Source organism: Streptomyces pseudoechinosporeus, assembly GCF_054783935.1.
The window spans coordinates 1-57,671 of the sequence record NZ_BAAGPS010000018.1 but is presented as its reverse complement, the minus strand read 5'-3'; the positions used below and the strand labels follow the sequence as shown (position 1 = coordinate 57,671).

45 protein-coding genes and 1 pseudogene (1 of these 46 running past the window's edge) are annotated in these 57,671 nt (G+C 70.2%); 21 read left to right on the top strand and 25 right to left on the bottom strand.

What is annotated here, in order from left to right:
• The 5 genes in view from ACYVO6_RS22715 to ACYVO6_RS22695 are tightly spaced (at most 4 nt apart) and all read right to left on the bottom strand, a layout consistent with a single transcriptional unit that may run on beyond the window.
• Positions 1-578: the 5' end (the start) of a DUF58 domain-containing protein gene (locus ACYVO6_RS22715; protein WP_461063880.1), read on the bottom strand. It extends 733 nt beyond the left edge of the window; 578 of the gene's 1,311 nt are visible here — the first part of the coding sequence; it begins with the start codon at positions 576-578; its stop codon lies beyond the left edge, outside the window.
• Entirely contained in the window at positions 578-1,567 is a 990-nt protein-coding gene (locus ACYVO6_RS22710) for an AAA family ATPase (RefSeq protein ID WP_461063891.1), read from the bottom strand. The genes ACYVO6_RS22715 and ACYVO6_RS22710 overlap by 1 nt, the downstream gene beginning before the upstream one ends.
• A complete protein-coding gene (locus ACYVO6_RS22705; protein ID WP_461063878.1) occupies positions 1,567-2,766 on the bottom strand; it encodes a DUF4350 domain-containing protein in 1,200 nt (399 codons plus the stop codon). The genes ACYVO6_RS22710 and ACYVO6_RS22705 overlap by 1 nt, the downstream gene beginning before the upstream one ends.
• Positions 2,763-3,521, bottom strand: a complete 759-nt coding sequence (locus ACYVO6_RS22700) for a DUF4129 domain-containing protein (RefSeq protein ID WP_461063876.1) — start codon at positions 3,519-3,521, stop codon at positions 2,763-2,765. Before ACYVO6_RS22700 ends, ACYVO6_RS22705 begins: the two co-directional genes overlap by 4 nt.
• Before the next feature lie 4 nt (positions 3,522-3,525).
• A complete protein-coding gene (locus ACYVO6_RS22695) occupies positions 3,526-4,929 on the bottom strand; it encodes a glycerophosphoryl diester phosphodiesterase membrane domain-containing protein (RefSeq protein ID WP_461063874.1) in 1,404 nt (467 codons plus the stop codon).
• 140 nt (positions 4,930-5,069) lie between these two features.
• On the opposite strand from ACYVO6_RS22695, the gene mtnA reads away from it, so the two are divergent.
• From mtnA to ACYVO6_RS22660, 7 genes are all read left to right on the top strand, one after another.
• A complete protein-coding gene (gene mtnA, locus ACYVO6_RS22690; protein WP_461063872.1) occupies positions 5,070-6,215 on the top strand; it encodes an S-methyl-5-thioribose-1-phosphate isomerase in 1,146 nt (381 codons plus the stop codon).
• 8 nt (positions 6,216-6,223) lie between these two features.
• On the top strand, positions 6,224-6,913 hold the full coding sequence (gene mtrA, locus ACYVO6_RS22685; protein ID WP_189327097.1) for a two-component system response regulator MtrA: 690 nt from the start codon (positions 6,224-6,226) through the stop codon (positions 6,911-6,913).
• Position 6,914: 1 nt separating this feature from the next.
• Complete coding sequence (mtrB, locus tag ACYVO6_RS22680; protein ID WP_461063870.1) at positions 6,915-9,014, top strand: MtrAB system histidine kinase MtrB; 2,100 nt, start codon at positions 6,915-6,917, stop codon at positions 9,012-9,014.
• Positions 9,004-10,842, top strand: a complete 1,839-nt coding sequence (locus ACYVO6_RS22675) for an LpqB family beta-propeller domain-containing protein (RefSeq protein ID WP_461063868.1) — start codon at positions 9,004-9,006, stop codon at positions 10,840-10,842. The genes mtrB and ACYVO6_RS22675 overlap by 11 nt, the downstream gene beginning before the upstream one ends.
• A 266-nt stretch (positions 10,843-11,108) precedes the next feature.
• Positions 11,109-11,876, top strand: a complete 768-nt coding sequence (locus ACYVO6_RS22670) for a ComF family protein (protein WP_461063866.1) — start codon at positions 11,109-11,111, stop codon at positions 11,874-11,876.
• Positions 11,877-12,190: 314 nt separating this feature from the next.
• A complete protein-coding gene (hpf, locus tag ACYVO6_RS22665; protein ID WP_461063888.1) occupies positions 12,191-12,883 on the top strand; it encodes a ribosome hibernation-promoting factor, HPF/YfiA family in 693 nt (230 codons plus the stop codon).
• 232 nt (positions 12,884-13,115) lie between these two features.
• Complete coding sequence (locus ACYVO6_RS22660; protein WP_461063864.1) at positions 13,116-13,880, top strand: response regulator; 765 nt, start codon at positions 13,116-13,118, stop codon at positions 13,878-13,880.
• Positions 13,881-13,927: 47 nt separating this feature from the next.
• On the opposite strand, the gene ACYVO6_RS22655 is transcribed toward ACYVO6_RS22660, so the two are convergent.
• Together ACYVO6_RS22655 and ACYVO6_RS22650 are read right to left on the bottom strand one after the other, a co-directional pair.
• Entirely contained in the window at positions 13,928-15,130 is a 1,203-nt protein-coding gene (locus ACYVO6_RS22655; protein ID WP_461063862.1) for a winged helix-turn-helix domain-containing protein, read from the bottom strand.
• 78 nt (positions 15,131-15,208) lie between these two features.
• On the bottom strand, positions 15,209-15,787 hold the full coding sequence (locus ACYVO6_RS22650; protein WP_461063860.1) for a GNAT family N-acetyltransferase: 579 nt from the start codon (positions 15,785-15,787) through the stop codon (positions 15,209-15,211).
• A 243-nt stretch (positions 15,788-16,030) separates the two neighbouring features.
• Between ACYVO6_RS22650 and secA the strand changes: the two genes are divergently transcribed.
• Entirely contained in the window at positions 16,031-18,886 is a 2,856-nt protein-coding gene (secA, locus tag ACYVO6_RS22645; protein WP_461063858.1) for a preprotein translocase subunit SecA, read from the top strand.
• Positions 18,887-19,103: 217 nt separating this feature from the next.
• On the opposite strand, the gene ACYVO6_RS22640 is transcribed toward secA, so the two are convergent.
• Positions 19,104-19,721, bottom strand: coding sequence for an Rv3235 family protein (locus ACYVO6_RS22640; protein WP_461063856.1), 618 nt, complete (start codon positions 19,719-19,721; stop codon positions 19,104-19,106).
• Positions 19,722-20,045: 324 nt separating this feature from the next.
• Here ACYVO6_RS22640 and ACYVO6_RS22635 point away from each other — a divergent pair, with 324 nt between their 5' ends.
• Both ACYVO6_RS22635 and ACYVO6_RS22630 read left to right on the top strand, forming a co-directional pair.
• Complete coding sequence (locus ACYVO6_RS22635) at positions 20,046-20,561, top strand: DUF6912 family protein (protein WP_461063854.1); 516 nt, start codon at positions 20,046-20,048, stop codon at positions 20,559-20,561.
• Between the two features lie 99 nt (positions 20,562-20,660).
• A complete protein-coding gene (locus ACYVO6_RS22630; protein ID WP_461063852.1) occupies positions 20,661-21,326 on the top strand; it encodes an HAD family hydrolase in 666 nt (221 codons plus the stop codon).
• 87 nt (positions 21,327-21,413) lie between these two features.
• Here the strand turns inward: ACYVO6_RS22630 and ACYVO6_RS22625 are convergent, their stop codons facing one another.
• A complete protein-coding gene (locus ACYVO6_RS22625; RefSeq protein ID WP_461063850.1) occupies positions 21,414-21,980 on the bottom strand; it encodes a DJ-1/PfpI family protein in 567 nt (188 codons plus the stop codon).
• A gap of 766 nt (positions 21,981-22,746) precedes the next feature.
• Between ACYVO6_RS22625 and ACYVO6_RS22620 the strand changes: the two genes are divergently transcribed.
• From ACYVO6_RS22620 to ACYVO6_RS22610, 3 genes are read left to right on the top strand one after another with little or no spacing between them, the layout of a single operon-like run.
• Positions 22,747-27,687: an NAD-glutamate dehydrogenase gene (locus ACYVO6_RS22620; RefSeq protein ID WP_461063848.1), complete on the top strand. Its 4,941-nt coding sequence runs from the start codon at positions 22,747-22,749 to the stop codon at positions 27,685-27,687.
• A gap of 60 nt (positions 27,688-27,747) precedes the next feature.
• Positions 27,748-30,618 carry a bifunctional glycosyltransferase/CDP-glycerol:glycerophosphate glycerophosphotransferase gene (locus ACYVO6_RS22615; RefSeq protein WP_461063846.1) on the top strand — a complete coding sequence of 957 codons (2,871 nt, stop codon included), beginning with the start codon at positions 27,748-27,750 and terminating at the stop codon, positions 30,616-30,618.
• The gene (locus ACYVO6_RS22610) at positions 30,615-31,715 is read left to right on the top strand and encodes a glycosyltransferase (RefSeq protein WP_461063844.1); all 1,101 of its coding nucleotides are present in this window, start codon (positions 30,615-30,617) and stop codon (positions 31,713-31,715) included. The genes ACYVO6_RS22615 and ACYVO6_RS22610 overlap by 4 nt, the downstream gene beginning before the upstream one ends.
• Positions 31,716-31,740: 25 nt before the next feature.
• Here the strand turns inward: ACYVO6_RS22610 and ACYVO6_RS22605 are convergent, their stop codons facing one another.
• Positions 31,741-32,538, bottom strand: a complete 798-nt coding sequence (locus ACYVO6_RS22605) for an ABC transporter ATP-binding protein (RefSeq protein WP_461063842.1) — start codon at positions 32,536-32,538, stop codon at positions 31,741-31,743.
• The gene (locus ACYVO6_RS22600) at positions 32,531-33,448 is read right to left on the bottom strand and encodes an ABC transporter permease (protein ID WP_461063840.1); all 918 of its coding nucleotides are present in this window, start codon (positions 33,446-33,448) and stop codon (positions 32,531-32,533) included. Before ACYVO6_RS22600 ends, ACYVO6_RS22605 begins: the two co-directional genes overlap by 8 nt.
• Positions 33,449-33,619: 171 nt before the next feature.
• Here ACYVO6_RS22600 and ACYVO6_RS22595 point away from each other — a divergent pair, with 171 nt between their 5' ends.
• Both ACYVO6_RS22595 and ACYVO6_RS22590 read left to right on the top strand, forming a co-directional pair.
• On the top strand, positions 33,620-34,279 hold the full coding sequence (locus tag ACYVO6_RS22595) for a TetR/AcrR family transcriptional regulator (RefSeq protein ID WP_461063886.1): 660 nt from the start codon (positions 33,620-33,622) through the stop codon (positions 34,277-34,279).
• A 140-nt stretch (positions 34,280-34,419) separates the two neighbouring features.
• Positions 34,420-34,641 carry a hypothetical protein gene (locus tag ACYVO6_RS22590; protein WP_033326538.1) on the top strand — a complete coding sequence of 74 codons (222 nt, stop codon included), beginning with the start codon at positions 34,420-34,422 and terminating at the stop codon, positions 34,639-34,641.
• A 330-nt stretch (positions 34,642-34,971) separates the two neighbouring features.
• On the opposite strand, the gene ACYVO6_RS22585 is transcribed toward ACYVO6_RS22590, so the two are convergent.
• The 4 genes and pseudogenes from ACYVO6_RS22585 to ACYVO6_RS22570 all read right to left on the bottom strand — a co-directional run.
• Positions 34,972-35,433, bottom strand: a complete 462-nt coding sequence (locus tag ACYVO6_RS22585; protein WP_461063838.1) for a GNAT family N-acetyltransferase — start codon at positions 35,431-35,433, stop codon at positions 34,972-34,974.
• A gap of 63 nt (positions 35,434-35,496) precedes the next feature.
• Positions 35,497-36,024: an aspartate carbamoyltransferase gene (locus tag ACYVO6_RS22580; protein WP_461063836.1), complete on the bottom strand. Its 528-nt coding sequence runs from the start codon at positions 36,022-36,024 to the stop codon at positions 35,497-35,499.
• A complete protein-coding gene (locus tag ACYVO6_RS22575) occupies positions 36,017-36,460 on the bottom strand; it encodes a MarR family winged helix-turn-helix transcriptional regulator (RefSeq protein ID WP_461063834.1) in 444 nt (147 codons plus the stop codon). Before ACYVO6_RS22575 ends, ACYVO6_RS22580 begins: the two co-directional genes overlap by 8 nt.
• Positions 36,461-36,756: 296 nt before the next feature.
• Positions 36,757-36,948 (bottom strand): annotated as a pseudogene (locus tag ACYVO6_RS22570) (ADP-ribosylglycohydrolase family protein); the annotation flags it as partial.
• Positions 36,949-37,111: 163 nt separating this feature from the next.
• Here ACYVO6_RS22570 and ACYVO6_RS22565 point away from each other — a divergent pair.
• The 3 genes from ACYVO6_RS22565 to ACYVO6_RS22555 all read left to right on the top strand — a co-directional run bounded on the left by ACYVO6_RS22565 (position 37,112) and on the right by ACYVO6_RS22555 (position 38,261).
• A complete protein-coding gene (locus ACYVO6_RS22565) occupies positions 37,112-37,537 on the top strand; it encodes an ATP-binding protein (protein WP_461063832.1) in 426 nt (141 codons plus the stop codon).
• Between the two features lie 89 nt (positions 37,538-37,626).
• A complete protein-coding gene (locus ACYVO6_RS22560; RefSeq protein ID WP_461063830.1) occupies positions 37,627-37,983 on the top strand; it encodes a hypothetical protein in 357 nt (118 codons plus the stop codon).
• Positions 37,980-38,261: a hypothetical protein gene (locus ACYVO6_RS22555; protein WP_461063828.1), complete on the top strand. Its 282-nt coding sequence runs from the start codon at positions 37,980-37,982 to the stop codon at positions 38,259-38,261. Before ACYVO6_RS22560 ends, ACYVO6_RS22555 begins: the two co-directional genes overlap by 4 nt.
• 14 nt (positions 38,262-38,275) lie before the next feature.
• On the opposite strand, the gene ACYVO6_RS22550 is transcribed toward ACYVO6_RS22555, so the two are convergent.
• The 4 genes from ACYVO6_RS22550 to ACYVO6_RS22535 all read right to left on the bottom strand — a co-directional run bounded on the left by ACYVO6_RS22550 (position 38,276) and on the right by ACYVO6_RS22535 (position 42,067).
• Entirely contained in the window at positions 38,276-38,599 is a 324-nt protein-coding gene (locus ACYVO6_RS22550; protein ID WP_461063826.1) for a VOC family protein, read from the bottom strand.
• Between the two features lie 143 nt (positions 38,600-38,742).
• Entirely contained in the window at positions 38,743-39,723 is a 981-nt protein-coding gene (gene galE / locus ACYVO6_RS22545; protein ID WP_461063824.1) for a UDP-glucose 4-epimerase GalE, read from the bottom strand.
• Between the two features lie 59 nt (positions 39,724-39,782).
• The gene (locus tag ACYVO6_RS22540) at positions 39,783-41,414 is read right to left on the bottom strand and encodes a glycosyltransferase family 2 protein (protein ID WP_461063822.1); all 1,632 of its coding nucleotides are present in this window, start codon (positions 41,412-41,414) and stop codon (positions 39,783-39,785) included.
• A 140-nt stretch (positions 41,415-41,554) separates the two neighbouring features.
• Positions 41,555-42,067, bottom strand: coding sequence for a MarR family winged helix-turn-helix transcriptional regulator (locus tag ACYVO6_RS22535; protein WP_461063820.1), 513 nt, complete (start codon positions 42,065-42,067; stop codon positions 41,555-41,557).
• Between the two features lie 146 nt (positions 42,068-42,213).
• Between ACYVO6_RS22535 and ACYVO6_RS22530 the strand changes: the two genes are divergently transcribed.
• Entirely contained in the window at positions 42,214-42,627 is a 414-nt protein-coding gene (locus ACYVO6_RS22530) for an organic hydroperoxide resistance protein (RefSeq protein ID WP_461063818.1), read from the top strand.
• 122 nt (positions 42,628-42,749) lie between these two features.
• Here ACYVO6_RS22530 and ACYVO6_RS22525 read toward each other — a convergent pair whose 3' ends face one another.
• From ACYVO6_RS22525 to ACYVO6_RS22500, 6 genes are all read right to left on the bottom strand, one after another.
• The gene (locus ACYVO6_RS22525) at positions 42,750-43,697 is read right to left on the bottom strand and encodes a class I SAM-dependent methyltransferase (protein WP_461063816.1); all 948 of its coding nucleotides are present in this window, start codon (positions 43,695-43,697) and stop codon (positions 42,750-42,752) included.
• A gap of 62 nt (positions 43,698-43,759) precedes the next feature.
• Positions 43,760-46,063 (bottom strand): bifunctional glycosyltransferase/CDP-glycerol:glycerophosphate glycerophosphotransferase, encoded by a 2,304-nt coding sequence (locus ACYVO6_RS22520; protein ID WP_461063814.1) that lies wholly within the window; start codon positions 46,061-46,063, stop codon positions 43,760-43,762.
• Between the two features lie 135 nt (positions 46,064-46,198).
• Complete coding sequence (locus ACYVO6_RS22515) at positions 46,199-47,002, bottom strand: carbohydrate ABC transporter permease (protein WP_461063884.1); 804 nt, start codon at positions 47,000-47,002, stop codon at positions 46,199-46,201.
• Positions 47,003-47,109: 107 nt separating this feature from the next.
• Entirely contained in the window at positions 47,110-48,462 is a 1,353-nt protein-coding gene (locus ACYVO6_RS22510) for a carbohydrate ABC transporter permease (RefSeq protein ID WP_461063812.1), read from the bottom strand.
• A 9-nt stretch (positions 48,463-48,471) separates the two neighbouring features.
• Complete coding sequence (locus tag ACYVO6_RS22505) at positions 48,472-49,857, bottom strand: ABC transporter substrate-binding protein (protein ID WP_461063810.1); 1,386 nt, start codon at positions 49,855-49,857, stop codon at positions 48,472-48,474.
• Between the two features lie 248 nt (positions 49,858-50,105).
• Complete coding sequence (locus tag ACYVO6_RS22500) at positions 50,106-54,194, bottom strand: FHA domain-containing protein (protein WP_461063882.1); 4,089 nt, start codon at positions 54,192-54,194, stop codon at positions 50,106-50,108.
• A 408-nt stretch (positions 54,195-54,602) separates the two neighbouring features.
• Here ACYVO6_RS22500 and ACYVO6_RS22495 point away from each other — a divergent pair, with 408 nt between their 5' ends.
• The gene (locus ACYVO6_RS22495; protein WP_461063808.1) at positions 54,603-56,312 is read left to right on the top strand and encodes a serine/threonine-protein kinase; all 1,710 of its coding nucleotides are present in this window, start codon (positions 54,603-54,605) and stop codon (positions 56,310-56,312) included.
• 224 nt (positions 56,313-56,536) lie between these two features.
• The coding region (locus ACYVO6_RS22490) for a serine/threonine-protein kinase (protein ID WP_461063806.1) at positions 56,537-57,671 on the top strand (1,135 nt) is incomplete at its 3' end.

Genomic DNA, 57,671 nt, shown 5'->3' with positions numbered 1-57,671 from the left:
GTGCCCTCGCCGCGGGTCAGGGTGCTGGTGCGGCCGTCGAGTTCGCGGAGGCGGGCCAGCTTTGACGGGAGGTGCTTGCGGCTGGTGAACGGGGGCAGGACGCGTACGGTCCAGGGGACGTTGTGGCTACCCTGGCGGGCGAAGAGGCCGAGAGGGCCGTATGAGCGGATGGTGACGCGGTCTGCCTGGCGGTCGCCGCGGCGGGTGGGGCGTAGGTGGGTTGTGATGCGGCGGCGTTCGCCCGGGGGGATCGTCAGTCGGTGGCGGGAGGCGGTGACTTCCGTGCCGGGCTGCCAGCTGCTGGGGGGCCAGGCGTCGCGGATGCGAGCGCGTAGGGGGCGGCCGGTCGGGTTGGTGACCGTGAGGGTGACATCGGCGGCTTCGCCCAGGCGTACCGAGGTGTCTCCGGAGCGGGTCAGGCCCAGGCGGCGTACGGGCGCGGCCAGGGCGAAGTCGCAGGCGCAGGCGAGGGCCAGGGGGATGTTCACGGCGAGGATGCCCGTCCAACCGGGTTCCCAGATGCCGACGGGGAGGGTGCCGAGGGCCGCGAGGAGGGCGGCGCGTCCGGTGAGTGCCATCAGCGGGGTACGGGGACGTGGGCGAGGATCGCGTTGATCACGGAGTCGGCGGTCACGCCTTCCATCTCGGCCTCGGGGCGGAGTTGGACCCGGTGGCGGAGCGTGGGAAGGGCGAGGGCTTTTACGTCGTCGGGGATTACGTAGTCGCGGCCGGTCAGCCATGCCCAGGCGCGGGCGGTGGCCATGAGCGCCGTCGCGCCCCGCGGGGAGACGCCGAGGGTGAGGGACGGGGATTCGCGGGTGGCGCGGCAGATGTCCACTACGTAGCCGGTGATTTCGGGGGAGACCGCTGTCTTGCCGACTGCGGCGCGGGCGGCTTCCAGAGCGGCGGGACCCGCTACGGAGCGTACGCCGGCGGCGCGCAGGTCGCGTGGGTTGAAGCCCTCAGCGTGGCGGGTGAGGACGTCGATCTCGTCCTGGCGGGAGGGCAGCGGGATCGTCAGCTTGAGGAGGAAACGGTCCAGCTGGGCTTCGGGGAGGGGGTACGTGCCCTCGTACTCGACCGGGTTCTGGGTCGCGGCGACCAGGAAGGGTTCGGGGAGGGGGCGCGCGGTGCCGTCGACCGTGACCTGGCGCTCCTCCATCGCTTCGAGGAGCGAGGACTGGGTCTTGGGCGGGGTGCGGTTGATCTCGTCGGCGAGCAGGAGGTTGGTGAAGACCGGGCCGGGCTGGAAGGAGAACTCGGCGGAGCGGGTGTCGTAGACGAGGGAGCCCGTGACGTCGCTGGGCATCAGGTCCGGGGTGAACTGGACGCGCTTGGTGTCGAGTTCGAGGGCGGCTGCGAGGGCGCGGACGAGCAACGTTTTGGCGACTCCGGGGACTCCTTCGAGCAGGACGTGTCCGCGGCAGAGGAGGGCGACGACGAGGCCGGTCACGGCGGGGTCCTGGCCGACCACGGCTTTGGCGATCTCGGCGCGCAGGGCCTCCAGGGAGGCCCGGGCGGCGCCCGGATCCCCGGTGTGCGCGGCGTTGTCAGTGGTCGGGTCCATCATGGACGGCGTACCTCTCTTTCGAGGGCGTCGAGTTGGTTGGCGAGGTGGATGAGGGCTGCGTCGTCGCGGGGCGGCGGGCCGAAGAGAAGGGAGTGCGGGGACGACTGTCCGTCGCCGGGGAGGCGGGTGGACAGGGCGGGGAGCAGGGCTTCGGGTGCGTGCGCCTGGGCGGGGGACAGGCCGACGAGGGGGGCGAGGCGAGTGCGGGTGGTGGAGCGCAGAGCTGCTGCGGCGCGGTCGCGGGCATTGGACTTGCGGTAGAGGCGGGCGCGGCCTTCGACGGTCTCAGAGGCGCGGACCGCGACGGGGAGCCGTTCGGGGACGAGCGGGCCGAGACGACGGGCACGCCAGAGGGCGGCCAGGACTGCGGCGATGAAGAGCTGCAAGGTGCCCCAGAGCCAGCCGGAGGGGATCAGGTCGAAGAAGCTGCGGTCGCCGGAATCGGTGGCCGAGTCGTCGGAGAGCGAGGGGAGGTACCAGACCAAGTGCGGGCGGGAGCCGAGCAGTTGGAGGGCGAGCGAGGCGTTGCCCTGCTCGTCGAGGCGGTCGTTGTGGAGGATGTCGGGGGCACCGAGTACGACGGTGTCGCCGTCCCCTTCGAGCGCCGGGACGCGCAGCAGGGTGGGCAGGCTGTCGCTGAGGTAGCAGGAGTCGGCATCGGGCGCGGTCGTCGTATAGCGGATGCCGCCGGTGTCTGCGGTGCCCGCTCGCTGGGCGGCGGGCAGGGCGCAGTCGGGCGGGAGCGTGGAGTCGTAGCTGGGCGTGGGGTCGGCGGTGACTCCGGGGGCGAGGGTGCCGACGGACGGAATGCCGGGCGCGACGAGGATGGTACGGCCGCCGGAGTTGGTGTACGCCGCCTGGAGTCGGCTCTGCTGGCGGTCGGTCAGCAGGTCCGGGGCGGCGACCAGGAGGGTGGTGTCGGGGCCGGCGGAGTTGCGCGCGTCCTCCAGGGTGGTGACCACGCGAGTGGACACGCCACGGTCGGCGAGGAGCTCGGTGACGGCTCGGCTGCCGTTGGGGTCGACGGAGCGAGGGTCGAGGCTGCCGTGTTGGGCGTCGGAGCGGACCGCGGCGATGGCGATCGCGGCCACAAGGAGGATCACGAGCCCGAGCAGGACACCGCGCGCGCGGGTCCACACCTGGCGAGCGGTGGGGGAGGCCGAGGTGGTGGACTCAAGGGTGGCCTCGGTGGTCATTCGGCGGCCCCCTGGCGCGTGCTGTGGGCCGTGTTCTGGCTGCTCGGGGTGCTGCTCGCGAGGACCGGCCTGGTGCGTTCCATGTCGCGGTCGAGTTCGGTGAGGCGCTGGTACGCCTGTGATGTGGCCGTTCGTCCGCCGTACGTCACGTCGTCGAAGTCCCGGGCCGCGGCGCTCAGCCGGTCCGTGTGGGAGGGGAGCGTACGGCCTGCCTCGGCGGCTGCCTCGTCAGCGGTGCGGCCGGGGCGGGGCTCGAGCAGGGCGCGCTCCTCCAGGGAGCGGACGATGGCGCGCATGCGCTCCTGGACGGCCTGGTTCCAGTGGCCCTGGGCAGCGTGGCTCTCGGCGGCTGCCCGGTGCTCGGCGGCGCTGCGCGGCCGGTCGTCGAAGAGCGGGGCGGCCGACGTGGGGCCGCGCCTCGGGGTGCCGAGCCGCCACCAGAGGGCACATATGAGCGCCGCTGCCGTCAGCGCGATGACGACGAGGCCGAGTGAGCCGCCCGGGGTCGCGGAAGAGGCTGCGCCGAACAGCTTGTCGAGCCACTCCCAGAAGGCGTTCAGGGCGCGCTGGAGCCAGCCGGGGTCGTTCTCGTGGTACATCCGCTTGGACAGCTCGCGCCGAGCCGCCTCCCGCGCGGGGTCGCGCGGGAGCGTCACCGGTGGTTCGTCGGCGGAGCGTGGCAGCACGAGTACGGCCGTGGTGCCGGAGCCCGGCAGCGCGAGCACCGCTGTGAAAACACCCCCCGACGGGCTCACCGCATCAGCTCCCCGGGGTGGTGCCGGGGGCGCCGGTGCCGTAGCCCTGGACGCCGGCGGCGCGGGCCAGGTCGAGGTCGAGGGCCTCGCGGCGGATGCGCTGGTCGATGTAGAGGAGCACGGCGACACCCGCGGTGATCGGGAAGGTGAGCATCGACCCGATCACCGAGCCGATCCCGCTGACGATGAGGAATGTCCAGCCGAGGTCTCCGGTGCCGCTGTTGAGGAGACCGCTGACACCGTCACCGCTCAGGGCGGCGGCGAGGAAGGCGAACGGGATCACGATGATCGAGGCGACGACGTTCGCGATGATCGTGGCGAGCAGCTGGATGCCGAAGACCCGCCACCAGGAGCCGCGGACCAGCTTGGCGGAGCGGCTCACGGACTTCAGGATGCTCTGCTTCTCCAGCATCAGGGCGGGCGAGGCCAGCGAGAAGCGGACCATCAGCCAGATCGCGACGACACTCGCGGCCATGCCACCGAGGACGGCGAGTGCGACACCGCCGTCACCACCGCCGGCGAGGGCGACCAGGAAGCCGGGCAGGGTGCCAACCGCGACAACCGCGACGCCGATGAGCGGGAGCAGGAAGGTGAGGCCGAAGAGTTTCGCCAGCTGGGGCCGGGCGTCGCGCCAGGCCTCGGCGGTGGTCACCGACTTGCCGAGCACGGCGCGGCTGGTCACGGTCGTGAGCAGAGCGGTCGCGACGATGGTGCCGAGCAGCGCGATCAGCAGAATGACGCCGGAGCTCAGCAGGGTGTCGCCCAGGGCGCGGGTGAGCTCGCTGACGGTGGCGCTCGGGTCGTTGAGGGCGTCCGAGCTCGCGGCGTCGTCCAGGACGAAGCCCTGGAGCAGGACCACGACGATCTCCGTGAACACCGCGACGGTCAGCGAGATGCCGAGGACTGTGCGCCAGTGCGTACGCATGGTCGACACGGCGCCGTCGAGGATCTCGCCGACGCCGAGCGGGCGGAGCGGGATCACGCCGGGCTTGGCGGCGGGCGGAGGTCCGCCCCAGCCGCTTCCCCAGCCGGGGTGGCCACCGGGACCGGGGCCGTAGCCACCGCCGTATCCGCCAGGGCCACCGGGGCCGCCGTATCCGGGGCCGCCTCCCGGGCCGCCAGGAGGCTGTCCGCCCCAGCCGGGGCCGGGCGGAGGCGGTGGCGGAGCCTGGGCCGGGCTGCCCTGGGAGCCGCTGGGGGCGGACCACTGGCCGGGCGGAGGCTGCTCCTTGGACCACTTCGTGCCTGGGCCGGTCGGGTCGGGTCCGGGCTGTCCCGGCTGATCCGTGGGCTCTGGGGCAGTGGGCCGGTCCGCGGGCTCGGCAGGGCCGGAGGCGTTCGGCTCCTGCCCGTCCTGCCCGTCGGAGGGGGCAGATCCGGGCGATGCCCAGCCCGGAGTGTCTTTCATCGTCGCTCCTTCACGGTGCCCGTCCGCGGTTGCGGCGGCAGGTTGGCAGCCATCGTGCCACGGTGCGGCCAGGAAGTGACCGGCCCCCGTATGGGCTGCACACCTTCAATTGTCCGCCCTGTACGGGGCAGACTGGGCGGATGGACGATCAGTACGTGCATATCCGCGAGGACAACGCGCCCACCGAGATTCCGGCGATCCGGTGGGATGAACCGCCGGAAGGCTCCGTACTGGTCCTTCTCGACCAGACGCGGCTGCCGGCCGAGGAGGTCGAGCTGGTGTGCACCGACCCTCCGGCGCTGGTGGAGGCGATCCGCACACTCGCCGTGCGCGGGGCGCCGCTGCTGGGGATCGCCGGGGCGTACGGGGTCGCGCTCGCCGCCGAGCGAGGGTTCGATGTGGACGACGCCGCCGATGCGCTCGCCAGCGCACGGCCCACCGCGGTGAACCTCGCGTACGGCGTGCGCAGAGCCAAGTCGGCTCACCGTGCTGCCCTGGCCGGCGGCGGTGACCAGAAGCAGGCAGCCGAGGCCGCGCTCGCCGCCGCTCGCGCCCTTCACCAAGAGGACGCCGAGGCCAGCACGCGCATGGCCGAGCACGGTCTGGCGCTGCTGGACGAGCTGCTGCCCGGGGGCAACCACCGGATTCTTACGCACTGCAACACCGGGGCGCTGGTGTCCGGCGGGGAGGGCACGGCATTCGCCGTCGCGCTCGCCGCGCACCGGGCCGGGCGGCTGCGCAGGCTGTGGGTGGACGAGACGCGGCCGTTGCTGCAGGGTGCTCGTCTGACGGCGTACGAGGCGGCGCGCAAGGGGATGGCGTACACACTGCTCACGGACAGCGCCGCGGGGTCGCTGTTCTCGGCGGGGGAGGTGGACGCGGTGCTGATCGGGGCGGACCGGATCGCGGCAGACGGTTCGGTGGCGAACAAGGTGGGGAGCTACCCGCTCGCGGTGCTGGCCCGGTACCACCACGTACCGTTCGTCGTGGTGGCGCCGGTGACGACGGTGGACCCCGACACCCCGGACGCGGCGTCCATCGAGGTCGAGCAGCGCGCCGGTCATGAGGTGACCGAGCTCATCGCACCCCAGGTGCCGGTGGCGGGAGCGGAAGCGGGAGGCGGGATTCCGGTGGCACCCCTGGGGACCCAGGCGTACAACCCGGCGTTCGACGTGACACCCCCCGAACTGGTGACGGCGATCGTCACCGAAGAGGGCGCCGTTTCGCCCGTCACGGCAGAGGCGCTTGCCGAGCTGTGTGCCAGGTCACGCCAGGTAACGATTTAGTTAATGGGATGATGGCATTCATGAAGGGACGAGTCCTTGTCGTCGATGACGACACCGCACTGGCCGAGATGCTCGGCATTGTGCTGCGTGGTGAAGGTTTTGAACCGTCTTTCGTAGCCGACGGCGACAAGGCGCTGGCCGCTTTCCGTGAGACCAAGCCCGATCTGGTGCTGCTCGATCTGATGCTGCCTGGGCGGGACGGTATCGAGGTGTGCCGCCTGATCAGGGCGGAGTCCGGGGTGCCGATCGTGATGCTCACGGCGAAGAGCGACACCGTCGATGTGGTGGTCGGGCTCGAATCGGGCGCTGATGACTACATCGTGAAGCCGTTCAAGCCGAAGGAGCTGGTGGCGCGGATCCGGGCGCGGCTGCGGAGGTCGGAGGAGCCGGCGCCCGAGCAGCTCGCCATCGGCGACCTGGTCATCGATGTGGCCGGTCACTCCGTGAAGCGGGAGGGGCAGTCGATCGCGCTGACGCCGCTGGAGTTCGACCTGCTGGTGGCGCTGGCCCGGAAGCCCTGGCAGGTGTTCACGCGTGAGGTGCTCCTCGAGCAGGTGTGGGGCTACCGGCACGCGGCGGACACCCGCCTTGTCAATGTTCATGTGCAGCGGCTGCGTTCCAAGGTCGAGAAGGATCCGGAGCGGCCGGAAATCGTGGTGACTGTCCGTGGCGTCGGTTACAAGGCCGGACCCAGCTGACATGTCCCGGGACAGTGCCGCTTCGGCGCCCGGTCAGCCGGGCAGCCGCTCGCGGCCTGTCGGCCGGAAGACGACGAGCTCCTTCTGGGCTCGGTTCAGCGAGGGCTGGCTGCTGCAGGGCGGGGTCCAGGGCAGCCCCGTCCTCCGGCTGTTCATGCGCTGGGTGCGCCGTCCGTTGCTGCCCGTCATGCGGCTGTGGCGGCGCAACATCCAGCTCAAGGTCGTCGTCACGACGCTGCTGATGTCGCTGGGCGTCGTCCTGCTGCTCGGCTTCGTCGTCATCGGGCAGGTGCGCAACGGCCTGCTGGACGCCAAGGTGAGGGCTTCGGAGAGCCAGGCCACCGGTGGGTTCGGCGTGGCCAAGCAGCGGGCGGACGCGGCCGCGAGCGCCGGGGGCGACGACGGTTCGAGCACGGACGAGCGGCCCGTCCAGAACATCAGCGCGTGGCTGAGCGACCTCGTGGAGTCCCTCTCCAGTGGCGGACAGGGCGCCTTCGACGTGGTCACGCTCAGCTCCTCCAGCGCGGTCGCCGGCGCGGACAGCGGTGGGCGCGGGCCGCGTTCGTCGGGCGGCGTCGATCCGGCGACGAGCGTGCCGGAGGATCTGCGCCGCCGCATCGACGAGAGCATGCTCCCGGCCCAGAGCTACACCCGCATCGTCTACAAGACCGGCCAGGACTCCCAGCCGGGGCTGGTCATCGGCAAGCAGGTGAACGACCCGAACGGCGACCCGTACCAGCTGTACTACCTCTTCCCGCTCACGCAGGAGGAGAAGTCGCTCAGCCTGGTCAAGGGGACGCTCGCGACGGCCGGCCTGTTCGTCGTGGTGTTGCTCGGCGCGATCGCCTGGCTCGTGGTGCGTCAGGTCGTCACGCCCGTACGGATGGCTGCGGGGATCGCCGAGCGGCTGTCCGCCGGGCGCCTTCAGGAACGTATGAAGGTCACCGGCGAGGACGACATCGCGCGGCTCGGTGAGGCCTTCAACAAGATGGCGCAGAACCTTCAGTTGAAGATCCAGCAGCTGGAGGACCTGTCGCGGATGCAGCGGCGGTTCGTGTCCGACGTGTCGCATGAGCTGCGGACGCCGCTGACGACCGTACGGATGGCCGCTGATGTCATCCATGACGCGCGCGTGGACTTCGATCCGGTGACCGCGCGGTCGGCCGAGCTGCTCGCGGACCAGCTGGACCGGTTCGAGACGCTGCTCGCGGATCTGCTGGAGATCAGCCGGTTCGACGCGGGCGCGGCGGCCCTGGAGGCCGAGCCGATAGACCTGCGCGAGGTCGTACGCCGGGTGGTGAGCGGGGCCGAGCCGCTCGCCGAGCGCAAGGGCACGCAGATCAAGGTCGTCGGCGATCACCAGCCGGTGGTCGCCGAGGCCGACGCGCGGCGGGTGGAGCGGGTGCTGCGGAATCTCGTCGTCAACGCCGTGGAGCACGGTGAGGGCAAGGACGTGGTGGTCAGGCTCGCCGCGGCGGGCGGCGCGGTCGCGGTCGCGGTGCGTGACTACGGAGTGGGGCTCAAGCCCGGCGAGGCGACCCGCGTGTTCAGCCGCTTCTGGCGGGCCGACCCGGCACGCGCCCGTACCACCGGTGGTACGGGCCTTGGCCTGTCCATCGCTCTGGAGGACGCGCGGCTGCACGGCGGCTGGCTGCAGGCTTGGGGTGAGCCGGGCGGCGGCTCGCAGTTCCGGCTGACGCTGCCGCGGACCGCGGACGAGCCGCTTCGGGGCTCGCCGATACCCCTGGAGCCCAGGGACTCGCGGCGCAACCGCGGGCTGAACGAAGCGGGGCTGCCCCTCAACGGCACACAGAAACTCGCCACGGTGCCGGCGCAGTCGCACGGCGAGCACGGTGTACCGCCGATGCCGCCGCGAGCTCCGGTGGCACCGCGGCTGGCGGGCGCGGTGGATCCGGCGGCGCTGCCCGGCAACGGCGCGCGTGTGGTGCCGCGGCCCGCGGGGGAGGCGCGTGCGGTGGCGACGGCGCCCGTGGAGTCCGGGGAGCGTGAAGAGCCCGGGGAGGCGCCGTCCGAGAGTGGCGCGGGAACCGGCGAGGGGCCGGATCAGTTGAGGCAAGGGGAGGGATCTCGTGGGCGCTGACGGCGATCGCGGCGGCCGGCGGCGTCCGATGCGGGTGATGGCGTACGTCGGCTGTGGAGCTGTACTGCTGGCCGGGTGCGCCTCGATGCCGGACAGCGGGAATCTGCGCGACGTCGAGGCCTCGCAGCGGCCGGACGCGCAGGTCCGGGTCTTCGCGATGCCGCCGCGGGAGAACGCCCAGCCCGATGAGATCGTGCAGGGCTTCCTGGAGGCGCTGACCAGCGACGAACCGGAGTTCGACACGGCGCGCAAGTACCTCACTGAGGACGCCTCGGATAACTGGCAGCCCGAGCGCTCGACCACGGTGCTCGCGGACGGGCCGACCGCACTGGCCGAGCACAGCGGCAGCAGGGAGGTCACCGGCGACTACGCGTACGCGCTGACCGGCGACAAGGTCGCCGAGGTGGACGAGCAGTTCGCGTACGAGCCCGCCGAGGGCCCGTACAAGAAGATGGTGCACCTCACGGAGCAGAAGGGGTCGGACGGCAGCAAGCAGTGGCGCATCGACGCGCTGCCGCAGGGCGTGGTGCTCGGCAACTCCGACTTCCAGCGCCGCTACGTCTCCGTCAACAAGTACTACTTCGCATCGAACTCGCCGACCGCCGACCGGCTTGGGACCGTGGCCGATCCGGTCTATGTGCGCGAGCAGGTCGACCCCGTGACACAGATGGTCAAGGCGCTGCTGAACGGGCCCACCAGCTGGCTCAAGCCGGTGGTCAGGTCGCGCTTCCCCACCGGTACGGCACTGAAGAAAGGCGTCAAGACGCTCACGCCCGACGACCAGAACAGGCTGACGGTGCCGCTGAACAAGAAGGCCGAGGGCGTCGGGCAGACCCAGTGCGCCGAGATGGCGGCCCAGCTCGTCTTCACCCTGAAGGACCTGACGCCCACGGGCATCGACGAGGTCGAACTGCAGCGCCCCGACGGCTCACAGCTGTGCGCGATCAAGGAGGGCGAGGCCGAGATCATCGCCTCGCACGGCACAGGGCAGCGTGTCCAGTACGAGTACTTCATCGACGGCGAGAAGCGGCTCGTACGGATACCCGCCGGCAGCGAACAGCAGGCCGAGCCGGTGCCCGGAGCGCTCGGCGCGGGCGACACGGCGTTGCGTACGGCCGCGGTCTCGCGGAACGAGGAGAGCGCGGCCGGGGTGTCGCTGGACGGGCGCTCGCTGTACGTGGGGTCACTCGCGTCCGGTGCTTCGCTCGGGGATCCCGTGCTGCAGAGCAAGTCCAAGTCGGAGAACGACGGGCTGACGACGCCCAGTTGGGATGCGGGCGGCGACCTGTGGGTGGCCGACCGCGACCCGAAGAACTCCCGGCTGCTCCTGCTGGAGGAGGGCGGGGGCGAGCCGCTGGAGGTCAAGGCGCCCGGGGTCGAGGGGCGGATCGAGGCGGTGCGGGTGGCCGCCGACGGCGTGCGGATCGCGTTGATAGTGGAGAAGGAGGGCAAGACCTCGCTGCTCATGGGTCGGATCGAGCGGCAGAACGGCTCGAACGGGCGGCCTGTCGTCACGATCCACGAACCGCGCTCGGTCGCACCGCAGCTGGAGGAGGTCGCGGCCATGTCCTGGGCCGGGGACAGCCGCCTGGTCGTGGTCGGCCAGGAGGAGGGCGGCGTGCAGCAGATCCGGTACGTCCAGGTCGACGGCTCCACTCCGGTCGGGGCGCCGCCTTCCGCGCTCACCGGTGTGCAGGAGATCGCCGCCTCCGAGGACGAGCGGCTGCCGCTGGTGGCGCACTCGGAGGACGGGATTGTGCGGCTTTCGTCCGGTGCGCAGTGGCAGAAGGTGGTCAAGACGGGGACGGCGCCGGTCTATCCGGGGTAGGGCCTGTCCGGCGGATCATGCCGGAGACGCGCGGGCCCTGGCACGCACTCCCCCACTGCCTTAAGGGCGTGGGGGGACCCCCATCGCGTCGACTCCCTCCTCCGCCTTGCAGCTGCACGCACCAGGGCCCGCTCATCTCTGCTTCTCAGGGCATCCCTGGCTCTCCTCCGACCTGATCCGCCGGACAGACCCTAGCCCCGGAGTTGTCCACAGGGAGATATCCACAGGGGTGGCCGGACGGCTCAGGCGTTGGCACAGTGGTGGGCATGCGGGGGTGGTGGCAGGACCTCACCGATCTGGTGCTGCCGGCCGAGTGCGGAGGCTGCGGGAGGCCTCGTACGGTGCTCTGCCCGGGGTGCCGTGCCGCCCTGATGGGGGCCGCGCCGCGCCGGGTGCGGCCGCTGCCCGAGCCGCCGAGTCTGCCTGTGGTGCACGCGGCGGCTCCGTACGAGGACGAGGTGCGGGCGGCGCTCCTCGCCCACAAGGAACGGGGTGCGCTGATGCTCGCAGGGCCGCTGGGAGTGGCGCTCGCGGGTGCGGTGCGGTCGGGGCTCGCATCCGGTGGCGGGCCCGGGGCGCCGGTGCTGCTGGTTCCCGTGCCCTCCGCGCGGCGGGCGGTGCGGGCGCGGGGGCACGACCCGGCGCGGCGGATCGCGCTCGCGGCGGCGGGTGAGCTGCGGCGCGCGGGGACGTCGGCCCGGGTGCTCGCCGTGCTGCGGCAGCGGCGTGCCGTGGCCGACCAGTCGGGGCTCAACTCCCGGCAGCGGCTGGACAATCTGGCCGGCGCCCTGGAGGTGGCAGCCGGGGGCGCCCGGCTGCTGGCCGAAGGCGGCCGGGCCGTACTCGTCGACGACCTGATGACGACGGGCGCGTCCTTGGCGGAGGCGGCGCGGGCGCTGCGCGCGGCTTTTGCGGAAGTGGGAGACCGGCCACAAGCGATCGCCGGAATGGGCGATCCGAACGGCACCGGAAGCATGATCAGTGCGGCTGTGGTCGCGGCGTCTCCGGCATCTTTCGAAACAATCCGGAACTGACTGGGAAGTTGCGTCGTTGCAGGTAGTGAGAGGTTCAATTCGCTGGAATGGAGGTACACCGCCGTAGAGGGTGACGACATCCGTCCGAGCGAGATATGTTCGGTTGTGAGGGAATGGCGGGTGCTGTCCCTCGTATATCGGATTGCCACGCTGCGGGTTTCTGCAATCACCCGCGGAGGTGGGGTGGAGATCTTGCCCCTGGGGGAGGAGGAGGTGGAGTCATCAAGTCCGAGGCTCTGGGACTTGCCGGAGCCTGGTGCAAAAAAGGGAGTTGCTCCGCACCGATGCGGAGCGATCCGGGAACGGAGTTCTGCGTGGACATCGTCGTCAAGGGCCGCAAGACCGAGGTGCCAGAGCGGTTCCGCAAGCACGTGGCCGAGAAGCTGAAGCTGGAGAAGATCCAGAAGCTCGATGCCAAGGTGATCAGCCTCGACGTCGAGGTGTCCAAGGAGCCCAACCCGCGACAGGCCGACCGGTCCGACCGAGTGGAGATCACGCTGCACTCCCGCGGCCCGGTGATCCGGGCGGAGGCAGCGGCCAGCGATGCATATGCGGCGCTCGACCTGGCGGCGGACAAGCTGGAAGCCCGGCTGCGCAAGCAGCACGACAAGCGCTACACGCGCCGTGGTGCCCGTCGGCTCACGGCAGCTGAGGTCCCCGACCACGTTCCGGGTGCGGCGACACTGAACGGGAACGGCAACGCCGTCCACGAGGAAGAGCCCGACGGAGTGCCGACCAAGAAGATCGGCTCCCTCGAGGTAAAGGGTGAAGGCCCCCTCGTTGTGCGCGAGAAGACTCACGTCGCCTCTCCGATGACCCTCGACCAGGCTCTCTACGAGATGGAGCTGGTCGGGCACGACTTCTATCTTTTCGTCGACTCCGAGACCAAGGAACCGAGTGTCGTCTACCGGCGGCACGCATACGACTACGGCGTCATCCACCTCAGCACGGACCCGATGGTCGCCCAGGCGCACAAACCCCCGACGGGCGGAGCGCTCGGCGGCTGACCTTGCCCAATGAGGTCCCCCAGCCTTCGGCCGGGGGACCCCCAGCCGGTGCCCCTGGGGGTGCACGTGCACCCCCAGGGGCACCGGTGTACGACCCCTCACGCCCCGCTACGTCACCGCACTGTCGTCCGGGCATGAAATCATGGCCGCACCGGGCCCCAACCGGTGGGCCGTTGCCTTGGATTGGCGATGGCACAGGAACAAAAGGCCACGGCCTTCAGGGGGAGGAACGATGGCGGACAGCTTCGGACCGGTGCAGAACGAAGATGCTGGCGACGGCGTCGTCGGCATGGGCCCGGACGCGGGCTCCGGCCCGAACGCGGCCCCCCCACGCAAGGAGCCGATCCGGGTCCTTGTCGTGGACGACCATGCCCTTTTCCGCCGCGGCCTGGAGATCGTGCTTGCCGCCGAGGAGGACATCCAGGTCATAGGGGAGGCGGGTGACGGGGCCGAGGCGGTCGACAAGGCCGCCGACCTGCTGCCCGACATCGTGCTGATGGACGTACGCATGCCCAAGCGCGGCGGTATCGAGGCGTGCACGTCCATCAAGGAGGTGGCCCCCAGCGCGAAGATCATCATGCTGACGATCAGCGATGAGGAGGCCGACCTCTACGACGCGATCAAGGCGGGCGCGACCGGCTATCTCCTCAAGGAGATCTCCACGGACGAGGTGGCCACGGCCATTCGTGCCGTCGCCGACGGGCAGTCGCAGATCAGCCCCTCGATGGCGTCCAAGCTGCTCACCGAGTTCAAGTCGATGATCCAGCGCACCGACGAGCGGCGTCTGCTGCCGGCGCCCCGGCTCACCGACCGCGAGCTGGAGGTCCTCAAGCTGGTGGCCACGGGGATGAACAACCGGGACATCGCCAAGGAGTTGTTCATCTCCGAGAACACCGTGAAGAACCATGTACGCAACATCCTGGAGAAGCTGCAGCTGCACTCCAGGATGGAGGCCGTGGTGTACGCGATGCGGGAGAAGATCCTCGAGATCCGTTGAGCCCGCCGCGCCCGCCGCGCCGAAACGGCGCGGTACAGCAGTTGCCGTCAGGACAGTGCGCGGGCCAGCTCTCGCGTCAGCGGTTCGCGCAGCTCAGGGGGATCCACCCGTTCCACCCGTACGTCCGTGCAGTCCACCCAGCTCGCGGCCTCGATCAGGGCCTGGGCCACCGCAGGAACCGCCTTGGAGCTGTCGAGGGTTATCTGCTTGGCCACCAGTGTCCGGCCCTCGCGGGCCGGGTCCACTCGGCCGACGAGGTGGCCGCCGGCGAGGACCGGCATCGTGAAGTAGCCGTACACCCGCTTCGGCTTGGGGACGTAGGCCTCCAGGCGGTGGGTGAAGCCGAAGATCCGCTCTGTGCGGGCTCGCTCCCAGATCAGCGAGTCGAACGGGGACAGCAGCGTCGTACGGTGGCGGCCGCGCGGCGTGGTCTCCAAGGCCGCCGGATCGGCCCAGGCGGGCTTGCCCCAGCCCTCGACGGTCACCGGGACCAGTCCGGAGTCCGCTATCACCGCGTCGACCTGGTCGCCCCTGAGGCGGTGGTAGTCGGCGATGTCCGCGCGCGTGCCGACGCCCAGCGCCTGGCCCGCGAGCCGGACCAGGCGGCGCAGGCACTCGGTGTCGTCCAGCTCGTCATGGAGCAGCGCCTCCGGGACGGCGCGCTCGGCGAGGTCGTACACCCGCTTCCAGCTGCGACGCTCGACGCACACCACCTCGCCGTACATCAGCGCGCGCTCGACGGCGACCTTCGTGCCCGACCAGTCCCACCACTCGCTGGTCTTCTTCGCGCCGCCCAACTCCGTGGCCGTAAGAGGGCCTTCGGCTCTCAGCTGCTTGATGACCTGGTCGTACGTGCCGTCCGGGAGCTCGTGGTTCCAGTGCGGGCGGGCGCGGTAGGCGCGGCGGCGGAAGGCGAAGTGGGGCCACTCCTCGATGGGGAGGATGCAGGCGGCGTGCGACCAGTACTCGAAGGCATGGGGTCGTGCCGGAGGCGCGCCAGAAGATGCAGTGGTCCAGTAGGCCTTGTCCACCGTCTTGCGGTCGACGGCGCCGAGGCGGGCGTACGGGATGAGTTCGTGGGAGCGGGCGAGAACCGAGATCGTGTCGAGCTGGACCGCTCCCAGGTGCCGCAGCACGCCACGCACGCCGGTCTTGCGGTCGGGGGCGCCGAGGAACCCCTGGGCGCGCAGGGCGATACGGCGGGCCTCGTCTGCGGAGAGTTCGGCGGTGGGGCGAGGGAGACTCGTCATGGCCCGCACGATAGGCGGTCCCACTGACAATCGGGCCTGACCTGCGAAGATCGCCTCAGAAGCGCCAGGTGCCGGGCTTCAGTCCCGCTGTGGAGCCGGCAGGTACGGCGCCGTCGACGGCAGCCCCAGATCGGACGGGAGCAGGGAGCCGACCCAGCAGTCACGGCGTACGCCCTTGTTGTTGATGCCGGAGCGAAGGACGCCCTCGATGCTGAAGCCGGCGCGTTCGGCGACCGTACGGGAACCCGCGTTGCCGACCTCGGCCCGCCACTCCACGCGGTCGATCGCCCGGTCCGTGAAGGCCCAGCGGGACGTGGCGACCACGGCCTCGGTGATGTAACCGTTGCCCCGGTGCTGCTTCGTCGCCCAGAAACCGATCTCACCGACACCCAGGGAACGCATGGTGAGGCCGACCGTGCCGACGAGTTCGCCGGCGGCGGGCAGGAAGATGCCGAACGTGAACATCGAGGAGTCGGCCCAGCCGTCGGGCACTATCTGCTCGGTGAAACCCGTCGCGTGCTCCCGCAGATAGGGCGAGGGGATCGGGATCCAGCGCTGGATCTCGGGGTCCTGGCAGGCGTCGTACACGGCGTCGGTGTCGTGCGGGCCCACCGGGCGCAGAAGGAGCCGCTCAGAGGTCAGCTTTACGGGGTCCATTGCCCGATTCTGCTCGGCCTGCCCCGAGGAAGCCATCACTTTCGCCCTGAGTGAGGGCTCGGTTACTTTTCGTTTTGCGGGCGCGGCACCTTCGGCAACTCCCGTCCGTTGTCCTAGTGGCTGTCACGGGCAGACCTCCCGGCGCGGTGGGGTCCTCGCTTACGATGGCCGTTGCTCAAGCTGTGATTTGAAACTGTTGTTGAACCCGACCGTCCGGCCCGACCGGCAAGGAGACAAACCCCCGTGTCCGTCCTCTCGAAGATCATGCGTGCAGGCGAAGGCAAGATCCTGCGCAAACTGCACCGCATCGCGGACCAGGTCAACTCCATCGAAGAGGACTTCGTCGACCTCTCCGACGCCGAGCTGCGGGCCCTCACGGACGAGTACAAGGAGCGGATCGTCGAGGCCCTCGCCGACGAGCCCGACGAGTCGAAGCACGACGCGGTCGTGACGAAGGCTCTCGACGACCTGCTCCCCGAGGCGTTCGCGACCGTCCGCGAGGCCGCCAAGCGCGTCCTCGGCCAGCGGCACTACGACGTCCAGATCATGGGCGGCGCCGCCCTGCACATGGGGTACGTCGCCGAGATGAAGACCGGTGAGGGCAAGACCCTGGTCGGCACCCTGCCCGCGTATCTGAACGCGCTGTCCGGCCGGGGCGTCCACCTCATCACGGTCAACGACTACCTGGCCGAGCGCGACTCCGAGATGATGGGCCGCGTCCACAAGTTCCTGGGCCTGGACGTCGGCTGCATCCTGGCCAATATGACGCCGGCCCAGCGCCGCGAGCAGTACAACTGCGACATCACGTACGGCACGAACAACGAGTTCGGTTTTGACTACCTGCGCGACAACATGGCGTGGTCGAAGGACGAACTGGTGCAGCGGGGCCACAACTTCGCGATCGTCGACGAGGTCGACTCCATCCTCGTCGACGAGGCCCGTACGCCGCTGATCATCTCCGGCCCGGCCGACCAGGCCACCAAGTGGTACGGCGACTTCGCCAAACTGGTCACGCGCCTGAAGAAGGGCGAGGCGGGCAACACCCTCAAGGGCATCGAGGAGACCGGGGACTACGAGGTCGACGAGAAGAAGCGCACCGTCGCCATCCACGAGTCCGGCGTCACCAAGGTCGAGGACTGGCTGGGCATCGACAACCTCTACGAGTCGGTGAACACCCCGCTGGTGGGCTATCTGAACAACGCCATCAAGGCCAAGGAGCTCTTCAAGAAGGACAAGGACTACGTCGTCATCGACGGCGAAGTCATGATCGTCGACGAGCACACCGGCCGTATCCTCGCCGGCCGCCGCTACAACGAGGGCATGCACCAGGCCATCGAGGCGAAGGAAGGGGTGGACATCAAGGACGAGAACCAGACGCTCGCCACGATCACCCTGCAGAACTTCTTCCGCCTCTACGACAAGCTCTGCGGCATGACCGGTACGGCGATGACCGAGGCAGCCGAGTTCCACCAGATCTACAAGCTCGGTGTCGTGCCGATCCCGACCAACAAGCCGATGATCCGCAAGGACCAGTCGGACCTGATCTACCGCACCGAGGTCGCCAAGTTCGACGCGGTCGTCGACGACATCGCCGAGAAGCACGAGAAGGGTCAGCCGATCCTCGTCGGCACCACCTCGGTCGAGAAGTCCGAATACCTCTCGCAGCAGCTCAGCAAGCGCGGCATCCAGCACGAAGTGCTGAACGCGAAGCAGCACGACCGTGAGGCGACGATCGTCGCCCAGGCCGGCCGCAAGGGCTCCGTCACCGTCGCCACGAACATGGCCGGACGAGGTACGGACATCAAGCTCGGCGGCAACCCCGAGGACCTCGCCGAGGCGGAGCTGCGCCAGCGCGGCCTCGATCCCGAGGAGCACATCGAGGAGTGGGCCGCGGCGCTGCCCGCCGCCCTGGAGAGGGCCGAAAAGGCGGTGCGGGCCGAGTTCGAGGAGGTCACGGACCTCGGCGGCCTCTATGTCCTTGGCACCGAGCGGCACGAGTCGCGTCGTATCGACAACCAGCTGCGCGGCCGTTCGGGCCGTCAGGGCGACCCCGGTGAGTCCCGCTTCTACCTCTCCCTGGGCGATGACCTGATGCGGCTGTTCAAGGCCCAGATGGTCGAGCGCGTGATGTCGATGGCGAACGTCCCGGATGATGTGCCGATCGAGAACAAGATGGTCACGCGCGCGATCGCCTCCGCCCAGTCGCAGGTCGAGCAGCAGAACTTCGAGACCCGGAAGAACGTCCTCAAGTACGACGAGGTCCTCAACCGGCAGCGTGAGGTCATCTACGGAGAGCGGCGCCGCGTCCTGGAGGGCGAGGATCTGCAGGAGCAGATCCAGCACTTCATGGACGACACGATCGACGCGTACATCGATGCCGAGACCGCCGAGGGCTTCTCCGAGGAGTGGGACCTGGACCGGCTGTGGGGCGCCTTCAAGCAGCTCTACCCGGTGAAGGTCACCATCGAGGAGCTCGAGGAGACGGCAGGCGACCGCGCGGGTCTCACCGCCGAGTTCATCTCCGAGTCCATCAAGGAAGACATCCACGAGCAGTACGAGGCGCGTGAGGCGCAGCTCGGCTCCGAGATCATGCGGGAGCTGGAGCGCCGGGTCGTGCTGTCGGTCCTGGACCGCAAGTGGCGCGAGCACCTCTACGAGATGGACTACCTCCAGGAGGGCATCGGCCTGCGTGCGATGGCCCAGAAGGACCCGCTGGTCGAGTACCAGCGCGAGGGCTTCGACATGTTCACCGCCATGATGGACGGCATCAAGGAGGAGTCCGTCGGCTACCTGTTCAACCTGGAGGTCCAGGTCGAGCAGCAGGTCGAGGAAGTCCCGGTCGAGGACACGAGGCCGTCGCTCGACAAGAAGGAGGACGCCGTGCCCGCGGGTGCGCGTCCGGAGATCCGCGCCAAGGGCCTCGAGGCCCCGCAGCGGCCGGACCGTCTGCACTTCTCCGCGCCGACCGTGGACGGCGAGGGCGGCGTCGTCGAGGGCGACTTCACCAGCGACGAGGAGCCGGTGCGCTCCGAGTCGGACGGCCTCACGCGCGCGGAGCGCCGCAAGCAGCAGAAGGGCGGCCGGCGCCGCAAGAAGTGACGGTTCGCTCCGCTAGGTTGAGCTGGTTGAGCGGGGGTCAGATGTGAAGGGCCGGGCACCTTGGGGTGCCCGGCCCTTCGGGCTGTTGGGTGTCGAGGGCTCGGTTCGAAGCTGCGGGTTCGTTGTGGCTGGTCGCGCAGTTCCCCGCGCCCCTAAGAGGCCTGCGGCCTCCTAAGGGGCGCGGTACTGCGCCGGACTTCGGCAAGCCCGCTTGGGCTCAGTTGTCGTCCGTACGCGGCATGCGGGCGCCGCCCAGTTCTACCGCTGTGCAGCGCCAGCGGAGGTCCTGGCCCTTCTCCAGGCGGAAGGCCATGGCGCGGAGCTGGTCGCCCGCGCCGATACGGGCGAAGGCCTCGATCGCGCCCGGGCGGGGGACCTCGTAGCCGACGTCGCGGACGACAGGGCGGGTGCCGTGGGTGCGGAGGGGGCCGCGTTCGGCGAGCCAGGCCAGTTCGTCGTACGCCCGGCCTGCCGTGTGCCGGAGCATGCTGTGAACGGGACGCTGCCCGCTCAGCACGGCGAGCAGGAGGTCGGCGAAGAGGTCGGTGGGACGAGGCTGCGGGGGCGTCCTGAGCGGACTTCGAGCGGGCGCCGTGCGGCGAGGGCTCGCAGTCCGGGGCGGGTTGCCGCCGGGCAGGGTCCGGGAGGTACGCGCAGTGCTCCCGCCGGGCCCCGTGCCAGGGCTGCCACCGGCGTTCCCGCCCCGCGGCGAGCTGCCCGGTGTCTCCCTGCCCGGCGTCGTGCGTGGGGTGGTTCCGGCGGGGCGGCGGGTGTCGTGGCGGCCGGGTGGGCGGGTGCCCGGGTTGCGCTTCGTCCTGGTCATCACCTTGTTCATGGCGCTGTCCCCGCTCGCTGGGCCCGAGTAGATACCGGGCGGTAACTTTGCTGTTGGGGATCTTGTACGGGGCCGGAGCGGGCGGCTGCAAGGACGTCGGCTGCGCGCCGTGGGGGCCGGAATCTTCACCTATCAGGGTGACGAAGGCCTGCGAGAGCCATGGCAGGGCTGGGGTGTACCGGGTGAGACCCCGGCCTTGTGGTTGACGTCGTACGAGGGGATCGCCCGGACTCGAAAGGGGACCTCCCGCACGTATCCTGAAGGTCCTTCCGGAGGCGCGGGACAGCCCTCCTCGGAGCGCTCCGACTACGAAAGCGGCCAGCCATGCGCGTCTACGTCCCTCTGACCCTCTCCGGTCTCGCCGAGGCGTACAAGACGGGCGAGCTCGGGGCCGGGCCCTTCGTCGCGTACGCCGTCACGCCCGCCTTGCGCGAGTGGTATCTGTCCGACGACATCGAGGAGTTGGAGTACGCGGCGCTGAACCGGGCCGCGCTCGCCTCGCTGCGGCTGCTCGCGCTCGACCCGGGGGCCGTGCGGCGACGCGTGGTCGTCGCCGTCGACGTCCCGGAGGGGGCCGCGGTCGCCGATCCCGACCGTGGGCTCGACCCCGGCTCGCTCGGAGAGGTGCGGGTCGACGGGCCCGTGCCGCTGACCAAGGCCGCGGCCGTGCACGTCGACTCGGGCGAGGCCGAGGCGGATGTCACGGCGGCGGCGGACGCGCTGGGCGCGGCGGACACGGGTGACGACGACGCGCAGTTCGTCGTGGACGGGGCCGAGGACCACGAACTGCTGTGGTTCGCCACACAGGAGATCCCGAACCTGGTGGGGCTCGGGGACTGACCCGAACCTGGTGGGACTCGGGGCTGAGGGGAATGAGCCAAGGCCGGCGGTGAAGAAATACCGATGGCGTTGTCAGTGCGGGCGGGTACGTTCTTTGGCATGGGGAAGCACAAGGCAGCGCACATCGTGTGGGACTGGAACGGCACTCTGTTCCACGACAATGCGGCCATCATCGGGGCGACGAACGCGGCGTTCGCCGAGCTGGGGCTGGAGCCGATCACGCTGGAGCAGTACCGGGAGCTGTACTGCGTTCCGGTGCCGAAGTTCTACGAGCGGCTGATGGGCCGGCTGCCCACGGACGCGGAGTGGGAGGTCATGGACGAGACGTTCCATCGGTACTACACGGAGCACCGGATTGGCTGCGGGCTCACCGACGGCGTTCCGGGGCTGCTCGCCGAGTGGGCTTCGGCCGGGGGCAGCCAGTCGCTGCTGAGTATGTACGGGCATGACGAACTCGTCCCGCTGGTACGGGACTTCGGGATCGAGTCGCACTTCATACGGGTCGACGGGCGCACCGGGCCGTCCGGCGGCAGCAAGGCCGAGCACATGGTGCGGCATGTGGGGGCGCTGACCGGCGTGGAGCCCGCTCGTACGGTCGTGATCGGCGACGCGGCGGACGACGCGCTCGCGGCCCGGCATGTGGGGGCGCGGGCCGTGCTGTACACCGGGGGCTCGCACAGCCGGGCCAGCCTCGAAGCGATAGGGGTCCCTGTCGTGGACAGCCTGGAGGAAGCGGTCGTGGAGGCGGAGCGGCTGGCGGCGTGAAGGGGCGTACAGGGGCGTACGAGGGTGATGGACCCGTGACGTACGCCCCGTCGAAGTCAGGTCAGCCGAAGCCGAGGTCAGGTCAGGTCAGGTCACAGGAGCCTTCGCTCGTAGCACCGTGAGGAACTCCCGCATCCAGCTGGAGTGGTCCGGCCAGACGCGCGACGAGACGAGGGTGCCGTCGACCACGACCTCGGCGTCCTGGAAGGTGGCGCCTGCGGCCTGCATGTCCAGCTCCAGCGCCGGGTACGCCGTGACGCGGCGACCCCTCAGGCCGTCGATCGCTGCGGTCAGCAGGGGACCGTGGCAGATCTGGGCGACGGGTTTGTCCGTGTCGAAGAAGGACTTCAGGATCTTGCGGAGTTCGGGGTCGTTGCGGAGGTACTCCGGTGCCCGGCCGCCGGGGATCACCAGGGCCACGTACTGGCCGGGGTCGACCTCCGAGAAGGCCAGGTCGGCGGGCCAGGTGTAGCCGGGCTTCTCCGTGTACGTGTCGAAGCCGGGTTCGAAGTCGTGGACGACGAAGCGGAGTTGCTTGCGGGCAGGGGCGGCGATGTGGACTTCGTAGCCCTCTTCGCGCAGGCGCTGGTAGGGGTACAGGACCTCCAGTGACTCCGCGGCGTCTCCGGTGACGATCAGGATCTTCGCACTCATGTCACTCCGCTCCCTTCGCCGGGATCCGTCCCGCCCAACGTGCCTCCACGTCGGGGCTTTGCCAAGGGGCTGCGCGCTGGGGTTTGCGTTGAGCTGGGGGACTCGGGTGCTCGGCTGCGGATGTGGTGGACGGGTGGGTTCTCACTCCCCACCCTCAAGCCGCACACGCTCCCGCGCCACCCGGCCGCTCCGCTGGAGGTGCGGTGATGAAGTGCGGGCCGGTGGGGGCTGGTCGCGCCCGCGCGGCGGAGCCGCACATTGATACAGCCCCGCGCCCCTCACGGGGCGCCTCGCCACCCGGAGGCCTCAGGCGCACGCCCACCCACCACTCGGAAGCCCCGAGCCGCCCGCTTCTCTACGCCCCGTAAGCCCCAAGCGCCCGCTCGTAAGCCCCCGCGCATTGTGCAGACTGTCAAAATCCCACCCCCTCTTTTGTACACATACGGCTCATGACGGAGGCCCCGTGCGGAGCGATAGCCTTGTCACGTGATCAGCGCGATATGTCGCGGGGGCGTCTGTCTTCCCGCTTTGCGCCCGGACCGCACGGACGACATCCGTGGCCGGGCGGTCGCTGGTCTTCGCGGGCGATACGGGTCACCGAGAGCAGTCTCACAGTCTCCGGCGGTGCCGAACATGGCCGATAACGCCTCGCCCCTCTCTCATCGCGGCATAGCGTCGAACCAGACCGGACACCCCGCGTCGCGGCGCTACGTCACTTCACGTTTTTCGGCGTCACGCAACGGCGCGCGACAGGAGCCAGAGGAAAATGCAGACCAAGCTGGACGAAGCCAAGGCCGAGCTGCTCGAACGGGCCGCCCGGGTAGCTGAGAACAGCCCGGCCGGGGTGCATCTACCGACCGGGCCGAAGGACGAGGGCACCTCCGGCACCCCGGACCACGACACCGTGCTCGCGTTCCTCCAGCGCTACTACCTGCACACCGCCCCGGAGGACCTCACCGACCGTGACCCGGTCGATGTCTTCGGAGCCGCCTTCTGCCACTACCGGCTGGCCGAGAACCGCCCTCAGGGCACGGCCAATGTGCGGGTCCACACCCCGACCGTCGAGGAGAACGGCTGGACCTGCAGCCACTCCGTCGTCGAGGTGGTCACCGACGACATGCCCTTCCTCGTCGACTCCGTGACCAATGAGCTGTCGCGGCAGGGGCGCGGTATCCACGTCGTCATCCACCCCCAGTTCGTCGTACGGCGCGATGTCACCGGCAAGCTCATCGAGGTCCAGCCCACCCGGCCCGCCGCCGAAGACCTGCCGCACGACGCCCACATCGAGTCCTGGATCCACGTCGAGATCGACCGCGAGACCGACCGCGCCGACCTGAAGCAGATCACCGCCGACCTGCTGCGCGTGCTCTCCGACACCCGCGAGGCCGTCGAGGACTGGGAGAAGATGCGTGACGCCGCGCTGCGTATCGCCGATGACCTGCCGACCGAGCCCACCGCCGACGATCTGCGCGACCAGGACGTCGAGGAGGCCCGCGAGCTGCTGTGCTGGCTGGCCGCCGACCACTTCACCTTCCTCGGCTACCGCGAGTACGAGCTGACGGAGGACGACTCCCTCGCCGCCGTACCCGGCACCGGCCTCGGCATTCTGCGCGCCGACCCGCACCACAGCGGCGACGACGCCCACGGCCACTCGCACTCCTTCAGCCGGCTCCCCGCCGACGCGCGCGCCAAGGCCCGCGAGCACAAGCTCCTCATCCTCACCAAGGCCAACAGCCGCTCCACCGTGCACCGGCCGTCCTACCTCGACTACATCGGCGTGAAGAGGTTCGACGAGAACGGGAACGTCATCGGTGAGCGGCGCTTCCTCGGGCTGTTCTCCTCCGCCGCGTACACCGAGTCCGTACGCCGTGTGCCGGTCATCCGCCGCAAGGTCCAGGAGGTCCTCAAGGGCGCGGGCTTCTCGCCCAACAGCCACGACGGGCGCGATCTGCTGCAGATCCTGGAGACGTACCCCCGTGACGAGCTGTTCCAGACGCCGGTCGACGAGCTGCGGTCCATCGTCACCTCCGTCCTCTATCTGCAGGAGCGCCGCCGGCTCCGCCTCTACCTGCGCCAGGACGAGTACGGCCGCTACTACTCGGCCCTCGTCTACCTGCCGCGCGACCGCTACACCACCGCCGTACGCCTGCGGATCATCGACATCCTGAAGGAGGAACTCGGCGGCACCAGCGTCGACTTCACCGCCTGGAACACCGAGTCGATCCTGTCCCGGCTGCACTTCGTGGTCCGCGTCCCGCAGGGCACCGAGCTGCCGCAGCTGTCCGACGCCGACAAGGAGCGCATCGAGGCGCGGCTCGCCGAGGCCGCCCGCTCCTGGGCCGACGGTTTCGCCGAGGCGCTGAACGCCGAATGCGGCGAGGAGCGCGCGGCCGAACTGCTGCGCCGGTACGGGAACGCCATCCCCGAGGGCTACAAGGCCGACCACAACCCGCGCGCGGCGGTCGCCGACCTGGTGCACCTGGAGCAGCTCGGCGACGGCAAGGACTTCGCGCTCAGCCTGTACGAGCCGGTGGGCGCCGCGCCCGGCGAGCGCCGCTTCAAGATCTACCGCACCGGAGCGCCGGTCTCTCTCTCCGCCGTCCTGCCGGTCCTCACCCGGCTCGGCGTCGAGGTCACCGACGAGCGCCCGTACGAGCTGCGCTGCTCGGACCGTACCTCCGCCTGGATCTACGACTTCGGCCTGCGCGTGCCCCCGTCCAAGGGCAGCGGCGACTATCTCGCCGACGACGCCCGTGAGCGCTTCCAGGACGCCTTCTCGGCGACCTGGACGGGGCAGGCCGAGAACGACGGCTTCAACTCCCTCGTCCTGAGCGCCGGGCTGAGCTGGCGGCAGGCCATGGTGCTGCGGGCGTACGCGAAGTACCTGCGCCAGGCCGGCTCCACCTTCAGCCAGGACTACATGGAGGACACCCTCCGCAACAACGTCCACACCACCCGGCTGCTCGTCTCCCTCTTCGAGGCGCGGATGTCCCCGGACCGCCAGCGGGCGGGTACGGAACTGACCGACGCCCTCATCGAGGAGCTGGACGCCGCCCTCGACCAGGTCGCCTCCCTCGACGAGGACCGGATCCTGCGGTCGTTCCTGACCGTCATCAAGGCGACCCTGCGCACCAACTTCTTCCAGGAGGCGGCGGGCGGACAGCCGCACGAGTACGTCTCCATGAAGTTCGACCCGACGGCCATCCCCGACCTTCCGGCGCCGCGTCCGGCTTACGAGATCTGGGTGTACTCACCGCGTGTCGAGGGCGTCCACCTGCGGTTCGGGAAAGTCGCGCGCGGCGGTCTGCGCTGGTCCGACCGCCGTGAGGACTTCCGCACCGAGATCCTCGGCCTGGTCAAGGCGCAGATGGTCAAGAACACCGTCATCGTGCCGGTCGGAGCGAAGGGCGGCTTCGTCGCCAAGCAGCTGCCGGACCCGTCCGTGGACCGCGACGCCTGGCTGGCGGAGGGCATCCGCAGCTACAAGACCTTCATCTCGGCGCTGCTCGACATCACCGACAACATGGTGGCCGGAGAGGTCGTACCGCCCGCCGACGTCGTACGGCACGACGAGGACGACACCTACCTCGTCGTCGCCGCCGACAAGGGCACCGCGACCTTCTCGGACATCGCCAACGAGGTCGCGCAGAGCTACAACTTCTGGCTCGGCGACGCCTTCGCCTCGGGCGGCAGCGCCGGCTACGACCACAAGAAGATGGGCATCACCGCCCGAGGCGCCTGGGAGTCCGTGAAGCGGCACTTCCGGGAGCTGGGCGTGAACACCCAGACCGACGAGTTCACCGTCGTCGGCGTCGGCGACATGTCGGGTGACGTGTTCGGCAACGGCATGCTGCTGTCCGAGCACATCCGTCTGGTCGCCGCCTTCGACCACCGGCACATCGTCATCGACCCGAATCCGGACGCGGCCACCTCGTACGCCGAACGCCGCCGCCTCTTCGAGCTGCCGCGCAGCTCCTGGGCCGACTACAACAAGGAGCTGCTGTCACAGGGCGGCGGCATCTTCCCGCGTACCGCCAAGGCCATCCCGCTCAACACCCATATCCGCAAGGCCCTCGGCATCGAGGACCGCGTCGCCAAGATGACCCCCGCCGACCTGATGCGGGCCATCCTCAAGGCACCGGTCGACCTGCTGTGGAACGGCGGCATCGGTACGTACGTGAAGGCGTCGACCGAGACGCACGCGGACGTCGGCGACAAGGCGAACGACGCGATCCGCGTGGACGGCGCCGACCTCAGGGTCAAGGTCGTCGGCGAGGGCGGCAACCTCGGCCTGACCCAGCTCGGCCGGATCGAGTTCGCGCAAGCCGGCGGCAAGGTCAACACCGACGCCATCGACAACAGCGCGGGCGTGGACACCTCCGACCACGAGGTGAACATCAAGATCCTGCTCAACGCGGTCGTCGCGGACGGCGACATGACCGTCAAGCAGCGCAACAAGCTGCTCGCCGAGATGACCGACGAGGTCGGCGGGCTGGTCCTGCGCAACAACTACGCGCAGAACGTGGCGCTCTCCAACGCACAGGCCCAGTCCCCGGACATGCTGCACGCCCAGCACCGCTATCTGCGCCATCTGGTGCGCGCCGGGCACCTCGACCGGGCCCTGGAGTTCATGCCCACCGAGCGCCAGATCCGGGAGCGCCTCAACACCGGGCACGGCCTGACCCAGCCGGAGACGGCCGTCCTCCTCGCGTACACGAAGATCACGGTCGCCGACGAGCTGCTGCACACCTCGCTGCCCGACGACCCGTATCTGCGGAGCCTGCTGCACGCGTACTTCCCGACCGCGCTGCGCGAGCAGTTCCTCGGGCAGATCGACAGCCACCCGCTGCGCCGTGAGATCACCACGACGGTGCTGGTCAACGACACGGTCAACACGGGCGGTACGAGCTTCCTGCACCGGCTGCGCGAGGAGACCGGAGCCTCCCTTGAGGAGATCGTCCGGGCGCAGACCGCGGCCCGCGCGATCTTCGGGCTGAGTGAGGTGTGGGACGAGGTCGAGGCGCTCGACAACAGGGTCGCCGCGGCCGTCCAGACCCGTATCCGCCTGCACTCCCGTCGTCTCGTCGAGCGCGGCACCCGCTGGCTGCTCAACAACCGGCCGCAGCCGCTCGAGCTCGCCGAGACGATCGACTTCTTCAGCGAGGGGGTCGCACGGGTCTGGGCCGAGCTGCCCAAGCTGCTGCGCGGCGCGGACCTGGAGTGGTACCAGCGGATCTACGACGAGCTGTCGGCCGCCGATGTCCCGGACGAGCTCGCCCAGCGCGTCGCCGGGTTCTCCGCGGCCTTCCCGGCGCTCGACGTCGTCGCGGTGGCCGACCGCACCGGCAAGGACCCGATGGACGTCGCCGAGGTGTACTACGACCTCGCCGACCGCCTCCGCGTCAGCCAGCTCATGGACCGCATCATCGAGCTCCCGCGCGCCGACCGCTGGCAGTCCATGGCCCGCGCCTCCATCCGCGAGGACCTGTACGCGGCCCACGCGGCGCTCACTTCCGACGTCCTCGCCTTCGGAAACGGCGCGGCCACACCGGAGCAGCGCTTCAAGGCCTGGGAGCAGAAGAACGCGGCGATCCTGGGCCGGGCCCGTACGACCCTGGAGGAGATCCAGAGCTCGGAGTCCTTCGACCTGGCGAACCTGTCGGTGGCGATGCGGACGATGCGGACGATGTTGCGTACGCATTCGTAGGCGGTACGCACGGCGGTATGTACGCGGACGGGGGCGACCGGGACATTTAGGATTCATGGGATGAACGTGGATCTGTCCCGGCCGCCCGACGTCACCGCCGCCGTGCCCGACGTCACCGTCATTGTCATCGTCTACAACGACGAGTCCCGCCTGCCGGCGGCCGTCCAGTCCGTGCTGGCGCAGACGCTGCGGAACGTCGAGGTCGTGATCGTGGACGACCGCAGCACGGACGGCTCGTACGAGACGGCCCGGCGGCTGGCCGCGGAGCATCCCGATCGCGTACGCGCCTACCGGCTCCCGGAGAACAGCGGTGGCTGCGGGGCGCCGCGCAACCACGGCATCGAGCAGGCGCGCGGCACGTACGTCGTCTTCCTCGACAGCGACGACGTACTGGAGCGCAACGCCTGCCGGAACCTCCTGGAAGCGGCCGAGACCACCGGCGCCGACCTCGTCTCCGGGCTGTGCGTACGCGTGCACGTGGACTCGCGCGGCCGCAAGGAGGTCAAGTGGTACCCCTGGCTGTACGCGCGCACCCGCACCCTGGAGTCGATCGCCGAGCTGCCCGACCTGCTGGTCTTCGACACCCTGTCGACGAACAAGTGTTACCGCAGACAGTTCCTGCTGGACCGGGACCTGCGCTTCCCCGTCGGCATCCACTACGAGGACCTGCTCTTCTCGGCCCAGGCGTACGCCGCCGCCCGCCGCATCACCCTGATCCCCAACCGCGTGTACGACTGGAACGTCGTCGAGAAGGCCGCCACGAAGAAGTCGATCAGCAACCGCCGCGACGAGATCGCCAACTTCGCACAGCGGATGGAGATCCACCGCCGGATCGACCAACTGCTCGCGGAACAGGGCCTGTTGGAGCTGAAGTTCCACAAGGACGTCAAGTTCCTCAAGCACGATCTGGTGCTGCACCTGCGTGAACTGCCGTTCCGGGACGCCGCCTACCGCCACGAGTTCGCCGCGATCACCCGCGACTACCTCGACTCGATCGACCATGCCGCCTTCGACGAGGTGGAGCCCATTCACGCCATCTGCGCCCATCTCCTGCGGGGGAGCGACTGGGACCATCTCCTCCCGGCCGTGGACACGCTCACCAACCGCGACAAGATCTCCTCGCCGCTCCTCGAACGCGACGGGCGGATCTACTGGTGCGTCGAGCACCTGGGCGGCGACGATTTCGCGCGGCAGGTCCTGGACGTCACCGAACTGGGCTACCACACCAAGCCGGTCGAGAAGATGTTCCTGCGCAACGCCCTGACCGGCTACGCGGAAGCGGCCGGCACCGTCCGGCTGGCCGGGCGCATCACCAATCCACTCGGCGTCATCCCGCTCGGCGCGCGGCTCAGCGGCGAGCTGGAGTTCTACGCCCGCCGCAAGAGCCTGCGCTTCCAGACCTTCCGGTTCCCCGTGGCCACCCTGCGGCACGAGGGCGAGACCATCGCCTGGGAGGCTTCGGCGGATCTCGCACGGCGGCTGCGTCCGCTGGGCATCGTGGACGCCGTATGGGACGTACGCCTCCATCTCGACGTCGACGACGCCCGCACCACGACCCGGCTCACCGCCTCCGAACCCGGCTTGGCCGCCGGGCAGTTGCCCGTCCGGCCCCGGCTCACCCGCCTGGTCGCCCACCACATCGAACCGGAGATCTCCGCGCGCGGCCATCTCTGCTTCCGGCTCGTGTCCCGTGAGGAAGTGGACGCGTTTGTCGCGCGCGGCGTGCAGGGGCCGCCGGGTCGGCTCGCCAAGTCCGGGTACCGGCAGGCGAAGGCGGTGCGCAAGAAGCTGACCTCCGGCGACACCAAGATCCGGCTGTATCACGAGGTGTTCAGCCGGCTGCCCGTGAAGAAACGCCTGGTCGTCTTCGAGAGCCACCTGGGCCGGCAGTACAGCGACAGTCCGCGGGCGATCTACGAGGAAATGCGGCGCCAGGGCCTGGAGTTCGAGGCGGTGTGGTCGTACAGCGGCAGTCCGGTGGGCTTTCCGTCCGACGCCACGCTCGTACGCCGCTGGTCGCTGCCCTACCTGAAGGCGCTGGCCCGGGCCGAGTTCTGGATCGACAACCAGAGCTATCCGCTGAAGCTCACCAAGCGGCCCCGGACCACGTACATCCAGACCTGGCACGGCTCGGCACTCAAGCGGATGGGCTTCGACGAACCGGAGTGGAAGCTCAAGTCCCGTCGCGGGCAGGAGGAGCAGCAGCGCACGCTGGACCGTTTCGACCGCTTCTTGATCCGCTCCGAGCACGACGTCCGCACGCTCGCCCGCGCCTTCCGCCTGAAGGAGAAGACGCTGCTGCGGGTGGGCTATCCGCGCAACGACGCCCTCGTACGAGCCCGCCAGTCCACCGAACGGCCGCCGCTGGCCGCCGAGTTGGGCATCCCAGAGGACAGAAGGGTCCTGCTGTACGCGCCCACCTTCCGCGGACGCGGGCAGCGACGCTTCGAGCTGCCCTTCGACGTGGAGCGCTTCGCGGACACCTTCGGCGACCGCTACGTCCTCCTCGTCCGCTCGCACTACCTCAACCACGTGGTGCTCCCGCCGTCCGTGCGGGGCCGCGTCATCGACGTATCGGCGCACCACGACGTGACACCGCTCCTGGCGCTCGCCGACGGCCTGATCACCGACTACTCGTCCGTGATGTTCGACTACGCCCTCCTCGACCGGCCGATGTTCTTCTTCGCGTACGACTACGAGGAGTACGTGTACGAGGGCCGCGGGACCTACTTCGACCTGCTGGAACGGGCACCCGGACCCGTCGTGCGCACCGAGGACGAACTGCACGCCGTCCTCGGCTCGTTGGAGAAGCAGGCGGTCAAGTACGCGGCGGCGCGGGAGCGGTTCGTCGCGGACTTCGGCGAGTACGACAAGGGGGACGCGGCGCGGAGCGTCGTCGAGCAGTTCTTCTCCCAGTGGAGGCGCGCGTGAGCGGGTATCCGGAGCGGGACGTCTTCTTCGTCTCCAACAGCGTCAACGAGCTGGGCGGAGTGACGAGTTGGTCGCATCAGATGACCCGGTTGTTCACCGAGCGCGGGCATCGCGTGCACGTCGTCGGCATCGCTCCGGCCGAGGTCGCGCAGGAGCTGGGCGAACTCCCGTATCCGACCACGACGTTGCACTCCGGACGGCCGCATCGCCCCGGTCGTGCCCGCCGGGCGGGCATGCGCGAGCAGGCCGCCAAGCTGACGGCGCTGTTCCGGGCGGCGCGGCCCGGCGCGGTCGTGATCGTCACGCAGGTGTGGGCCATGGAGTGGGTGGAACTGGCCGACACACACGGCCTGACCGTCATCGGCATGAGCCACGAGTCGTACGCGTACTCCAAGGCAGCCGGACGTTTCCGGCGCGTGCTCAAGCACTACCGAGACGTCGACCGCATGCTGACCCTGACCCGTGAGGACGCCGACCTGTGGATCGGCGAGGGCCTCAACAACGTCTCGTACATGCCGAATCCGCTGCCCTTCATGCCCGACGTCCCCTCGCCGCGCACCGCGAACGTGGTCGTCAGCATGGGCCGCCTGCACGACCAGAAGGGCATCGACATGCTCCTCGACACCTGGGCCGAGGCCGCCCCGCACCACCCCGGCTGGACCCTGCGGATCTACGGCTCCGGCGAGGACGAGGAACTCCTGAAGAAGCAGTGCACGGCACTGGGGCTCGACAGCTGTGTTGAGTGGATGGGGAGTACGGGCGATGTGCCGGGCGCGTTGCGCGGCGGCTCGGTCTTCGTCCAGTCGTCGCGAGGTGAGGGTTTCCCGCTCGCCCTGATGGAGGCGATGGCTACGGGCCTGCCGTGCGCCGCGTTCGACTGCGCGCCCGGGGTACGCGAGATCGTCCGGGACGGGGAGGACGGTCTGCTCGCGGGCCTCGGCAACACGGGCGAACTGGCCCGCAGGCTGGGCACGTTGATGTCCGACAAGGAGCTGCGGGACCGGATGGGGAACGCGGCGAGGGCGAACATCCAGCGCTACCGGACGGATGAGATCGTACGGCGCTGGGAGGAGCTGTTCGCTTTCCTGGAGCGCTGAGGGGGACCGTTGAGAGGCCCGTCCGTTACCGCCTCCCGCTGGTGAACTCCTCATAGGCGGCCAGTACTTCAGAGGTCGGCCCGTCCATCCGGAGCTCGCCCCGCTCGAGCCACAGCACCCGGTCGCACGTATCCCGGATGGACTTGTTGTTGTGGCTGACCAGGAACACCGTGCCGGCGTGCTTGCGCAACTCACGGATCCGGGCCTCGGAGCGCTTCTGGAAGGAGCGGTCGCCGGTGGCCAGCGCCTCGTCGATCATCAGCACGTCGTGGTCCTTCGCGGCGGCGATGGAGAACCGAAGCCGCGCCGCCATCCCGGAGGAATACGTCCGCATGGGCAGCGTGATGAAGTCCCCCTTCTCGTTGATGCCGGAGAATTCGACGATCTCCTGGTACCGCTCGCGGACCTGCTCGCGCGACATCCCCATGGCGAGCCCGCCGAGGTGGACGTTGCGCTCACCGGTCAGGTCGTTCATCAGGGCCGCGTTCACACCGAGGAGGGAGGGCTGGCCGTCCGTGTAGATGCGGCCGTTCTCGACGGGGAGCAACCCGGCGACCGCCTTGAGCAGGGTCGATTTGCCGGACCCGTTCGTGCCGATCAGCCCGATGGCCTCGCCCTTGTACGCGGTGAAGGACACGCTCTTCACGGCGTGCACCTTGCGTACGCCCGCCGCCTGCTCGGCCTTCCTGCCGCGCACGATGCGATTGAGCGCGGCGGTCGCGGAGCCGCGGCCGGCGCCGGTGCCGTTGACCCGGTAGACGATGTCGACGCCGTCGGCGATGACGGTGGGGATCTTCTCGTTGTTCTCAGCGTGCTCAGCCACGTCCGTACGTCTCCTCGGCCTTCCAGAAGTAGATGAAGCCGCCGACGCCCGCGAGGAGCGCCCAGCCGATCGCGAGCGGCCACACGTGGTGCGGCAACTGGCTCGCATGGAAGCTGTCGATCAGCGCGAACCGCATGAGGTCGATATAGATCGCGGCCGGATTGCACTCCAGCGCGAGCAGTACGACGTGCGGCAGGTCCTGGTGACCGCTGAGCACCCTGTCGATGCTCCACATGACACCCGAGACATACATCCAGGTGCGCAGCACGAACGGCATCAGCTGCGCGATGTCCGGCGTCTTCGCCCCCAACCGCGCCATGATCATCGCCACGCCCGCGTTGAACACGAACTGAAGTGCCAAAGCCGGGAGTGCCAGCAGCCAGGACACGCCGACCGGCACTCCGAAGCAGAGCAGGATCACGATCAGCGCCGCCATCGAGAACAGCAGCTGCTGGAGCTGTTGCAGTGCGTACGACACCGGTAGCGCGGCCCGCGGGAAGTGCAGCGCCCGGACCAGGCCCAGGCTGCCGGAGATCGCCCGGGTGCCCGCCATGATCGAACTCTGCGTGAACGTCCACACGAACACGCCCGTGACCAGGAACGGGATGTAGTCCGGCACCCCCCGGCTGGTGCCCATCAGCACGCCGAAGATGAAGTAGTAGACCGCAGCGTTCAGCAACGGCGTCGCCACCTGCCAGACCTGCCCGAGCTTCGCCTGGCTGTACTGAGCGGTGAGCCTGGCCGTCGCGAACGCCGTGATGAAGTGCCGCCGCGCCCACAGCTCGCGGACGTACGCGGACAGCGAGGGGCGGGCGCCGCTGACCGTCAGGCCGTAGCGGGCGGCGAGTGCTGTGGGGTCGTCGTCGGGCGAGGCCGGTGCTGGGGGCGGTGTGTCGAGGACCTGGCTCACATCCGGTGCTTTCGCTTGGGGTGGGGGGCAGGGTGCGGTGGGGCTTGCTGTGCGAACCCTTGCTTTACCTGGGGATGGACTCGGCTTTACGTCGGGACGGGACCGTATCGTCGCAACGTGAGCGTAGGTCGATTCAACGTCGGAACGCAACCGTTTCGTCGTAACGCCCCTATGCTGTGCGGCATGACGACGAACCCCGACGGGAAAGCCGACGGAGCCGCCCAGAGCCCTCCGCAGCCACGCCGAAGGGCTCCCGCTGGGGCGGCCGTACTCCGCGAGGATGTGACGGAAGCCATCCGGGCGGCCGTCTTCGAGGAACTCGCGGCCGTCGGATACGCCCGGATGTCCATCGAGGGCATCGCGCGCCGCGCGGGCGTCGGCAAGACGGCGGTCTACCGCCGGTGGCGTTCCAAGCTGCACCTGGTGCTCGACCTGGTGTCGGCGATCGCGGTACAGGGCTTGCCGGCACCCGACACCGGCACCCTGGAGGGCGACCTGCGGCTGCTGTACGAGGTCACGGCCCGCGCGCTGCGCCACCCCGTGGCCTCGCAGATCATCCCCGACCTTCAGGCGGAGGCGGCCCGCAACCCGGACATCGCCCAGGCCATGCAGAAGGCCCTGCGAGAAGGCCAGGAGGGGGTGGCAAGCGGCATCGTCGCGGCGGCCGAGCGGCGCGGCGAGGTCCGTATGGGCATCGACGACGAGATGGCCCTCGACCTGATCTCCGGACCGCTGTACTGGCGCTCAGTGGTGATCCGCGACCAGAAGCTGCCGAAGGGCTACCTGGAGAAACTGGCGCGGGCCACGACGGCGGCGCTCAAGGCGTTGTAAGGGTGAGTGAGAACCGTCTCTCACGGGTCCCCAGCCCGGCGAATCCGCGTGCCGTACGGCCGATCGGCCCTCGTAGCGTCCGGATCGTTGTCATCGGTGACTCACTTTCGGGGCCTCCGGGGGCGCATACTGGTTACACGATGACGAAGCCTTCCGCGCCCCGGCGCCATCTGCCCACCAGTCCCTTCAAAGCTCCGGTTGCCCCGGTCGCCAAGCACTTCGAGCTGGGCGACCGAGTGTCGCACGACCAGTTCGGCCTGGGCACGATCGTCGGCGTCGAGGACGGCGTCGCGATGCTCGTCGACTTCGGCGCCCGCCAGGCCCGAATCGTCAGCCCCTACACCCGCATGGACAAGCTCTGACGGACCCCGTCAGAAACGCTCGCCGCGGACTGGGACCGCCGTCCCGCCCGCGGCGAACGCGTTTCCGCGCCCGCGGTTACTGAGCCAGCCGCTCCGTCGGCCCCACGGCACGGGCGGCTCGTCTGCACGAGGCGGAGCGGATCTCTCAGGACGAAGCAGTGGATGTGTTGCTTCGCGGCGCCGGCCTCGACGAGGCGTCGGCCTCGACGAAGGGGGCGCCGCGTTGATCGCGTACGGCGATCTGACCGTGGGCGACCGCTTCCGGGCCGGTGACGTCCAGCAGTGCGGCCTCGTGGCCGCCGCGCAGTCCTTCGGTCACCTGAAGTCCGCCTAGGGCTCCGCCCGTGATCCGCTGAATCCAGGACTTCCGCCCATCACGCGATACATCCCGATCGAGTCGTGCTCGGCGGTGTCGGCGAACCCGAACTTCTCGTACAGAAAGCGTGCGGGGCCGTCCGCGATCAGCGAGATGTAGGCGGTGGCGGGCGCCCGGCGGTCCAGTTCCTCGGTGAGTGCGGCCATGATGCGCTTGCCGAGGCCGCGGCCCTGGTGTGCGGGGTGGACGCAGATGTCGACGATCTGGAACGCGGTACCGCCGTCACCGATGACGCGCCCCATACCGATGGGCTCCCCCTTGTGGTGAAGGACCACCCCGTGCCACGTATTGGGCAGGGCGAGCGCCGCCGCTTCGGGGTCTTTGTCCGAGAGGCCGGCATCGGTGCGCAGGCGGCGGAAGACCTCGACGGAGGGCACGCCCACGCTCAACTCGTAAGGGTCGTTCAAGCTGTCCACTTCCGCTTCTGTGATGGTCGTGGTGACGCGATGATGGGCTTGCTGCGGTGCTCGACTCGCTGGTCAGTGACCGGATTCGGCGTGGTCCCCGTGATCGCTCAGCTGCGCTTGGAACCAGTCGTGCAGTGCGTCGATCAGCACGGGCTCGTCGGTGGCGTAGGTGAGGGTGGCACCGTCGGGCCGTTCCCGGTAGCGGACCTCGATGCGCTGGTAGCCGTCCTCCAGTTCCGCCAGGCCCGGCATGCTGTCGCCGTGGATCTGGGCGGGGTCGCCGAAGTCTCCCCGGCCAAACGCTTCGGCCTCCTGTTGGAGGTGGGCGCGGATGAGGTCGATCTGCTTGGTGTCGTCGGGCTGGTCGGCGACGACGTTCTGGACCCCGCCCGTCTCGGTGGGGGTGAAGTGGTGGGTGGTCTGTTCGAGGTCGAAAGGCATCACGGACCGACCGCGCTCGGCGACCACCTGCTGCCGGTCGGTTCGCCGGTCGCTGCTGTCCTGCTGCGCGTCGCCGATCAGCAGGACTGCGGCCAGCGCCGCGCCGACACCTCCTGCGGCGATGCCGGCCGTTAACAGTCGGCGCTTGCCGTTACTCATCCAGTGCCTCCGTCAGGACTTCGAGGGCGTGCAGTACGCCTGCTTGTTCGTGGGACGGGATCGCATCAAGCAGTCGGGAGAACTTCTCCCGCCGAGCCTCGGCGAGGTTGTGCGCTGCGTTCTGCCCCGCGGGTGTGAGACGCAGGACGACGCCGCGGCCGTCGTCGGGGGACGGGGCACGTTCCACCCAGCCGCGGGCGGTCAGTTGCCCGACGAGCCGACTGACGGTGCTCTTCTGCAGCCGCAGCCGACGGGCCAGTTCCACCTGCCGCAGCTCGCCCGCTTGTGCAAGCTCACCGAGGGCGTGAGCCTCGGAGACCGGGATCGCCTGACCGCACGGTGTGCTTTCGGGCTGGTGCAGCCCGAAAGCACGGACGAAGCTCCGCAGTGCGTCTTGTAGCAGCGCGGGATCTGCTGCTCCACCATCTTGGGGCATGGTTCGATTGTACAACCAGATGGTTCGGCGCTACAACCATCTGTTTGCGCTTACCGGAGGGCGGGCAATGCGCCCGCCCACCCGCCGGCGGTGGGGCACCGGTCGGGCTTACTCGGGCATGACGAAAGGGTTTCCGGAGGCGTTTGACGCGTGGTGTCGGTCACGTCCGCGGGCATGGTGCAGCGGCCGCGAATGTTACACATCAGGGGAATCTGTCACATTCGTAGAACTGCCTGCCTGTCGGTAGCCGCTGTGCAGCCGTCCCGCCCGCGGCGAACGCGTTTCTACACCCGTGGCTACCGAGCCAACCGCTCCGCCAGTCCCACCAGCTCAGCCGCCCGAAGTACCCGCCCGTCGAACCCTGGCAGCGGCACATGCAACGGCTCGGTCCAACGCGACGGGATGGCTTCCGCCCCGTACACAGCCCCCGCGAGCCCACCCGCGATCGCCGCCACGGTGTCGGTGTCCCCGCCCAGGTCGACACGCTGCGTTGCGCCAGTGTTCGGCTGCTCAACTCACCCATGCCCAACGCCAGTTGGAAGCGCACCCGTGTGAAGTCGACCCCACGGGCAATGACACCAACCGGCGCCCTACCCCCTACTGCTCCCCCCTCCCTGCATTTCCCCATTCCTGCAACGGAGTTGATCCTCCATGCCCGAGTACACCCTCTTCTGCCCGTCCCTGGACACCACCCCCCGCGTCGCCCGCGACTTCGTCGCCTCCGTCCTGCGCTCGCAGCAACTCGACGACTTCGCCCACGACGCGGCCCTCTGCACCTCCGAACTCGTCACCAACGCCTGCGTACATGCCAAGGGGGCCGACGCTGTGTTACGGCTGGCCGTCGGTGAACCGCTCGCCGCGGTCCGGGTCACCGTCTACGACGGAGATCTGCAGCCGCCCGTTCTGAGAGAGGGCTGCCTCGACGAGAACGGGCGCGGCATGTGGCTCGTGGACGCGCTCACCGAGGGCAGATGGGGCACAGAACCCGACGCCGCGCACTCCGTCGGCCCGCCCCTGGGAGGCAAGGGCGTCTGGTTCGAACTCGGTGCGCCCGGGCCATCCGGGCTCGGCCGATGATGGGCCGGACGTGGTCATACGTGGATACCCTGGCACGTGACGACCACGAGCAAACTGGGCCTGACCAGCGGGCGAGAAGGGATCGAGGGATGAGCGCACAGCCGGTGCATCACGATGGGCCGATCATCCCGATGCCGCCCCTGGCCAGGGACGCGTTGCGTGAGGCGGTGAAGCGAGTGAGCCTCGTGGACCTGCCGCAGTTCGACTTGGAGGCCGGGCGAGCGTTCGACCAGGCCAGCCAGACCGGGAGCACGGCCCCGCTTCAGCTCTTCCTGAAACGCTGGGGCGTCTTCGTGGCGATCGAACGGGATCCGGCACGGGCGGCTCGTCTGCACGAGGCCGAGCGGATCTCTCAGAACGAAACAGTCGACGAAGCCGCGTTCCGCGCCGCCATGGCGGAGATCAACAGGATTCTGCGCGAGGCCGAGCGGGAGATCGAGGCTTGAACGACCAGGAGTCCCAGGACCCCGAGTGGGCCTGGGAGTACGGCGCGGACCCTGACTGGGTGGTCGGCGAATTGCCGGCCGAAGGACGCGCAGCCGCCGAGGAAGTCGCGAGAGAACTCGTCGTACTCGCCTCACTGGGCCAGGATCCGGGCGACGGAGCGAGCGTGACGAACCCGCAGGGCCTGCGCGTGATCGCCACGGGTCCGCTCATAGTGTGGTACCAGATCATCGACTACCAGAAGCGGGTGTACATCCAGCTGGTGACGTGGCTCGGATGAGGCGGCGTTGCTGGTCACGACACACAGATGCAGAACTCGTTGCCCTCCGGGTCCTGCCAGACCTGCCAGAGGTCCTCATGCACCTCGCCGACCGCTGTGGCTCCCAGCTCGGCGGCGCGGGAGACGGCTTTGGCGAAGTCATCGGCGACCAGATCGAAATGGATTCTGTTCTTCACGGTCTTGGGCTCGGGCACCAACTGGAGGGCGAGGCCGGGGCCAAGGCTGATCCAGTCGTCCTCACGACGGGTGATCTCCAGTTCGAGCAGCCCGCTCCAGAACCGGGCGAGGAGATCGAGGTCTGTGGTGTCGATAACGATGCCGCCGAGGCGAATACCCATGCTGCCCTCTCGTCGTGACGACTGGCCATGGCCGGACGTGCAGGGTACCGATCACCGCGCGCGAACCATCAGTTGAAGTCCCAGCCCTTGGGCTGCTGGTTTACGCGCGGCGATCGACTTCGGGACGCAGCCGGGCTGGGGGATCAGCCGCGCTGTGCCCCCGGATGCAGCCGCACCCACCCCTCCCAAGCCGACGTGATCATGTCGGCCACGTCGTACCTCGCCTTCCAGCCCAGCTCGTCGGCGATGCGGGCAGCCGACGCCACGACGCGGGGCGGGTCCCCTGGGCGGCGGGGCGTGACGACCGGGGGCAGGTCGTAGCCCGTGAGGTCGTTGATGCGGTCGATCATCTCGCGGACCGAAACGCCTTCCCCGCGGCCGATGTTGAGGGTCAGGTCCGTGCCGGGGGACGTGGCCAGGCGGCGGGCCGCCGCCACGTGGGCCTCGGCCAGGTCGACCACGTGGATGTAGTCGCGTACGCACGTACCGTCCGGCGTCGGGTAGTCGTCGCCGAAGATCCGTGGCGGCGCGCCCTCCGTCAGCTTTTCGAAGACCATCGGCACGATGTTGAAGACCCCGACGTCGGCCAGCTCCGGCGTCGCCGCGCCCGCCACGTTGAAGTAGCGCAGGGAGGCGGTCGACAGGCCATGTGCGCGGCCCGTGGCGCGGGTCAGCCACTCGCCCGCCAGCTTGGTCTCGCCGTACGGGTTCATGGGGACGCAGGGCGTCTCCTCGGTCACCAGGTCGACGTCCGGCATGCCGTACACCGCCGCCGAGGACGAGAACACGAAGGAGGGTACTCCCGCCTCGGTCACGGCGGACAGGAGTACGCGCAGACCCTCGACGTTCTCGCGGTAGTAGTGCAGCGGCAGCTCCATCGACTCGCCGACCTGCTTCTTCGCCGCCAGGTGGACGACACCGGTGACGGCGTGGTCCGTGAGCGCGCGGGTCACGCGATCCGCGTCCAGGGTCGAGCCGACGACCAGCGGCACGCCTTCGGGGACGCGCTCGGCGATCCCGGTGGACAAGTCGTCGTACACCACGGCCTGTTCGCCCGCCTCGGTCATCGCGCGGACCACATGTGCCCCGATGTAGCCGGCGCCGCCGGTGATCAACCAGGTCATGTACGGCCGTCCCCTCGTCTGTCAGTAGTGGTTCGGATACGTACGTCCATGGTCGCGTGTCAGTGAAGCAGGCGCAGCAGTCGGCGGCGCAGCACGGCGGCCATTCCCCGCCAACCGGGCGCCAGCCGCAACGCCAGCGAGCCCGAGTGGGTCGCGTACGGCTGGACGAGCACCACGCCGTGCCGCCCGCTCAACACCGCCGTACGACGCAGCAGTCCGGGCCCCGCGACCGCGTGCCCGGTGGTGTCGCGGCCCGAGCCGTCGTGGAACCGCACCCGCAGCCGCACATCCCAGGTGCCGGAGCCGAGCGCCGAGAGGTCGACCGGGACCTCGGCCCACCAGGAGTCGACCGAGGAGTTGGCCCCCGATTCGAGCCCGGAGTCGTCCTCGCAGTCGTCGGGCAGCAACGGCGCCGTGAGACCGAGCCCCACCCGCCCGTCCTGCCGGTGCGCGAACTCGACGTCCACGCACGCCGGCCCCGCCTCCGCCATCCGCCCGTACAGCTCGTGCAGACGCAGCCGAAGCCGGGTGGCACGCGCGCGTGGCCGCAGTTCCGCGTCGACGGCAACAGGGAGGTGACGTACAGGCCGGAACAGCAGGTGTTCCAGGGTCACTTGGGGCAGGTCGGCGGACCACACCGGCGTACCGTCCGCGGCCCGCGCGTACGGCGGCGCCAGCCGGGCCGGTCGCGACGCGAGCTCCCTGATGCGGTCCAGGTCGCGCGGCTCCTCGGAGGCCATGACGACCTGCGCGACGACCCGGCCGGGCGCCGGGGCGACGGCGAAGTCACTCGCGTCGAACGTCGCGAGGTACGCGCGCGTGAGCGCCCACCACTCGCGCCGGTACCCGGAGCCGCGCAGCCTGAGCTCGCGCGCGTACATCCGCAGGCTGTGGTCCAGGAACACGGCGCGCGCCGCCCGAGCGAGCCGCTTCTCACCGGCGGCGAGGAGGGTGTCGTACGCCCTGCCGTGGGCCGTGAGCCTCGCCCGCCAGTTGTCCATGCCCGCCCGGTCGAGCGAGATCGACAGCCGCTCGGCGGACCGGCGCACCTGCCAGACGTACACCGTGTCGGGGACCAGCGCGAGGCGCGGCCCGGCGGCGAGCACGCGCGCCGTGAACACGAAGTCCTCGTACGGGAAGCGCCCTTCGAGGAAGCGGATGCCGTGCTCGCGCAGGAAGTCGGTGCGGTAGAGCTTGTTGACGCAGAGCGTGTCGTGGACCAGGCGGGTGCGGAGCGAGGGGTGGGGGACGAGGACGGGATTCGCGTACAGCTCGGGCTGCCAAGGGGCCTCTCGCCCGGACGGCAGTTCGCGGCGGATGCAGAGGCCGGCCGCGACCTCCGTGCCGTGCCCGACGGCGGCGGAGAGCAGTGCGTCCACCGCGCCGGGCGGCAGTACGTCGTCGCTGTCCAGGAACATCACGTACGGGGCTGTGGCGGCGTCGATCCCGTCGTTGCGCGGGCTGCCGCAGCCGCCGCTGTTGATCTTGCGGCGTACGACCCTCAGGCGCGGTTCGTCGAGCGCGAGCCGGTCGAGGAGGTCGGGGCTGCCGTCCGTCGAGCCGTCGTCGACGGCTATCACCTCGCGGACGGCCGGGCCCTGCGCGAGGGCGGAGCGCACCGCGTCCGTCAGATGGGCGGCGTCGTCGTACCCGATGACGACGACACAGATCTGCGACGGGTGAGAGTGCATGGCTTGTCTGGCTTCCACGGGAAGGAAAGGAGCTCTTGTGGCTAATTTTCCGTTAAGAGGTGCTTATTGTCCCGTGGGAAAGATGGCAGGAAATGAGCGCTGGTTCCCTCAGTGATCGACGGATCCCAGGACGGACTCGATCAGCCGCTCTCCAGATCCGCCTCGTCCAGCGCCGCCGTGAGCTTGTCGAGCCGGGCCCGCAGGTCGCGGATCTCGTCCAGGTCGAAGCCCGTCGCGGCGGCGATCCGTCGCGGTACGGCGAGCGCCCGCTCGCGCAGCGCGCGGCCCTCGTCCGTGGGCCGGACGACCACCGACCGCTCGTCGAGGACGCTGCGCTCACGCCGTACGAGACCGGTCGCCTCCAGGCGCTTGAGCAGCGGCGACAGCGTCCCGGAGTCGAGCCGCAGGTGCTCGCCCAGCTTTTTCACGGGCAGCTCGTCGTGCTCCCACAGCACGAGCATGACCAGGTACTGGGGGTAGGTGAGCCCCAGGTCCTTCAGGACGACCCGGTACACGCCGCCGAAGGCGCGCGACGCGGCGTTCAGGGAGAAGCAGATCTGCTGGTCGAGACGGAGGAAGTCCTCGGCGGCGCGCAGGGGCTCGGTGTCGGCGTCCGTGACGGCGGGATCCGGGGTTCGGGTCGGAGTGGTCATGCCTCCAGGGTAACGCGTGTGCGTCACTGGATTGTGCACAACTGAATTGTGTGCTCTACTTGTGGTCGTGAGGCGGTCAACTCCCAAGACCTGCCGACACGACCTTGAACTTGATGTTGATCCACATGATGAGAGGGACGGTTCCCATGGACGCGCTCTACACCGCTGTCGCCACCGCCACCCACGGCCGTGAGGGCCGCGCCTTCACCAACGACGGCCGCCTCGACCTCGAGCTGGGCATCCCGAAGGAGATGGGCGGCAGCGGTCAGGGCACGAACCCGGAGCAGCTGTTCGCCGCGGGCTACTCCGCCTGCTTCGCCAGCGCCCTCGGTCTCGTCGGCCGGCAGGCGAAGGTCGATGTCAGCGACGCGGCGGTGACCGCCGAGGTCGGCATCGGCAAGGAGGGTGAGGGCTTCGGCCTCGCGGTCACGCTGCGCGTGGAGCTTCCCGAGTCCGTCGACGCCGAGACCGGCCGCAAGCTGGTCGAGCAGGCCCACCAGGTCTGCCCGTACTCCAACGCCACCCGCGGCAACATCCCGGTCGAGCTCGTCGTCGAGTAATCCTGGTCAGACACGCTTCGGCGCCCGGCCCGCACTCAAGGCGGGCCGGGCGCCTGGGGTTCAGGCGGCGGTGCGCCACCGCACCCGGTGGGGCGAGCCGTGGCCCGCCCCACCGAGGAGCCTCAGCCCTTACGGGCCTTGACCAGCGCCCTCGTGACGATCGGCGGCAGCAGATCCTTGGCGATCCGCCTGGCTCGGCTCGGCCGCCGCTTGGCGGGGCCGACGGTGGCGGGCCGCGTGGCCGCGGGCGGAGTGGGCGCGGGCTTCGGGGCGGGCTTGGGCGCCTCGACGACCGGCTCCGGCTCTTCGGCCGCGTACTTGGACACCGGCTGCTTCGGCTCGGTCGCCTTTTGGCCGGTGATACGGATCAGCCCGTACCCCGCGACCTGCTGCACCTCGTGCCACATGTCGTCACGGCCCGCCAGCCACTCCAGCAGCGCGTCGCGCAGCGGCTCGGGGTCGCCCCACGTGCCGTAGAACTTGGTGCCCGTGATGCAGATGGGGCGCAGGTCGAACGTGGGTATTGCCCCCCAGGTGGCCGCGGCGACGCCCGGGCAGTGCTCGGCGCGGAAGTCGTCGAGGACGACCACGCCGTCGGGCAGCAGTATGTCGCGCACCGCCTCGATGTCCGCGTTCACGTGCTCGTACAGGTGCGAGGCATCGATGTGCGCGAAGCGGCAGCTCTTGTCCTCGACGCGGTCGGCGACCACCTGGCTCGGAGCCTGGATGATCTCGGGCAACTCCTCGTGGAACGCGAGGTAGTTGGCCTCGAAGGCCCGCCGGGTCAGCGTCGAGTAGGACTTGTTCATCTCCTTGCTGTTGGCCGCGTCCTCCGCGGGGGAGTCGAAGAGGTCGCACACCGTGAACTTGTCCTCGTCACGCAGGTAGGAGGCCATGAAGATGGCGCTCTTTCCCATGTAGGCGCCGAGCTCCAGCAGATTGCCGGTCTGCTGGCTGTCGAGCTGCCGGGACAGGAACCAGTCGAACAGCTGCTGATCGACGGGACGGAACCAGCCCTTGACGTCCGACAGGGTTTTGGGACGGGGCAGCTCGGTGGTGCTGGAGGTCATGTGTACTCCGTACAGCAGGGTCTATGGAATTTCTGTGTGTTGGAGGATGGGATCCGAGTGCTTCACGGGCTGTCAACGACGGGAATGGAAACTCCGGGTGTCGAAACAGTTGCCAGTGGTGAGGCGGTCGGATAATCCCCGGTTCGGGGGGAATCGAGCACCCACGGAATGCCATCCTCCACCGACGGCACCGGATGGCGCTCGTCGAGCGGGACCACGGCCGGCAGCCCGGCGGTCTCACCGAGCACGACCCGGCGTACGACACGCTCGGCGGCCCGCCCGTCGTCGTACGGGCAGAAGCGCTTCCGGAACGCGGCCCTCAGCTGCGCGGAGCGCGAGCCGCGCCAGTGGCCGGTCGCGAAGATGTCGATCAGTTCGTCCTCGCTGCGCGCGACGACTCCCGGCGGGAACGCGCGCAGATCGAAATAGGTGCCACGTGCCGCCTCGTACGCCGCCCAGTCGTCCGCGTGGATCACGATCGGCCGGTCGAGATTCGCATAGTCGAACATCAGGGAGGAGAAGTCGGTGATCAGCGCGTCCGAGGCCAGGCACAGGGACTCGACGCTCGGATGCTCCGACACATCGATCAGCCGGCCGTCGCTGCGGGCCAGCGGCTGCCCGTACGAAGGGTGCGCGCGGGTCAACAGCACGAAGCGCGGGCCGAGCCCGCGCAGAACGCGCTCCAGGTCGAGCATGCTGCGCTGGGAGCGGCGGTAGTCGCGGTGCGTCGGCGCGTACAGGATCGCGATCGCGTTCGCGGGGATGCCAAGCGTCTCGCGCAGCCGGGCCACGTCCGCCGAAGTCGCCCGCTGGAACACGTCGTTACGGGGCTGGCCGTACTCGAGCGTCGTATAGCCGGAGGGGAAGACGCGCTCCCAGACGAGCGTGGCGTGGCGGTTGCCGGACAGGCAGTAGTCCCACTGGTCGACGCCGCGCAGCAGCTCGGCGAAGTCCGTGTCGCGGGCCGCCGCCGGGCGGTCCTGGAGATCCAGGCCCATGCGCTTGAGCGGGGTGCCGGCCTGCGTCTGGACCAGGATCTGATCCGGTCGCTTGACGAGCCTGCGGTCGAAGTCGGCGTTGCTGACGAGGTACTTGGAGCGGGCGAGCGCCGTCCAGTACGCGGCAGTGTCCGGGCTCAGCCTGCGGGTCGCGGCCGGGACGGTGTGGTGGTGCTCGGGCGCCGCGATCCACGCGGTGCGCATCCCCGGGACGTACGTCCGGAACGCGTCCTCCAGCGCCGCCGGGTTGCAGCCGTAACCGCGTCCGTTCCCGTTGGAGAACACGGCGTGGTCGGCTCGTACGGGAAGCCGGAGCTGGATGCGGTAGTGCAGCCGCAGCGCCACGGCCCGTACGCCACGGAACGCGGCCGTGACGCCTTCCGTCACCCGTCTCTTCAGCTGCGCCGCCGCCCACAGCGTGCGATATGTGCGGTGGCTGCCCAGGCGGATGAGCACGTGCCGCAGCCAGTTGCGGGCCGGGAGGCGGGCGCCCGGCACCCGGTAACGGGCGTAGTGGGCGCGGGCCTTGCGCAGAAACTCGGGACGGGAGCCACGCGGCAGCCGGTCGCGTCCGAGGAACACGGCCGAGAGATGGTCGACCATGCGGCGGAACAGGACGGGGCGCCAGTGCGCCAGTTCCGGATGGGCGTCGAGATGGGCGAAGACACGGTCGTACTGATCGAAGATGTCGAAGTGACCCCGGCCGATGGTGCCGGGCCTGCTCCCCTGACGTCGTTGGCGGTAGTGAACACAGACGCGGTCGAGCGTCGCGATGGTCTCGGAAGCCATCAGAACTGAGTACGTCCAGGGGGTGTCCTCGTAGTGGCCGGGAGGGAACGTGAAGCCCTCCCGCTCGATGAACTCCCGGCGGTACGCCTTGTTCCCCACCACCATGAGGACCTTGAGCAGCCCCGGCCGGTCGTCGAGCCGGAACGGCGCCGGGCCCCGCTCGGTGAGCTGCGCGGACTGGACGCTGCGCACCGTTTCGCCCGTCCAGAAGGTGCGCGCGTGGTCGTACACCAGGACATCCGGCTCGTCGGTCTCCTTCAGCCGGTCGGCGATGGCGATCAGCGCGTGCGGGGTGAGGCTGTCCTGACCGTCCAGGAAGACCAGGTAGTCGCCCTTCGCGCGCTCCAGACCGGCGTTGCGGGCCGGGCCGGGGCCCACGTGCTCGTCGAGGTGCACGGGCCGTACGCGCGGGTCGCGGGCGGCGAACTCGTCGATGATCGATCCGCAGGCATCCGGCGAGCAGTCGTCGACGGCGATCAACTCGAGGTCGGGGTAGGACTGTTCGAGGACGGAGGCCAGGCAGGCGTGCAGGTAGGCCTGCACTTTGTACGCGGGGACGATGACACTGAACCGGGGCACGTCACATCCATGGGTCGGCGCGGCAGACTGCCCGGAAACGGCCGAAGGGGTGACGTGGTTACGCCAGACGCGGCATATGGGGGATGTCGGGAGTGCGGTGAGGGGCGGACCGCCCCCACCGCACTCCCCGAAGCGCTACTTCACCGCGCCCGCCATCACACCGGACACGAACTGCCGCTGGAACGCGAAGAACACCGCCAGCGGGATGACCATGGAGATGAAGGCGCCGGGCGCGAGCGTCTCGATGTTGCCGGAGAACTGCCGGGTCTGCTCGGTCAGGGCGACCGTCAGAGGCCGTGAGCCGGAGTCCGAGAAGACCAGCGCCACCAGCATGTCGTTCCACACCCACAGGAACTGGAAGATGCCGAGCGACGCGATGGCGGGCGCGCCGAGCGGCAGGATCACGGTGGTGAACAGCCGCAGCTCACCCGCGCCGTCGAGCCGCGCGGCCTCCAGAAGTTCCCGGGGGATCTCCGCGAAGAAGTTCCGCAGCAGGAAGATCGCGAACGGCAGGCCGAAGCCCACGTGGAAGAGGACGACGCCGATGACGCTGCCGTAGATCCCGAGGTCGCCGAAGAGATCGGCCAGCGGGATCAGGGCGACCTGCACCGGCACCACGAGCAGCGCCACCACGATCAGGAACCACCAGTCGCGGCCCTTGAAGTCCATCCAGGCGAAGGCGTACGCGGCCATGGCGCCGATGACGACGACCAGAGCGGTGGCCGGAACGGTGATCCACACCGTGTTGAGCAGGGAGTCGGTGATGTCCTCGTTGCCGAGCAGGGTCGAGTAGCTCTCGGTGGTGAGCTGGGCCGGTTTGCTGAAGACGGTCCACCAGCCGGATTCGGCGATGTCGGTCGGGTCGCGGAACGACGAGGCGAGCAGACCCACCGTCGGCGTCACCCAGAGCAGCGCGACCAGGATCAGGAAGACCCGCATCACGCCGCCGGCCGCGCCGCTCGCCAGCCGGGAGACCAGCGAGCGCGGGGGCGGGCCGGACGGCTCCACGGCCACCAGGGGTTCTTTCACGGGTACGGAGGGTGCGGTCACCGTTGGCGCTCCCTTCGCAGTCGGCGGATGTTGACGATCATCACCGGCAGGACGAGGAGCAGCAGGACGATGCCGATCGCGCTGCCGAGGCCGAGGTCGCCGCTACCGCTGAACGCCGTGTTGTAGAGCTGCAGGGCCAGCACGTTGGCCTCGTCCTGGCTGGGCTGCGGGGCGATGATGAAGATGAGGTCGAAGATCTTCATCACGTTGATCATCAACGTGATCAGCACGACGATGAGGACCGGCGCGAGCAGGGGGACCGTGACTCTGCGGAACACCTGCCACTCGTTGGCTCCGTCGACCCGGGCCGCCTCCAGGAGGTTGCGGTCCACTCCGGCGAGCCCCGCCGCGATGAGCACCATCGCGAAACCGGCCCACATCCAGGCGTACGCACCGATGATGGCCGGGGTGACCAGGCTCGGGCCGAGCCAGTCGACGCCGTTGTAGGGCGCCGCGAAGTTCGAGGCGGGTAGCCGGAGTTGGGCACCGTCCGCCTCCGTGGGCAGCCTGAACGTACCGTCGTCGGCAGCCTCTGCGGACGCCACGACCTTGCCGTCCTTGACCGCTTCGACCTTGATGCCCGAGAGGCCCTTCTCGCGTGCGTCGATGGCGCCCTTCTCGCCGCCGCCGCCCAGCCTGAAGTCCAGCCAGACCGTGCCGGACACCTCGTCGCCCGCGGACTCGGCGGGCATGGCGTCCACGGGATCGCCGGGCAGCTTGTTCGGGGCGATGCCGACCAGCGGAAGCAGGGCCGGAGCCCCCGCGCGCACCGTGTCCGTCGTCGTGAAGGCGCCGCCTCCGGACGCCTTGAGATCACTCTCCGGCGACGGGCGCGCGTTGGGATAGACGGACGACTCGGCGAAGGTGTCGTGCACCCCCACCACCACGGCGTTGGCGACGCCCTGGTCGGGATCCCCCTCATAGACGAGCCGGAAGATGATGCCCGCCGCGAGCATGGAGATCGCCATCGGCATGAAGATGACCATCTTGAACGCCGTCGACCAGCGCACCCGCTCCATCAGCACGGCGAAGATCAGGCCGAGCCCGGTGACCAGGGCGGGGGCGACCGCGACCCAGATCGCGGTGTTCTTGACGGCGGTGAAGGTGGCCTCGTCCGTGAAGATGTCGCCGTAGTTCTCCATGCCGACGAAGGACGAGCCGTTGGCGTCGTACAGACTGCGCCAGACCGAGTACCCGATCGGGTAGACCACGAGCGCGCCGAGCAGCACCAGCGCGGGCAGCAGGAACAGTCCCGCCACCCACGGCCGGGTGCCCATCACGCTCTTGCGCTTCCGGGCAGGGGGCACCGGACCCGAGGAGCCCCCCGCCATCGCCACCTGGGACGACATCGGCTGCCGTCAGCCCTCGTACGCCTTGGCGGCGGCCGTTTCGAGCTGTTGCTGAATGCCGTCGACGTTCGACGGGTCCTTCAGGAAGTCCTGGAGCGCTTTCCACTCGCCCTGGCCCTGCGTGCCACCGAAGGCGGCGGGAGCCTGGTCGGACATGTCGAAGCGGAAGTCGTCGCCCGCCGCGAGCAGCGCCTCGGCGATGTCCCGGGTCACATCGTCCTTGTACGTCTTGAGGTCCATCTCCTTGTTGGGGGAGATGAAGCCGCCCTGCGCGGCCCAGATCTCGGCCGCGTCGGTCGACGCGAGGAAGGTCAGCAGGGCCTGCGAGCCCTTGTCGTCCTTCAGGGCCACGGCCACGTCACCGCCGCTGACCACCGGCGACTCGCCGCCGACCGCCGGGAACGGGAAGACCTTCGCGTCCGTGCCGATCTTGGCATCCGTGTCGGCGTTGATGTTCGCCGCGACGAAGTCGGCCTCGAAGACCATCGCGGCCGGGGTGTCACCGGAGAAGGTGTTCGTCACCGACTTGGGGAACTCCGTGCGCAGCGCGCCGTCCCGGCCGCCCGCGATCAGTTCGTCCTTGCCCCAGAGCTCGGCGAGCGTGGTCAGGGCCTCCTTCACGGAGGGATCCGTCCACTTGATCTTGTGCTGGGCGAGCTGGTCGTACTTCTCCGGTCCGGCCTGCGAGAGATAGACGTTCTCGAACCAGTCGGTGAGGGTCCAGCCGTCCTGTCCGGCGACGGAGACCGCGGGCGAACCCGCGTCCGACAACGTCTGCGCCGTCTGGACGAACTCGTCCCAGGTCTTCGGCTCCCCGGTGATCCCGGCGGCCTCGTACGCGGCGGTGTTGTACCAGACCAGGGACTTGTTGGCGGCCTTCGCGTAGACGCCGTACTGCTGGTCCTTGTACGCGCCCAGATCCTTCCAGCCCGCCGAGAAGTTCTTGTCGAGCTGTGCCTGTGCCTCGGCGCCCAGCGGCTTGACCCAGCCCTTGTCGGCGAACTGGTGGAGCACACCGACCTGCGGCAGGAACGCCACGTTCGGCGGCTTGCCGCCCTGGATCTTCGTGCCCAGGAAGGTGGAGGTGTTGTTGCCGGTCGGCACGTAGCTGACCTCCGCGCCCGTCCGCTTCTCGAACTCCTCCAGGACCTTGGTGAAGTTCTCCTGCTCCGGGCCGGTCCAGACCGCCGCGACCTCCAGCTTCTGACCGTCGAGCTTGGGGAGCTTCACGGTGGCCGCGTTGTCCGTCTCGCCGCCGTCGCTTCCCGCGTCGTCATTGCCGTCGCCGCCGCACGCGGTGAGTGCGAGCGCCATCGCCCCCGCGACGACGGCGGCTGCGGCCTTCGCGGCCCTGCCTTTCCTGTTCGGCCTGCGTGTACGAAGAGTGCTGCGCATGACTAGCCCCGTTCTCCGTCGAACGTCCGAGCGCTGCTGTTCCCGTGCGCTCCCGGTGTACGCCTGCCCGCTTGGCGGCGGCAAGAGCGCCTGCGGTGTCAAGTGCGTGATCGTAACCGCGTCGTGACGTGCGCTCATGCCGATGGAGTCGAATGGAGTCGTGTGTGGAGTTGTGTGTGGTCGTAAGGAGTCGTCAGGTGGTTGAGGGCTGTACAGAATGGCGGCTTCAAGGGTGGCTTCAGGCGACTTCAGAGCAGTGAGGGAACCTCCGTGGCCGACACGGAGCGGGCGGCTCGTTCCAGGGCGCTGGCGAGGAGGGCCAGGTCCGTCGGACCGTTGCCCAATTCGCGTACGGGGCGACGGGCGGGCGGGTCGCCCATTCGATCCCACTCAAGGGGGACGACCGTGGGGCGCAGTGTTGACGTGCGGGGGATGCGGCCCGTGACTCGGCCTCCCTGGAAGGGAGTTGACCGGCCGCGGGGACCGGTGAGGCGTCCGCGGCCGGGGGCGGGATCCTCCGGGCCGGACGAGGGGGCTTCGAGGGCGATGCGCAGGGCCGCCTGCCGGGCCAGCTCCGTCTCGGCGGTACGGGGCCCGCCCGCGGTGGCCGCCACCAGATGCACCCCGAGCCGGTGACCGCTGCGCGCCACGGCTTCCAGGGCTCGTACGACGGATCCGGCCGCGGGGCGTCCCGGCGAGCCCAGGGCGGGGGACAGCAGCGCGTCCAGATCGTCGACGATCACGACCAGCCGGGGGAGCGGGGGGCCCGTCTCCGCGGCCGCTCGCTGCCGCTCCGAAGCGGGGCGCAGGCGGAGGGTGGAGCTCGGGGGTGTGTCCAGGTCGGCGGCGCCGGGGGTGGGGTGGGCGGTGGTGGTTCCTGGGCGCGTAGTGGTCCCGGGGGATGCGGTGGTGGAACCGCTCGCCGAGCGCTGGCCCATGATGCGGCCCTGGAGTTGCTGCCGTGCGTGCCACTCGGTGAAGTCGAGGCGGCCGAGCAGCTCGGCCCGTCGCTTCAGCTCGGCGGTGAGGGACTGGGCGAACTCCCGCATACGGACCGGGTCGTGGGCCGCGAGATGCGTGGTGACATGGGGCAGGTCGGTACAGACCCGCAGGCCCTCACCGCGCGGGGCGCCGCCCCCGGTGCTGTCCCACCCGTCGATGAGCACGATCCCCAGCCGGTCGGGCCGCTCCGCGGCGGCGAGCGAGGCGGCGACGGAGCGCAGCAGCTCCGAACGCCCGCTGCCCGAGGGCCCCTCGATCAGCAGATGCGGGCCCTCCTGGACGAGGTCCACACTCGCCGGCCCGCGTGGCCCGGCCCCGAGCACGGCGACCGCGCGACCGCCGAGCGCCTCCGTGTCGTCGGCCGCGTCCGCCCAGCGGGCCATCAGGGACGCCGGGGTGGCCCGGGCCAGCCCCAACTCGTCGAGCAGCCGCGCCGCTTGGGGCAACGGCGCGGACACGCGCGCGTGCCGCTCACCGGGGACGGCGTCCGTACGCAACGGGGCCAGCGCCCGCGCGAACCGCTCGGCCCAGGCCATCGACACCGCGTCGACGGCGGCCACGGTGCCGTGGCCGACGGGTCCGCGGGGGAGCTCCGCGGCCTGGGTGCGGGCGGCGCCGGCGGGTGCGCCCGGTGCGACCCGCATCACCCGCAGCGCCGTGGCCACGTCCCCGCTGAGCAGGGCGACGGCGCCGCAGTCCCGGAACACCGACGAAGCCGCACAGGCCGCCTCGTACGTCTCCGTCACCGGTGACGCGGGCGACGCGGCCGCCGTCTCGGCCAGGCACATGACATGGATCCCGACCCGCGGCCCCTCCACCGCCAGCCGCGACACGGCTTCCCGCACGGCGGCGGGCCCGGGATCCCCGTCCACCACGACCACGGTGTACGGACCGCGCCACTCGCCGTCGCCCGCTTCGTCGCTCCGGGCCCAGGAGGGCCGGTGGCCGCGGCCTCGGGGAGTGCCGTCGACTTGCCCGCCGGTCAGCGAAAACCCCAGGTGGGTGGCGTCGCGGTCACGTCCGATGACGGGTGATCTGTCGGAGGTGGGATCGCCGTGGTGGGTCGGTGGGTGCTGGGGGTGGGCGTCTTCGGTGGAGGGTTCGGGGGGGTGGCTTACGCCGTTGCCGTTGCCGTTGCGGCGCTCGCCGTCGGCGTGCTGGGCCTTGCCGGAGGCAGTGCCGGTGGCTGCGCCGGAGTCGTGCCCGGGGGCGCCGTGGGTGTCCGGCCGGTCTCCCAGGTGTCCTGGGCGGGCGTCTTCGGCGGATGGGCCGGGGCGGTCGCTCTTGCCGTCGCCACGGGTGGCGCGGCCTGGGTCGCTCGACCGCTGACCTGCGTGGTCGCTTCTGGGGGTTGGCCCAGGGTGGCTGGTTGCGGCGTCGCTGTAGCCGCGCTCGCCACTGGCGCGGTTGCCCGGCAGGTGACCCAGGTGGGTGCCGTCGGCGGGCGGGCTGGGGTGGTCGCTCTTGCCGTCGCCGTGCCCAGCGTCGCTTGGGTCGTTCGGCCGATGACCCGAGTGGCTTCCGGCCGTTGGCCCGGGTCGGTCGGTCGCCGCGTCGTAGGCGCGCCCGCCACCGCCTTGGCCGCCCGATGGGCTACCCGCATGGGCGCCGTCGGCGGACGGTCCGGCGGCGTCGCCGTAGCCGCCCCCTGCCTCGGCGTCGCCCCCTCGGCGCGCGGCCGGGATGGCGCCGGTCGGGTCCGGGGCGGCGGCCATGACGTGGGCCTGGGCCCCGCGGGAAACACCCGCGGCAGTCGCGTACGAGGGCCGGGTCTCCGTCCTCCGGGCCGTATCCGTCGCGTGGTCCTCCAGGCGGCGGAGCAGTTCCTCGGTGCGGGACGTGGTCTGTTCGCGGTCGTAGGCCAGGAGGAGGCGGCAGTCCTGGCCGTGGGCGGGGCGGAGGTGGGGGAGCCAGCCGAGCCAGGACCACTCGGCGATGCGGTCCTCCAAGGGGCGCGAGCGGTCCGCGCTGAGCAGGACGATCTCCAGCGTGTCGGGGGAGTGCAGTGCGGCGAGCTGCGCCACCACCGCGCGCGCGAGCCCGGAGAGACGAGGCCGCGGCCCCGCGATGCCCAGCGCCCCGACCTCCCGCAACCCGGTGGTCACCGGCACCGCGGGCAGCAGCCCCGAACCGTCGGGCACGCTCCGGTCCGCCGTACCGAGCCGCACCGCGAGCGTCTCCGGGTGCTCGGGGCCGCGCTCCCACAGCCGGGGCCCCGGCCCAAGCGCGGCCAGGAGCAACGCCGCGGGATCGGGCCACCGCTCCGGCTCCCGGGCGCCCTCCGTGACGGGCTCGGGAGACAGCGCCTCGTCCTCCCCCTCGTACGCCGACGTCCCGGACCCTTCGCCCCGGCCGCCCGCCAGTCGCCGGGCCCACGCCGAGAGCCCGCCGCGCTTACGTGCCCCGCGCGGCACCGCCTCGCGAGGCACGGTCGTACCCCGCGTCGGCGTGTCCTTCCGCGTGCTCCCGGCCCTCTCGGTCCTCCCCGTGCCCTCGGTCTCGGGTGCCCCGCCCTGCCCGGGTACGACGGGCGGTTCCACAGAGCCGTGCCCCTGCGCCCCGGAGGAGCTGCCCTCCGCGGCTCCCCATCCCGCCGTACCGAAGCCATGGTGCGTATCGCTCGCCATTGGGGCGGTGGAGTCGTCGCCGTCCCACACGCGCGCGTGTGGGACGGTTTCGGCTGGCCCGGGCAGCGGCGCCTCCAGCACCCGTACATGCCCCTCCCCGTCCGGCACCGTCTCCCGTACCGCTGCCCCGTCCCCCGCCCGGGCCAGCCGCAACGCCGACTCGCCCACCCGCAGCAGCGCCCCCGGCGCCAACCGCACGGGGCGCTCGCCCACGCGCGCGCCGTCCAGCGTCGTGCCGTTCGTGGAGCCGAGGTCCGCGACCGACACCCGCCCGTCCGCGGCGACCGTGACGGCGCAGTGCAGTCGGGAGACGTCCGGGTCGTCCAGGGGCACGTCCGCGTCGGCGGAGCGGCCGATGTCTATACGGCCGCCGTGCAGCAGATGGACGCCGCCCGCGTCCGGACCGGCGACGACATGGAGCCGGGCCGCGGCCGCGTCGACCTCGGGGCCGGGCTCCGCCGGAGCGCCCAGGCACAGCACCGCGCCGTCGATCAGCGGCGGCTCACCGAGCGTGCAGCGCTGTGCGTCGAGCCGCTCCGCTCCCGCATACAGCACACCGGGACCCTCGCCCCCTATCGCCGAGGCGAGTCCGGAGGACACCGCGGCGAGCGCGGTCCCGGCGGGCGCCGTCACCAGCACGTCGCAGGACGCGGCTCGCCCTTCGGGGCGCGTCCCCAACGGGTCTACGACGGTCAGCCGGATCTGCATCGCCGTCAGCGGTCCCTTCTGCGCGGGCGCCCGCGACGAGGCTGCGCTGCGATCCCCACCGCAGCTCCCCCCACCGCACTCGGGCACGTCGGCCAGTACTGGAGGCATCCTCGCACCTGCCACTGACAACGCGCCCGCCTCCCACGTACAAGTGATCTTGATTGGTCGGCTCTGCCCGCAAAAGTGCCTGACCAGTGCCCCTTGGGATCGATCACGCCAAGATCCGGCAACCAACCGCCCAGGAGTGAGCGTCTTCGCCTGAAACGGAAGGGATCGCCCCACGTAATCCACAGGACGGCATCCACAGGATGACGACAACCCGGTGCCAGTTCAGCGGCACTACAGTGGGTCGGAACACCCGTAGCAAGGGTGACGAACCAGCCAGGCAAGCAGCAGGGAGCGCATGACGTGCGGCCGGTAGGGAGCAAGTACCTCCTTGAGGAGCCGCTTGGGCGCGGCGCCACAGGCACCGTCTGGCGAGCCCGCCAGAGGGAGACCGCGGGAGCCGAAGCGGCCGTTCCGGGCCAGCCCGGCGAGACCGTGGCGATCAAGGTTCTCAAGGAGGAGCTCGCCAACGACGCGGATGTCGTGATGCGGTTCCTGCGGGAGCGCTCTGTCCTGCTCCGCCTCACCCACCCGAACATCGTCCGGGTACGCGATCTCGTCGTCGAAGGCGACCTCCTCGCCCTCGTCATGGACCTGGTCGAAGGCCCCGACCTGCACCGCTACCTGCGCGAGAACGGCCCCTTCAGCCCCGTGGCCGCCGCCCTCCTCACCGCCCAGGTCGCCGACGCGCTCGCCGCCAGCCATGCCGACGGCGTCGTCCACCGCGACCTGAAGCCCGCGAACGTCCTGCTCAAGCAGGAGGGCGGCCAGATGCACCCGATGCTGACCGACTTCGGCATCGCCCGGCTCGCCGACTCGCCCGGCCTGACCCGCACCCACGAGTTCGTCGGCACGCCCGCGTACATCGCCCCCGAGTCCGCCGAGGGCCGCCCGCAGACCTCCGCCGTCGACGTCTACGGCGCCGGAATCATGATGTACGAGCTGGTCACCGGCCGTCCGCCGTTCTCGGGCGGTTCTTCCCTCGAGGTGCTCCACCAGCACCTCAGCGCCGAACCGCGCCGCCCCTCCACGGTCCCCGACCCCCTGTGGACGGTCATCGAGCGCTGTCTGCGCAAGAACCCGGACGAAAGGCCCAGCGCCGAGAACCTCGCGCGCGGCCTCCGTGCGGTCGCCGAGGGCGTCGGCGTGCACGCGACCTCCGCGCAGATCGCCGCAGCCGAGGGCGTGGGCGCGCTGCTCGTCCCGGACCCGGCACCCGCCACCGTGCCGGGCGAATCCTGGGCCGCCGACCCCACGCAGGTGCTGCAGCACGGCGCCGGCTCGTACGACCCGAACGGCGCGACCAGCGTCCTGCCGCACACCAGCGCCGGCGCAGGCTCCGGTGACGCCGACCCCACCTCCGTACTGCCCCGCCGCGGCGCCTCCGACCCCACCTCGGTGATGCCGCCGGTGCCGCCGAACCAGCCGCCGTCCGGCGGCCCGGAGGACCCGCACCCCTGGCAGAACCAGCTGCGCGCGGCCCGCGACCGCAACGAGCAGACCCAGGTCCAGTCGTATCTCGACCCCGGCGAGGACCCGCTGCGGCGGCGTCCGCAGCGACAGGTCGCCCGCCCGCAGCAGCAGCCGCGACAGCGGCCCCAGCAGCGGCCTCAGCAGGGCTATCCGCCCCAGGGTCAGCCGCAGCAGTACGCACCTCAGCGGCAGCCTCAGCCCCAGCAGCAACCGCAGCGGTACGCTCCCGCGCCGCCGCCGCCCCAGCAGCCCGCGTCGAGGCCTCCTCGCGAGCCCCGTCCGCCGCGTGAGCCGCGCCAGCGCAGCGCCAACCCGATGAAGATCCCCGGGCTCGGGTGTCTCAAGGGGTGCCTGTTCACGATCATCATCCTGGTCGTGGCGGGGTGGCTGGTCTGGGAACTGAGCCCGCTTCAGGGCTGGCTCGATTCGACCAAGTCGTACTGGGAGCAGCTGACGGACTGGTTCACGACGGCGACGGACTGGGTGGGGGACCTGGGCTCTGGCTCCGACTCGGGTTCGGGTACTGGTTCCGGTCAGTAGACCCGTCTCGCCTCTCATGTCCCTTTGGATCGCTTGAGTTCCCATTGGGTCTGTCCAGGCCTGTTCAGACCCCTTCCTCTCTTTTCTCTCCCCTTCGAATCCCCGGAACCGCGGTGCGGTTCTGGGGATTTGTCGACACCTGGGGGGTGATTTCTGTCTCCGGAGTGAAGGTTGGGTCTGCGGGCGCGTAGCTTTAGCGACAACACGCGTCCGTAGGAGCAGTCTTGGCACGGAAGATCGGCAGCCGGTACACCGCGCACCAGATTCTGGGGCGGGGCAGCGCCGGCACGGTGTGGCTGGGCGAGGGGCCGGAGGGGCCCGTCGCCATCAAGCTGTTGCGTGAGGACCTAGCGTCCGACCAGGAGCTCGTCGGGCGCTTCGTGCAGGAGCGGACGGCGCTGCTCGGTCTCGATCATCCGCATGTCGTCTCCGTACGTGACCTGGTGGTCGACGGCAACGACCTCGCGCTGGTCATGGATCTCGTACGGGGGACGGATCTGCGGACCCGGCTCGACCGCGAACGGCGGCTGGCTCCCGAGGCCGCGGTCGCGATCGTCGCCGATGTCGCGGACGGGCTCGCTGCCGCGCACGCGGCGGGTGTCGTGCACCGGGACGTCAAGCCGGAGAACGTACTGCTGGACATGCAGGGTCCGCTCGGGCCCGGCGGGTCGCATCCGGCGCTGCTGACGGACTTCGGTGTGGCCAAGCTCATAGACTCGCCGCGGCGGACTCGGGCGACGAAGATCATCGGTACGCCGGACTATCTGGCGCCCGAGATCATCGAGGGGCTGCCTCCCAGGGCGGCCGTCGACATCTACGCGCTGGCGACCGTGTTGTACGAGCTGCTGGCCGGGTTCACGCCGTTCGGTGGCGGTCACCCCGGGGCGGTGCTGCGGCGGCATGTCACGGAGACGGTGGTTCCGCTTCCCGGGATTCCCGAGGAGCTGTGGCAGCTGCTCGTGCAGTGTCTGGCCAAGGCGCCGGCGTCGCGGTTGCGGGCGTCCGAGCTGGGGGCGCGGTTGCGGGAGCAGCTGCCTGTGCTGGCGGGGATGCCGCCGCTGGATGTGGACGAGCCGGAGCCGGAGTCCGATGCGGCGCCTGTGGAGCCGGAGAGTCCGCGCGACGTCGAGCGGGTGCGGCGGGGTGCCGTGCCGCTCGTGCCGGGCGCCGCGCCTGCGCCCGGCTCGAACCGTGACACGCATACGAGCATGCGGGTGCCGGGGCCGGACGAGCTGGCGGGCGGCGCCAGGGGCACCGCCCGCGCACCCCGCGCCGCCGGTGCCCCGCGCCCCGGCTCCGCCCGCAACCGTGCCGCGGCGCGGCGCCGCCGCCTCACGCTCAGCGCGGTGGCCGCCGCCC

What these genes read in the sequence shown, in the direction of transcription:
- ACYVO6_RS22560 (WP_461063830.1), top strand. Translation starts at nt 37,627, where the DNA reads ATGAGCGCACAGCCGGTGCATCACGATGGGCCGATCATCCCGATGCCG.
- ACYVO6_RS22510 (WP_461063812.1), bottom strand. Translation starts at nt 48,462, where the DNA reads ATGTCGTCCCAGGTGGCGATGGCGGGGGGCTCCTCGGGTCCGGTGCCC.
- ACYVO6_RS22575 (WP_461063834.1), bottom strand. Translation starts at nt 36,460, where the DNA reads ATGCCCCAAGATGGTGGAGCAGCAGATCCCGCGCTGCTACAAGACGCA.
- ACYVO6_RS22640 (WP_461063856.1), bottom strand. Translation starts at nt 19,721, where the DNA reads ATGAACAAGGTGATGACCAGGACGAAGCGCAACCCGGGCACCCGCCCA.
- ACYVO6_RS22530 (WP_461063818.1), top strand. Translation starts at nt 42,214, where the DNA reads ATGGACGCGCTCTACACCGCTGTCGCCACCGCCACCCACGGCCGTGAG.
- ACYVO6_RS22590 (WP_033326538.1), top strand. Translation starts at nt 34,420, where the DNA reads ATGACGAAGCCTTCCGCGCCCCGGCGCCATCTGCCCACCAGTCCCTTC.
- ACYVO6_RS22635 (WP_461063854.1), top strand. Translation starts at nt 20,046, where the DNA reads ATGCGCGTCTACGTCCCTCTGACCCTCTCCGGTCTCGCCGAGGCGTAC.
- ACYVO6_RS22695 (WP_461063874.1), bottom strand. Translation starts at nt 4,929, where the DNA reads ATGAAAGACACTCCGGGCTGGGCATCGCCCGGATCTGCCCCCTCCGAC.
- ACYVO6_RS22515 (WP_461063884.1), bottom strand. Translation starts at nt 47,002, where the DNA reads ATGCGGGTCTTCCTGATCCTGGTCGCGCTGCTCTGGGTGACGCCGACG.
- ACYVO6_RS22595 (WP_461063886.1), top strand. Translation starts at nt 33,620, where the DNA reads ATGCTGTGCGGCATGACGACGAACCCCGACGGGAAAGCCGACGGAGCC.
- ACYVO6_RS22705 (WP_461063878.1), bottom strand. Translation starts at nt 2,766, where the DNA reads ATGACCACCGAGGCCACCCTTGAGTCCACCACCTCGGCCTCCCCCACC.
- ACYVO6_RS22505 (WP_461063810.1), bottom strand. Translation starts at nt 49,857, where the DNA reads ATGCGCAGCACTCTTCGTACACGCAGGCCGAACAGGAAAGGCAGGGCC.
- ACYVO6_RS22540 (WP_461063822.1), bottom strand. Translation starts at nt 41,414, where the DNA reads ATGCACTCTCACCCGTCGCAGATCTGTGTCGTCGTCATCGGGTACGAC.
- ACYVO6_RS22655 (WP_461063862.1), bottom strand. Translation starts at nt 15,130, where the DNA reads ATGACGAGTCTCCCTCGCCCCACCGCCGAACTCTCCGCAGACGAGGCC.
- ACYVO6_RS22620 (WP_461063848.1), top strand. Translation starts at nt 22,747, where the DNA reads ATGCAGACCAAGCTGGACGAAGCCAAGGCCGAGCTGCTCGAACGGGCC.
- ACYVO6_RS22550 (WP_461063826.1), bottom strand. Translation starts at nt 38,599, where the DNA reads ATGGGTATTCGCCTCGGCGGCATCGTTATCGACACCACAGACCTCGAT.
- ACYVO6_RS22670 (WP_461063866.1), top strand. Translation starts at nt 11,109, where the DNA reads ATGCGGGGGTGGTGGCAGGACCTCACCGATCTGGTGCTGCCGGCCGAG.
- ACYVO6_RS22580 (WP_461063836.1), bottom strand. Translation starts at nt 36,024, where the DNA reads ATGAGTAACGGCAAGCGCCGACTGTTAACGGCCGGCATCGCCGCAGGA.
- mtrB (WP_461063870.1), top strand. Translation starts at nt 6,915, where the DNA reads ATGTCCCGGGACAGTGCCGCTTCGGCGCCCGGTCAGCCGGGCAGCCGC.
- ACYVO6_RS22535 (WP_461063820.1), bottom strand. Translation starts at nt 42,067, where the DNA reads ATGACCACTCCGACCCGAACCCCGGATCCCGCCGTCACGGACGCCGAC.
- mtnA (WP_461063872.1), top strand. Translation starts at nt 5,070, where the DNA reads ATGGACGATCAGTACGTGCATATCCGCGAGGACAACGCGCCCACCGAG.
- ACYVO6_RS22630 (WP_461063852.1), top strand. Translation starts at nt 20,661, where the DNA reads ATGGGGAAGCACAAGGCAGCGCACATCGTGTGGGACTGGAACGGCACT.
- ACYVO6_RS22565 (WP_461063832.1), top strand. Translation starts at nt 37,112, where the DNA reads ATGCCCGAGTACACCCTCTTCTGCCCGTCCCTGGACACCACCCCCCGC.
- ACYVO6_RS22525 (WP_461063816.1), bottom strand. Translation starts at nt 43,697, where the DNA reads ATGACCTCCAGCACCACCGAGCTGCCCCGTCCCAAAACCCTGTCGGAC.
- ACYVO6_RS22710 (WP_461063891.1), bottom strand. Translation starts at nt 1,567, where the DNA reads ATGGACCCGACCACTGACAACGCCGCGCACACCGGGGATCCGGGCGCC.
- ACYVO6_RS22650 (WP_461063860.1), bottom strand. Translation starts at nt 15,787, where the DNA reads ATGGACCCCGTAAAGCTGACCTCTGAGCGGCTCCTTCTGCGCCCGGTG.
- mtrA (WP_189327097.1), top strand. Translation starts at nt 6,224, where the DNA reads ATGATGGCATTCATGAAGGGACGAGTCCTTGTCGTCGATGACGACACC.
- ACYVO6_RS22500 (WP_461063882.1), bottom strand. Translation starts at nt 54,194, where the DNA reads ATGCAGATCCGGCTGACCGTCGTAGACCCGTTGGGGACGCGCCCCGAA.
- ACYVO6_RS22615 (WP_461063846.1), top strand. Translation starts at nt 27,748, where the DNA reads ATGAACGTGGATCTGTCCCGGCCGCCCGACGTCACCGCCGCCGTGCCC.
- ACYVO6_RS22660 (WP_461063864.1), top strand. Translation starts at nt 13,116, where the DNA reads ATGGCGGACAGCTTCGGACCGGTGCAGAACGAAGATGCTGGCGACGGC.
- galE (WP_461063824.1), bottom strand. Translation starts at nt 39,723, where the DNA reads ATGACCTGGTTGATCACCGGCGGCGCCGGCTACATCGGGGCACATGTG.
- ACYVO6_RS22625 (WP_461063850.1), bottom strand. Translation starts at nt 21,980, where the DNA reads ATGAGTGCGAAGATCCTGATCGTCACCGGAGACGCCGCGGAGTCACTG.